Source organism: Thioalkalivibrio sp. XN8 (assembly GCF_011058255.1).
GTDB lineage: Bacteria > Pseudomonadota > Gammaproteobacteria > Steroidobacterales > XN24 > XN24.
In genome coordinates, this window is the sequence record NZ_JAALFH010000060.1 from 1 (window position 1) to 54,903 (window position 54,903).

Sequence of the window (54,903 nt, forward strand, 5' to 3'; positions counted from 1 at the left end):
GAAGTTGAGCTCGCGCGGCGTGTCGCCGGCGGGCGCCGGTCCCGCCGGCGCAGCACCCGCGGGCAGCAGCTGCCGCTCGATGGATTCGGCCAGGCCGATGCCGCCGCGCCGGGCCATCGCCAGGGCGAGCTGCTGGTCGTGCATGCTCTCGTAGAGCTTCATGCCGTCGCCGCCGAACAGGCCGCCGGAGGTCGGCATGGCCTCGCGCATCTGCTTGATCATCATGTTGACGAACAGGGCCTCGAACTGCTGCGCGGCCTCGCGCGCCGCCCCGGCGTCCCCCGCGCGCGCCGACCGCCGGAGGTCGGCGAGGCTCGCCGTGCCCGTCGGATCGGTGTTCGCCTGGAGACTCATGCAGCGCCCTCAGATGATGATCAGCTCGGCGCGCAGGGCGCCAGACTGGTGCAGGGCCTCGAGGATGGCGACCAGGTCGCCCGGGGCCGCGCCGACCTCGTTGACCGCGCGCACGATCTCCTCGAGCGTGGTGCCCGGGCCGAAGGGGAACATCCGGCCGTCGCCCTCGCGGATCTCGATCTCGCTCTCCGGCACCACGACGGTCTCGCCGCCGCGGGAGAAGGGCGTCGGCTGCGACACGGCGAAGCTCTCGGAAATGGTCACCGACAGGCCGCCATGGGCCACCGCGGCGGCCAGCACCTTGACGTTGCCGCCCATCACGATGGTGCCGGTGCGGGAATTGACGATCACCCGCGCCGGCGGCTCGCCGGGAGCGACGGTGAGGTTCTCCAGCCAGGACATGAAGCCCACCCGCTGGCCGGGATCCAGCGGCGCGCGCACGCGCACCGAGGTGGCGTCCACGGGGGCCGCCAGCTCGTCGCCGATGGCCTCGTTGACGGCCTCGGACATGCGGTAGGCGGTGGTGAAATCGGGGCTGCGCAGGTTGAGCATGATGCTGTCCGAGGCATTGAAGCCGGAGGGCACGACGCGCTCGACGGTGGCGCCGCTGGGAATGCGGCCCACGCTCGGCACGTTCACCGAGATGCTCGAGCCGTCGCGGCCCTCGGCGCCGAAGCCGCCGACCACGAGGTTGCCCTGGGCGATGGCGTAGACCTGGCCGTCGGCGCCCTTCAGGGGGGCCATCAGCAGGCTGCCGCCGCGCAGGCTCTTGGCGTTGCCGATCGAGGAGACGGTGATGTCGATGGTCTGGCCGAGCTTGGCGAACGGCGGCAGCTCAGCATGGATCGCCACCGCGGCGACATTGTTCAGCTGCAGGTTGACGTTGCCCGGGATGGTCACGCCGAGCTGGCCCAGCATGTTGCGCAGGCTCTGGGCGGTGAACGGCGCCTGGGTGGTCTGGTCGCCGGTGCCGCTCAGCCCCACCACCAGGCCGTAACCGACCAGCTGGTTGCTGCGCACGCCGGAGACGACGGCCAGGTCCTTGATGCGTTCCTCGGCCTGCGCGGCCTGGCCCGCCAGGGCGGCCAGCAGCAGGGAGCAGAGAACGGTGCGGAAAATCTTCATGCCGGGCACTCCGCGGGGCTCAGAAAGGCCAGATCGGGCTGCTGAAGAAGCGGGTCAGCCAGCCCGGCGAGTTCGCCTGGGCCACCGCCCCGGTCCCGCCGTAAGCGAGCTGGGCGTCGCCGACCTGGGTCGAGAGCACGGTGTTGTCGGCGCGGATGTCCACCGGCCGCACGATGCCGCGCAGGCGGATGTACTCCTTGCCCTGGTTGATCTGCACCCACTTTTCGCCCTGCACGACCAGGTTGCCGTTGGGCAGCACGGCCGCGACGGTGACGGTGATCGAGCCCTCGAGCTGGTTGCTCTGGGCGGCGTCCCCGCTGCCGTCGAAGGCGCGCTGCATCTCGACCTCGGTGTTCAGGATGGGCGTGCCGCCGGCGGTCACCGGCCGGCCGCCGAGAATCGGGTCGGTCAGCCCGACGCTGCTGTCCTTGGCGGTCGAGGTGTTGGCCGACTTGCGGGCGTCGGTGCGCTCGGAGAGCACCACCGTGAGGATGTCCCCGACGCGCCGCGCCTTGAAGTCCTCGAACAGGGCGGCGGCGTTCGCGGCCTGGAAGATGGCGCCGTGATTGGCCTCGGGCGGCACCGGCTCCGGCGGCAGCACCGTCCGGTAGTCGGGATGGTCGCCGCGCGTGACCGGCGGCAGCGTCGAGGCGCAGCCGGCCAGCACCGCCACGGCGAGCAGCGCGAGAGGTACGGTGATCCGGCGGGCGTGGTTATCCATGGCTAGCGTCCCAGCTGGTTGTTGGCGTACTGCAGCATCGCGTCGGCCGTCGAGATCGCCTTGGAGTTGACCTCGTAGGCCCGCTGCGTCTCGATCATGTTCACGAGCTCTTCGACGGTGTTCACGTTGGAGCCCTCCAGCGCGCCCTGGACCAGGGTGCCCAGGCCGTTGAGGCCGGGATTGCCGACCTGCGGCGGGCCGCTGGCGGCGGTCTCGATGAACAGGTTCTCGCCGGCCGGCTGCAGGCCTGCCGGGTTGATGAAGTCGGCCATCTGCAGCGTGCCGACCTGTACCGGGGCCACGCTGCCGGGGATGGTGGCGGTGACGATGCCGTCGCGGCTGATGCTGACGCTCTGGCTGTTCTGCGGCAGCACGATGCCGGGCTGCAGCTCGTAGCCGCTGGCGGTGACGAAGCGACCCTCGCTGTCGACCTTCATGGAGCCGTCGCGGGTGTAGCCCACGCGGCCGTCCGGCAGCAGGATCTGCAGGAAGCCGCGGCCCTCGATGGCGACGTCGAGCGCATTGTCGGTCTGCACGATGTTGCCCTGGGTAAAGGACTTCTCCGTGGCGACGGTGCGCACGCCGGTGCCGAGCATCAGGCCCGAGGGCAGCTGCGTGTCCTGCGAGGACTGCGCGCCGGCCTGGCGCACGTTCTGGTAGATGAGGTCCTCGAACACGGCGCGGCCTTTCTTGAAGCCGGTCGTGTTGACGTTGGCGAGGTTGTTGGAAATGACCGACATCCGCGTCTGCTGCGCGTCGAGTCCGGTCTTGGCGATCCACAGGGCCTGGTTCATGTCGTCTCTCCTTCAGATTCCGGGGCGCGTCAGCTCATCCGCAGCAGCTGGGCCGAGGCTTCGTCGGTCTGCTCGGCGGTGTTCATCATCTTGACCTGCACCTCGAACTGCCGGGCGAGCTGGATCATGTCCACCAGCTGGGCCACGGTGTTCACGTTGCTGGTCTCCAGCGCGCCAGTGCGCAGGCGCACGGCGGCATCGGCGGGCGGCGGCGCGATGCCGTCCTGGACCCGGATCAGGCCGTCTTCGCCCCGCTGCAGGGTCGCCGGGTCGGGGTTCACCAGCCGAATCCGCTCCACCTGGGCCAGCGCATTGGCCGGCTGGCCGAGCGGCTGGACGGTGATGGTGCCGTCGGTGCCGATCTCGAGCTGCTCGAACGGCGGCAGCGCGATCGGGCCGCCCTCGCCCATGACCGGGTGGCCGGAACCGTTGGTCAGGCGGCCGAGCGAGTCGACGCGCAGGTCGCCGGCGCGGGTGTAGGCCTCGCTGCCGTCGGGCGACTGGACCGCGATCCAACCCTCGCCCTCGATGGCCACGTCCAGCGGCTGCCCGGTGGTCTGCAGGGCGCCGGGCGTGAGGTCGGCCGCGCGGTCGAGTCCGAGCGCATAGGCGCGCGCCGGCTGGCCGGGGCCTTCCACGTCCAGGGTCTGCACCTGCTGCAGGCTGGCCTTGAAGCCGGTCGTGTTGGCGTTGGCGAGGTTATGGCTGACGCCGGCCTGCGCGAGCATGGTCTCGCGCGCGCCGGTCATTGCCAGGTAGATCATCCGGTCCATTTATCGCTCCCGTCCTAGCGGAGGTTGATGATGGTCTGGGTGATGGTGTCGGCGGTGCTGATGACCTGCGCATTGGCCTGGAAATTGCGCTGCGCAGTGATCAGGTTCACGAGCTGCTCGGACAGGTCCACGTTGGAGGCCTCGAGGCCGCCCGACTGGATCGCCCCGAAGGTGCCGCTGCCGGCCGAGCCGAGCACCACCTCGCCGGCGCCGAAGGTCGCGGCCCAGGCGTTGTCGCCCAGCTGCTGCAGGCCCTGCGGGTTCGGAAAGCTGGCGAGCGCGACCTGGCCGAGGGCGCGCGACTGGCCGTTGGTGAAGCGGGCCAGCACCACGCCGTTCGGGTCGATGTCGATGCTCGACAGGCGGCCGGTGGTAAAGCCGTCCTGGCGCAGCGCGCTGACGCTGCTGGAGCTGCCGAACTGGGTCGCGGCACTGAAGTCGACCTGGACGTCGAGCGGGTCGGCGCCGGTGCCCGGGTCGTAGGCGCCGAAGCCCACCGGCGTCAGCGGCGAGGCCAGGGTGCCGTCCGAGTTGAAGTCCAGCGGCTGGGCGCCGCCGACCACGTTGCCGTCAATGGCGAAGTGCGACTCCCACTGCAGCGGCCCGATGTTGCGGAAGTACATGGTCCCGGTGTGGGCCTGGCCGAGCGAGTCGAACACGGTCAGCGAGGTCGTGTAGTTGAAGGTGTTCGGGTCGGTGGCGTCGAAGGGCAGCGCCGAGAGGTCTTCCGCCTCGGCGCTCAGGTTGATGGTCGCGCCTACCAGCGAGGTGGCCTGCGGGGCGGACTCGGAGGCGTCCAGCTGGAGGTCGCCCAGCATGCCGGTGCTGAAGGCGGTGCCATCATCGCTCGCGGGCGGGTAAGCCTGCAGGCGCTGGCCGGAGGAGTTCACCACGTAGCCGTCGCGGTCCACCTGGAAGGCGCCGGCGCGGCTGTAGACCTGGGTGCCGCGGTCGCTGAGCACGAAGAAGCCCTGGCCGTTGAGCGCCAGGTCCAGGTTGTTGCCGGTGAAATCGACGTTGCCCTGGGTGAACTGCTGGCTGACGGAGGCGATACGCACGCCCGCGCCGACGGCGTTCTGCGAAATGCCGCTGTAGGACAGCGCGAAGACGTCGGCGAATTCGGCGCGGGACTGCTTGAAGCCCACGGTGGCCGAGTTGGCTACGTTGTTGCCGGTGATGCGAAGGTCGGCGGAGGCGGCGTTCAAGCCGCTCAAGGCGGTTCTGAAAGGCATATTCCTGTTCTCCTGTTGGCGGCTTGTTAGCTGATCTGGCGGACCTGGCCGAGGTCGATGACACCCAGCCCGGTCACGGTGAGCGACAGGGCGCCCGAAAAGCGGTCGATGGCGACGCTCTCGACGTCCCCGCGCACGAGGGCGTCGAGCGCCACCTGCTCGCCGGACACCTGGCCGACGGCACGAATCTCGTAGAAGCCCGGCGGCACCTCCTCGCCCTCCATGTTGGTGCCGTCCCAGCTGAACGCGGCGCGGTCGCCCTCGCCTGCCGCGGGCACCGTCGCGACCAGGCGGCCGGCGAAGTCGTAGATGCCGACGGTGATGTCGCGCGCGCCGCCCGGGTTCTCCACGGCCCCGGACACGGCGCCCTCGGGCGGCAGCCAGGCCTCCTGGGCCGGCACGAAGACCGAGCGCCCGACGAGGCCGGCGGCCTGCAGGGCCTGGTTGGACTGCATCGAGCCGGCCAGCGACTGGAACGACTGCTGCATGTCCTGGATGCCCGAGACGGTGCCGAACTGGGCCAGCTGGCCGAGGAACTCGCCGCTTTCCAGCGGCTTGAAGGGATCCTGGTTGCTCAGCTGCGCAACCATCAGCTCCAGGAACTGCTCCTGGCCGAGCTCGTCGTTCGCCCGCGGCTCAGGGTTCGGCTGGCGCGCCAGCCCGGCCTGCTCGAGGGTGGTTGAATCTATCGTTGGCATGATCAGCCCCGACCGAGCTGCAGCGTCCGCAGCATCAGTTCCTTGGTGGTTGAGAGAACCTCGACGCTGCTGGAATAGCTGCGCGAGGCGGAAATCATGTCGGCCATCTGCTCCACGGTGTTGACCGCCGGGAGAAAGATGTAGCCCTCCTCGTTGGCCAGCGGATGGCCGGGCTGGTAGCGGGCCACCGGCGGCGCCTGGCTCTCGACGATGCCGGCCACGCGCACGCCCGCGGCGGCCTGTTCCGTGCCGGCGCCCCGGGCCTGATCGAGGACGGTGGCGAACACCGGATGGCGCGCGCGGTAGGCGCTCTCGGGGTCAGTGGCCGCGGCATCCGCGTTGGCGAGATTGCTCGCGATGGTGTTGAGGCGCGTGGATTGCGCGCTCAGCGCCGAGCCGGAAATCTCGAAGATCTTGCTCAGGTCCATGTCTTACTCTCCCTTCAGGGCCTTGCGCAGGCCGCTGATCCGGCTGTTGATGAAATCGAGCGATGCCTGGTAGCGCACCGCGTTCTCGGCGAAGGCCGCATGCTCCAGCTGGCTGTCCACCGTGTTCCCGTCCAGGGAGGCGTGGTTGGGCACGCGGTAGCGCACCTCGGCCATCGCGTCCGCGCCGGACGTGGCGTGGATGTGGCCGGGCCGGGTCGCGGCGAGCCGGACCGGGTCCTGCTCGCTCGCGGCCTGGCTCAGCGCGGCGCGAAAATCGATGTCGCGGGCCTTGTAGTTCGGCGTGTCCGCGTTGGCGATGTTCGACGCCAGCAGCTCGAGACGCCGCGACGAGACCTCCAGGGCCTGCTGGTGAATGCCGAGGGCACGGTCTAAGACGGAACTCATGCTCGATGTCCTCACTCTCTGCCCGCCGACGGACGGGCTCGCAGCCATTCATGCAAGCCGCGTGCCAAGCGGTGAAAAACTGAGCAATAGCTGGGATTCCGCCTTGGCCGGCGCGGTGCGCGACGGTTTTTTGACGTCAGCGACGTGGCGCCGGCTGCCGCGCGGCCGGCCGCCGCTTGCCGGCCAACCGGCAAACCCTTGCCGCACGGGGCCTGCAGCAGCGGGGCGGCGGCGGCAGCCGGGAATTGGTACGGACCTTGCAGGTCTGGCGGGCATCGACGCGCGAGGATTGGCATCGGCATGAAGATGATTCGGACACATATCGTTATGGGCGCGCTGGCCCTGGCCGGCATCCTGCCCTTGCCGGCGGCCGCTGCGAGCGCAGGCCAGGCTGTGCAACCCCTTGATTCAATTGCGGCTGCCGCCTCCCGGCGCCTGCAGGCGGAGGCCGAGGCGGCCTGGGGCGGCGACGCCGAGGCGACGATCGAGATCACCGTCGGCCGCCTGGACGGGCGGCTGCGGTTGCCGGCCTGTTCGCTGCCGCTGGAAACCGAGCTGCCGCCGGGCGCCCAGGCCTTGGGGGCGGTCGCGGTCGGCGTGCGCTGCCCGGCGCCGGCCTGGTCGCTGTTCGTCCCCGCGCGGGTGGCGGTGAAACGACCGGTGGTGGTGCTGGCCGTGTCACGGTCGCGGGGCGACACACTGGCGGAATCTGACCTGGCCCTGGAGGCGCGCGATCTCGCCGCGCTGGCGGGCGGCTATATCACCGACCCGGCCGAGCTGGTGGGCAAGTCCCTGCGCCGGACGCTCCAGGCCCGGGCGGTCCTGCTGCCGAGCCATGCGGCGGCGCCGGAGCTGGTGCGGCGCGGCGAGCGGGTGACCCTGCAGGCCGCCGCCGGCACGATCTCGGTCCAGGTGGAGGGCGAGGCTCTTGCCGACGGCGCCCTGGGCGATCGCGTCCGGGTCCGGAATCTCGCCACCCGCCGGGTGGTCGAAGGCACCGTCGGCGGCGCGGGTCTGGTGCTGATGGGCACCGCGGGCCGCGGCCTGCCGGCCGGGGCCAATGGAGGTTAAAGTTCCCGCCACGAGCGCCGATAACCACCTCGTGAAGGCGCATATGGCGTGTCCGGGACGATAGCAATGAACAACGGGATCAAGAATCTGCTGCAGATGGAGCCGCGCCGGAACGGCGCGCTGCCCGGCAATCCGCCGGCCGGCAAGCCGGCCGAGGCCGGGCGCGAGGCCGTGGCCCGCGAAGCGCCCCAGGAGAAAGTGACCTTGACCGAAGCCGCTCGCAAGATCGCCGACCTGTCCAACAAGGCCGGCGGCGTGCCGATGGACGAAGCCAGGGTCCGGCAGATTCGCGAGTCAATCGAGAACGGCAGTTACCAGCCCGATCCCGTCGCCATCGCCAAGGCGCTGATGCGCTTCGAGCAGGGCGGCTGACGGGAGCCGGGCGAGACGGAGACGCGCATGAGCGACACTCTCAGACTCGTCGGTGAGCCGGCGCCCGGCACTCCGCCCCTGGAGCGCTGCGCCGAGGTCTTCGATGCCCTCGAAGCGACGCTGCTGGAAGAGCAGCAGGCGCTGCTCGACCGTGACCCGGAAGTGCTGCTGAACGTGGCGGAGCGCAAGCGCGGCCACCTGCTGGAGCTGCAGCGGATCGCCACCGCGCTGGTGGACCTGCCTGCCGCAGCGCCCGCCCTGCGCGAACGCCTGGAGGCTACCTTCGCACGCTGCCGCCAGCTGAACCAGATCAACGGCGGCGTGGTCGCCGCCAGCCGCGGCGCCACCGAGAAGGCCCTGGCCCTGCTGCGCGGCGACGATATCGCCGTTTCACTCTACGACAGCCACGGCGATACCCGCGCGACGGGAGGCTCCCGGTCCCTGGCGCAGGCCTGACCGCAGGCGCCGCCGTCATGGCCTCGCCTGACGAACAGGTCCTGCAGCCACCCCGGAGCGAACACGACGCAGCCGCCGAGACCGTCCGGGACCCGGCGCGCATCGCCGGCATCCTCAACGCCATCACCTTCCCGCCAGTGCTGGTCAACGTCGCCCTGCCCGGCGTCCGCGGCCTGTTCACCAGCGCGCTGCTGCAGGTAGACATTCCCGGCGGGCAGGTCCTGCTGGACGCGCTCAACCCGGACGAGGGCCATGCGCTGGTGGCGCCCGGCAGCGTCATGCACGTCCATGCCAAGCTCAAGGGCGTGCAGGTCGACTTCCCGACCCGGGTGCTCGAGATCCAGTCCCGCGAACACCTGCCGGCCTACGTAGCGCGCACGCCCGCCTCGGTCCGCTATCACCAGCGCCGCCGGCATTTCCGCCTGCGCACCGGCCAGCTGCGCGACTACTCGATCGTCAGCCTCGGCCCCGAGGCGGGCGAGCTGCGCGGCCGCCTCGTCGACCTGTCGGCCGGCGGGCTGCGCGGCGCCTTCCCCCGCGACCCCGGTCTCGTGCCGGGCAGGATCATCGACGGCTGCGCGCTGACCATCCTGGGCGAGCAGCCCTTCGACTGCGGGCTCGAGTTCGTCCACGTGCATCCCTCGCCGGTCACCGGCGAGATCGAGGCCGGCGCCCGGTTCCTCGGCACCGACGCGCGCAGCCGGGAACGGCTGCAGCGCCTGCTCACCAAGCTGCAGCGCCAACACCTGAGGCATCGCATCCCGGAGTAGCCGAGCCGGTATCATCTAGGGCCTGCGCCAGCACCGCCCCGAGCCCGATGCCCCTAACCCCTCTCCAGGACGAACTCGACCGGACCCTCGCCACGGTCTTCGGCTTCGCCTCCTTCCGTCCGCAGCAGCGCGAGATCGTCGCGGGCCTGGTGGCCGGGCGCGACGCCTTCGTGCTGATGCCGACGGGCGGCGGCAAGTCGCTGTGCTACCAGGTGCCGGCGTTGCACCGGCCCGGCACCGCCATCGTGGTCTCGCCGCTGATCTCGCTGATGAAGGACCAGGTCGACGCCCTGCTGGCGAACGGGGTCGCCGCGGGCTACTACAACTCCTCGCTCGAAGCCGCCGCGGCGCGCCGGGTGCTCGCAAGGCTGCACGCGGGCGAGCTCGACCTGCTGTACGTCGCGCCCGAGACGCTGATGAGCGACAGCTTCCTCGCGCGGCTGGACGGCATCGAGATCGCCCTGTTCGCCGTGGACGAGGCGCACTGCGTGTCGCAGTGGGGCCATGATTTCCGCCCGGAATACGTGCAGCTCGGCGGACTCAGGGCGCGCTTCCCCGGCGTGCCCATGGTGGCGCTCACCGCCACCGCGGACCCGCAGACGCGCGAGGACATCGTGCGCGTGCTGGGCCTCGAGGACGCGACCCGCTACGTCGCCAGCTTCGACCGGCCCAACATCCGCTACACGGTGCGGGAGAAGCACCAGCCCTTCGAGCAGCTCAAACGCTTCCTCGCGACGCACGAGGGCCAGGCCGGCATCGTTTACGCCCTGTCGCGCAAGCGCGTCGACGAGCTGGCGGCGAAGCTCGCCGAGCTCGGCCTGCGCGCCGGCGCCTACCACGCCGGCCTGGCAGCGGCGGAGCGCGTGCGGGTACAGGACGGTTTCCTGCGCGACGAGCTCGACATCGTGGTGGCGACCGTGGCCTTCGGCATGGGCATCGACAAGCCCAACGTGCGCTTCGTCGTGCACTACGACATGCCGAAGCACATCGAGGGCTACTACCAGGAAACCGGCCGTGCCGGCCGCGACGGGCTGCCGGCCGAGGCGCTGTTGCTGTTCGGCGCCCAGGACGTGGTGACGGCGCGCGCGCTGGTCGAGCGCAGCGGCGACCCGGACCGGCAGCGCATCGAGCTGCACAAGCTGAACGCCATGGTGGCGCTGGCCGAGAGCCTGACCTGCCGGCGCCGCGTGCTGCTCGGCTATTTCGGCGAGCGCCTGGCGCAGGACTGCGGCAATTGCGACGTCTGCCTCGAGCCGCCGGAGCGTTTCGACGCCACCGAGGACGCGCGCAAGGCCCTGTCCTGCGTGTACCGGCTGAACCAGGGTTACGGCATCAAGTACGTCATCGACGTCCTGCGCGGGACTGACAATGAACGCATTCGCGCCGCCGGCCACGACCGGCTGTCCACCTGGGGGATCGGCGCCCATTTCAGCGTGCAGGAGTGGGCCTCGCTGATCCGGCAGCTCATCCACCGCGGCTACCTCGAGCAGGACATCGCGCGCTACTCGGTGCTGCGCCTGACGCCGGCCGCGCGCCCGCTGCTGCGCGGCGAAGAGTCGCTCGAGCTGGCCAAGCCGCGCATCCGCACACCCGCGAAACGCAAGCCGCCGAAGGCGGCGGCCGGCGCCGGCAAGTACGACGAGGCGCTGTTCCAGGAGCTCCGGGCGCTGCGCAAGTCGCTCGCCGACGCGCAGGGCGTGCCGCCCTACATCATCTTCGGCGACGCCACGCTGGTGGAGATGGCGCGCGACCTGCCGGCCAGCCCGGCGGCGCTATTGGAAGTTTCCGGCGTGGGCCAGAAGAAGCTGGAGCGCTACGGCGAGGAATTCCTGGCGGTGATCCGGCAACACGCCTGAGCGCCGTGAAGTGGTGGCCAGGGGCAGAATCGAACTGCCGACACCGTGATTTTCAGTCACGTGCTCTACCAACTGAGCTACCTGGCCGTCGGCGGGAGGCGCGTATTAGACCCGCGGCGCCACCGGGCCGTCAAGGCAGGCGGGGCCCCAGGGCGCTTCAACACGGGCGCTTTAACAATGGCGCTTTGACCCGCCTCCGTTCCAGCGTCTACCCTGAAAGCAGGCCCTGGCACCGACAGCATCATCGTGAGCACCACCCAGCCCCTGCCGGCGGCGCCGTCTCCCGTGGCCCGCCTCCATGACACCTTTGCCGCCGTGCGCGGCCGCACCGAGGCCCTGGTCGCCCCACTCTCGGCCGAGGACGCCTGCGTACAGAGCATGCCCGACGCCAGCCCGGCCAAGTGGCACCTGGCGCACACCACCTGGTTCTTCGAGCACTTCATCCTCGCAGACCGGCTGCCCGGCTACCGGGTATTCCACGAGCGTTTCGCCTTCCTGTTCAACTCGTATTACTACGGCGTGGGCGAAATGCACCTGCGCCCGCGCCGCGGCCTGGTGACGCGGCCGTCGCTGGACGAGGTCCGGGCCTACCGCGCGCACGTCGATCAGGCCATGGCGCGGCTGCTGGAGCACGAAGCCGGGAACCCCGAGCTGGATCAACTCGTCACGCTCGGGCTCAACCACGAGCAGCAGCACCAGGAACTGATCCTCACCGACATCAAGCACCTGCTGGCCCAGAACCCGCTGCTGCCGGCCTATGCCGAGCTGCCGCCGGCGGCGGCTGCCGCGGCGCCGGCGCTCGAGTGGATCCCGGGCCACGCCGGCATCGTCGAGGCCGGCCATGCCGGCGACGGCTTCGCCTTCGCCTTCGACAACGAGACGCCGCGGCACCGCGAACTGTTGCGCGACTACCTGCTCGCCTCGCGCCCGGTTACCAATGGCGAGTACCTCGAGTTCATCCGCGACGGCGGCTACCGCAACACGACCCTGTGGCTGTCCGACGGCTGGTCCACCGTGGCGGCCGAGGGCTGGCAGCGCCCGCTCTACTGGCAGGAGGACCTGGAGCACGTCTTCACCCTCGGCGGCGTCCGGCCGCTGGACCTCGCTGCCCCGGTCGCGCACCTGAGCTACTACGAGGCCGATGCCTTCGCCCGCTGGGCCGGCGCGCGCCTGCCGACCGAGTTCGAGTGGGAGGCGGCGGCCGCCGACCGGCCCTGCGGGGGCAACTTCGCCGACAGCGGCTTCCTCGAGCCGCAGCCCGCCGCGCCCGGCGCGGGCCTGCAGCAGCTCTACGGCGACACCTGGGAATGGACCGCCAGCCCGTACGCGCCCTACCCCGGTTTCCGCCCGCTGGCGGGCTCGCTGGGCGAGTACAACGGCAAGTTCATGTGCAGCCAGCTGGTACTGCGCGGCGGCTCCTGCGCCACGCCGGCAGGCCACGTGCGGCCCACCTATCGCAATTTCTTCTATCCCGCGCAGCGCTGGCAGTTCAGCGGGCTGCGCCTGGCGAAGGACGCCTGATGGCCGAGAACCTCGGCCGCGTCGCCGACTTCAGCCCGGACGACGAGGTGATGCTCCAGGACGTGCTGCGCGGGCTGGCGCTGCCGGAGAAAAACATCCCCTCGCTGTATTTCTACGACCAGCGCGGCTCGGAGCTGTTCGACACCATCACCGAACAGCCCGAGTACTACCCGACCCGCACCGAGATCGGGATCCTGGAGCGGCACGGCGCCGAGATGGCTGCGGCGCTCGGGCCCGGGGCGCGGCTGATCGAGCTGGGCTCGGGCTCGGCGCTGAAGACCGAGCTGCTGCTGGCGCGGCTCGAGGACCCGGCGGCTTACGTGCCGGTCGAGATCTCGCGCGAGCACCTGCTGGCGGCGGCGGCGCGGATCGCGGCGGACTTCCCGGGCCTCGAGGTGCTGCCGGTGACGGCCGACTTCACCGAGCCCTATGAGCTGCCGGAGCCGACCCGGCGGCGCGTGGAGCGCAACGTCGCTTTCTTCCCCGGCTCCACTATCGGCAACTTCCCGCGGCCCATGGCGGCGGACCTGCTGGCGAATACCTGCCGCGAGGTCGGCCCCGGCGGCGCCATGCTGGTCGGCGTCGACCTGGTGAAGGACCGGGAGACGCTGGAGCGCGCCTACAACGACGACGCCGGCGTCACGGCCGAGTTCAACCTGAACCTGCTGGTGCGGCTGAACCGCGAGCTCGGTGCCGATTTCGACGTCGGCGCCTTCGCGCACCGCGCGGTGTGGGACGACGATGCGGCGCGAATCGAGATGCGGCTCATCAGCACGCGTGACCAGCGGGTGACCGTCGCCGGCCAGGCCTTCGACTTCGCCGCCGGCGAGGTGCTGGTCACGGAGTACTCGCACAAGTACACGCCGGAAGCATTCCGGGCGCTGGCCGAGGGCGCGGGCTTCGCGCTGGCCCGCACCTGGACCGATCCGGACGGGCTGTTCTCGGTGCACCTGATCGAGGTGCCGGGCTAGCCGCGACTTCCGTCTCAGCTTTCTTCGGGCGGCACGTAGCCTTCGGGCTTGGCGGCGCCCTGGCCGAAGAAGAACTCTTCCATCTGCTGGCGCAGGAACTCGCGCGCCTGGGGCTCGATGACCACCAGCCGGTACTCGTTGATCAGCATGGTCTGGTGCGCCAGCCACTGCTGCCACGCCTGCTTCGAGACCTGTTCGTAGACGCGCTGGCCGAGCTCGCCGGGATACGGCGGGCGATCCAGGCCCTCGGCCTCGTGGCCGAGCACCACGCAATTGACGGTTCTGGTCATGGTGCCTTCCTGGTTGCGGCTGGAGTGCCGGCGGTCGCTCCGGGCGCCTGCAGCGCCGTGATCAGCCGGCCGACGACGGCGGCCAGCCCGAACTTCGCCGGGGAGCGGGCGTTATACCAGACCCACCGGTCGCTCTCCAGCACGCGGGCCGGCGCGCGCTCCAGCCGTGCCCGCAGCGGCGTGATCTCGAGCTCGAAATGCGTGAAGCCGTGGCGTACCGCTGCCAGCGCCGGCGCCGGCCGCAGCCGGGCGCCGAGCACCCGCTCACCCCAGTCCACCGGGCTCTCGCCGGCCAGCTCGGGCGGGCACCACAAGCCGCCCCAAACCCCGGACGGCGGCCGCCGCTCCAGCAGCACGGCACCGGCCGCGTCCTGCAGCAGCAGCATGCGCGTGCGCCGCAGCGGGCGCTCCCGCCGCGGCCGCGGCGCCGGAAAGTCGGCCTGCCGGCCGGTCCGGCAAGCGATGCAGTCGGCCGCCACCGGGCAGGCCTCGCAGGCCGGCCTGGAACGCCGGCACACGGTAGCGCCGAGATCCATGATGGCCTGGGTGTAATCGCCGACCCGTTCCGCCGGCGTGTGCGCCTCGGCCAGCTCCCACAGCCGCCGCTCGACAGCGCTCCGGCCGGGCCAGCCGGCCACCGCGTGCACGCGCGCCAGCACGCGCTTCACGTTGCCGTCGAGGATCGGGTGACGCCGGCCGTGCGCCTGGGCGAGGATGGCGCCCGCGGTCGAGCGGCCGATCCCGGGCAGCGCCTGCAGGCCCTCGAGGTCCCGCGGCAGTTCGCCGCCATGCTCGGCCACCACCTGCTGTGCCGCCCGCTGCAGGTTGCGGGCCCGCGCGTAGTAGCCGAGCCCCGACCAGAGATGCAGCACCTCGTCGAGCGGCGCTGCTGCCAGCTCAGCGACGGTCGGGAAGCGCGCCATGAAACGCTCGAAATAGGGGATTACGGTCGCCAGCTGGGTCTGCTGCAGCATGATCTCCGAGACCCAGCTGCGGTAAGCGCTGCGCTCGAGCTGCCACGGCAGGTCGCGGCGGCCGCAGCGATCGAACCAGGCCAGCAACCGGGCCGCGAAGGCGTCACTCATCGCGCTGCAGGGCCCGCCGGTCCACTTCGGCCATGGTCTCCACCGTCATCTTCTCGACGGCGGCCAGCAGCAGCGCCGGGCCCAGCAGCGGCGCCGGCTCGAAGGCCGGCACGAAGCGCGTGTGGTACTCGAGCACCGTGCCGCCGTCCTCCCGGCGGAAATGCCACTCGGTCCGGCCCTCGCGGAAGGAGCCCCGGCGCGGCACGTCCGTGGCGACCAGCCCGTCGTCGGACGCGCGAATCTGCTCGACCCGGCGCAGGACCTGGCAGAACATCATCACGCAGCCCTCGAAGCGGATGTAGACTTCCTCCACGCCCGGCGCCACCTGGCCGAGGGAGCGGCTCGCCAGCAGGCGCGGGTGGAGTTCGTGGATCCGCTCATAGTCCGTGAGCACCGCCAGCAGTTGCGCGGTGTCGGCAGAAAAACGGGCCTCGATGCGCAACTCGTAGGCCTCGCCGTCCCGGCGCGTATCCACCGTGAGCAGTTCGAAAGCCTGGACCCCGGGCGCCCACGGCCCGAGCGCCGCCAGCGCGAGCAGCATGCAGCCCGCGCGGCTCATCCGTCCGGGCGCAGGCGCTCGCGCAGCTTCTCGAGCGGATCGCGCAGGCGCTCCTTGATCTCCTCCACCGCCCGTTCCTTGAGCAGCTCTTCGACATCGACGCTGACCTTGGGCGCGCCGAGCTCGCCGCTCAGCCTGAGCGGGATACGGGTGCCCGCCAGCTCGCTGCGCTCGCCGGTAGCCTCGTCCACGGCCTCGCGCATGACGGTCGCGGTCAGGCGGTAGTCCAGTGTGCCGTCGGCCAGGTCGATAGCGCCGCTCCCCGCCAGCGCCAGCATGGGCAGGCCGCCGGAGAGATCATCGTTGACCAGCTTGCCGTCGCGGATGACGGCGGTGCCCGCCAGCTGCCGGAACTCGGTGTCGGGGGAGGTTCTTTCCGGTACCGGGCGGCCCTTCGCCAGCGCATAGGCGCGCTGGATCTCGTACCACAGGTTGATGCCTTGCAGCGCCCCGTCGCTGAGCTCGAAGCCGACCGTGCCGTTCAGGCCGCGGACGAGTCCGGCCGTGGTGGCGGCCGAGGCGGTCAGGTCCGCCTCGAGATTCGCGATCCCTGTCAGGCGGGCGAAATCAGCCAGGTCGCTGACGAAAGGCTGCACGGCGAGCCCCGCCAGCGACTGCCGCAGGCGCAGGGTGGCCGGCGACTTCCGCGCGTCGAGTTCGGCGCGCCCCCGCGCCTCGCCCTCGTACAGATCGGCCCGCAGCGGCTCCACGACCAGCCGACCGCCGCCGGCTACAACCCGGGCCCGCACCGGCCCCAGGGCCAGGCCGGACACGCGCAGGCTGCCGGCCTCCAGCCCGAGATCCAGTGCCAGCGCGCGCAGCCAGTCGAAGACCAGCGGTTCGTCGGCGGCGGTCGCGGGCGTTCCTTCGTCCGCCGGCGGCGCCGCGTAGCGATCGAGATCGAGCTGGTCGAGCGCCAGCGCGCCGGTCACCCGCGTCACCTCGCCGCCGGCGACGGCCAGCCGCCCGGTCAGCGCCGAGTCGTCGAGCGTGGCCCGCAGGTCGTCCAGCGTAACTTCGCCGTCGGCCACCCGCAGCCCGGTTTCGAGCGCCGCGCGCTGGAGCACGTCCGGGTCCCGGGTGACGGGTGGCGGCATGCCGAGCGACTCCAGCGCCGCCCGCGGCGAGAACTCCGCCAGCTCCAGCCGCCCGGTGAACACGGGTGCCTGTCCGAGCGCCTCGCCCTGCAGCGCCAGCGTGGCCTGCAGGCCGGCCGCTTCGAGCACCGCCGCCGGCAGGTCCAGCACCTGCCGGCGACCGTCCAGCGCCAGCCGCGGGACCGCCAGGCGGGCCGACTGCGCCCCGCCCGGCACAGCCGCGCCACTGAAGTCGAGTTGCAGCTCGAGATCGCGGAATTCCGCGACGTCGCCGCTCCCCGGCCCCGCCGCGACCAGGGCGAGGTCTGCCTGCATCCGGACCGCCCCGTCGTCCAGGTCCAGCGTCGCCTCGGCCTCGAGGGGAAAGGACTCCCCCGGCACGATGGCGCCGGTGCTGAGGCGCGGGATCCCGGCAACGACGACCCGGCCGCTGGCCTCGTCCGTGTAGCGCACCCGCACGTCGCGCACCTCGAGGCCGGCAATCCGCCCGAGTTCGCCCTGCGCCTGGCCGGGCTGCCGCGGGGCGCCGCGGCCCGCGTCCCCATCGGGCTCGCCGAGCCCGGCCCAGTTGGTGCTGCCGTCGGCGCGACGCTGCAGGTTCAGGCGGAGCCCCTCGAGCCGCAGCGTGGTCACCTCGAGCCGCCGGGACAGCAGGGGCAGGACCCGCGCGCCGAGCGCCGCCGACCCGATCTCGAGAAAGGGCTCCGCGGCGAAGCCGGGCGGGTTGCCAAGGGTGATCTGCGCAACTTCGAGGCCGATGGTCGGGAACAGGCTGAGGGAGATGTCGCCCTCGATCCGCGCGCTGCGGCCGGTCTCGCCCTCGATCGCGACCGCGATCTCGTCCTTGTAGTCGGCCGGGTCGACCAGCACCAGGATGGCCGCCGCGGCCACCACGACCAGTACCACGACCGCGGCGAACACGCCGAATATCACCTTGAGGATGGTGGGCATCAGGCGGCCTCCGCGGTCACTCCGCGCTCACAGCCATTGCTGCGCCGCCGCCTGGAAAGCGGCCGCCGCGAGCGGGCGGCTGATGTGGAAACCCTGGACCCGGTCGCAGCCCGCCGCGTGCAGGAAGTCGAGCGCGTCCGCGGTTTCCACGGCCTCCGCGCTGGTCTCGAGCCCCAGTTCCCGCGCCAGCGCGATGATGCCGCGCACCAGCTGGCGCGCGTCCTCGTCGTCGTCGAGCCGGGTGACCAGGCGACGGCTGATCTTGAGCTCGCTGAACGGCGTGCGGTAGAGGTCCGCCACCGACGACACGCCGGCGCCGAAATGCTCGAGCGCGAGCCCGAAACCCAGCACCCGCAGCCGCGCCAGCATGCCGCGGAACTCCGGCGCCACCGTGGCCAGCGCCGGCTCCGGGATCTCCAGCACCAGCGCGCGCGGCGGCACGTCGTATTCGTGCAGCAGGCGCGCCAGCCGCTCGGGGAAATCCGCGTCCTCGACCAGCGTCGGCGAGAGATTCACGCCGACGCGCAAGGCCATGCCCTGGCGGTGCCAGATGCTCAGCTGCTGGATGGCGGTCTGCAGCACGCAGTCGGTGATCAGGGCGATCAGCCCCTCCGCCTCGGCCACCGGCACGAAATCGGCCGGCATGACCACGCCGTGGTCGGGATGCTGCCAGCGGGCCAGCGCCTCGGCCCCGACCGTGCGCCAGCCCTCCGGGGTGCGCTGGAGCTGGAGCTGGTACCAGGCCGTCAGCTCGCCGCGCATCGCCGCCGCGCTGATATCGGCGGCGGAAAACGCGATCTGGCCAACGATGACCCGCAGCGCCGTCGCGAGGCTCTCGGGGTCCAGGGGCCTGGCGAGCAGGCCGTCGACCTTCAGGCCGGCCTCGAGCGCCGCCTGCCGCAGCCGCTGCAGGTCGGGCTCGTCGGGGCTGCCCAGCAGCAGCAGTGCGACGCCGCTCCCGTTGACGGCCGCCAGCACTGCTGCGTGCGCGCCCTCGACCGCGGCCGGATCGATGATCACGGCGTCGGGCCCGAACTCCTCGACTACGGGGGCGGATTCGCCGGACTGCCGGACCTGGCGCACCACCAGCCCCAGGGCGGCGGCCGCCTCGTCCAGGGCCTGGGTCGCGAACTCGTCGTCGGCAATCACCAGGACCCTGCGGATGTTCATCGGCTGGTTCATGCGATCAGTCCGGCTTCCCGAGCGAGCCCAGGGTCCGTTCCATCAGTCCCGCCATCTCGTCCCGCAGCCGGGCGCGCAGCTGTTGCAGGGACTGGCGCAGCTCGGCCACCTCTTCCTGCGCCGCCGCCAGCGACCGGGCCAGCTCGGCCCGCTCCTCTTCTGCTGCCGCCAGCTCGCGCTGGCGCGCGGCACGCTCTTCCTCGAGGACGCGGGCGTGCTCGGACCGCTCGTGATCGAGGGCCTGGCCGCGCTCGGCGCGCTCGTGCTCCAGCGACTGGGCCAGTTCCTCGCGCGCCTGCCGGGCACGGGTTTCCTGGCGCTTCGCTTCCTCGGTCTCCAGCTGGGCCTCGCGTACCTGGAGCCGCAGCTGCTCGAGGTCGAGCTGCATGCGTTCGCCCGCGTGGTTCGCGTCATCGGCGGCGATGCGCAGGCTCTCCAGCTCGTCGCGGGTCATGGCGGACTTCTGCTCCGCCTCGGCCAGCAACTCCCCGATCCGCTCCCGCTCCCCGGCCACCCGCTCGAGTTCCGCCCGCAGCGCCGCCAGTTCGCGGTCGGGCCCGGCGTCGTCGTCGGGCTCCGGCGGCGCGAGATCGGACAGGTCCAGCGCCTGCAGCAGGAAGCCGCGATGAGTGCCGCCCGCATCGCGCCGGACCGAGAGATACCAGCGCGTCAGCCCGCCGTCGGGCAGCCGCGCGTCGCGGATGGCCTCCTCGCCGCCCGAGGCCAGCGCCACCAGGCCGTCGCTGACCACGTCGGCGTGCGCGCGCGGCAGGACCTGGACGATATCCCGCCCGATCACGGGCGGCCGGCCGAGCGCCTGCGCGGTCTCGTTGGCGGCCCGGACCTCGAAATCGGGCCCGAGGCGGAACACCGGGCCGCGCAGGGCCTGGAAGTCGCGCGCCAGCGCGCCGAGCCGGGTGCGCGTCTCGCGCTCCACGCGACGCCAGGAGCTGACTTCCTCGTGGCTCACCAGGGCGCCCGCGATGCCCGGGTTCAGCAGCGGGCTGATGCTGATGCGCCAGCGGCGGGGATCGTCGCCGTACTCGACCTGGTATTGCTCCACCACGCCGCCCAGCACCTGTTTCAGTCCGCGGGCCAGCGCGGCGATGTCCAGGTCCCCGTAGCGGCCCTTGTCCTCCGGGTCGGTAAAGGGCACCCCGGGCTCGAAAGCCTGGCCGGCATAGCAGGCGGGTTCCTGCAGCGCCCTCCAGGCCTGATTGCAATGGGTGATCAGGCCGGCGGCGTCCAGCAGCGCCATCGGGACGCGACTGGAATCGAACACCGCCCGCATGAAGCGCAGGTCGTGCTGCACGGCCAGCAGCCGCTTGTGATGGAACTGCGCGTCCGCGACCACGCCCGCGGCGCGCTGCAGCTGCCCGCGCCCGTCCAGCTGCGACAGGCCGCGGAGCACGCACCAGCGATACGCGCCGCCGGCCACCTTGACCCGCGCCTCGACCTGCCACGGGTCGTTGCGCAGGGCGACTTCCTCGAGCCGGCGCACCGCCATTTCCCGGTCGTCGGGATGGACCCAGCCGCGCACCGCCTCCAGGCTCTCGGTGCACTCGGGCCCGGGCAGCTGCCAGGCCGCCGGCTGGGGCGAAGCCAGCCAGACCTCGCCGCTCCCGGCCTCGTAGTGCCAGGCCAGTTCGCCGGCGGCCCCCAGGCTCGCGGCGATGCGCTGGTTATGCTGGCGGATGTCCTGCGAGGCCGCGGCGCGCGCCAGCACGTTCAGCAAGCGGTCGTGCAGCCCTCCGGCATCGAGCGCCTCGGCGGCAACGCGGTCGCGGGCGCCCACCGCCAGGCAGGTGGCGGCATCAGGCGCGTCCGGCCCGGCGGCCAGCGCCACCAGCGGCAGCCCGGGCGCGGTGCTGCCCAGTTCCGACAGCAGGTGCAGGCCGTCGCCCGGCCCGACCGACAGGTCGACCAGCGCCAGGTCGTGGGCGCCGGCGCGCAGCCGGCGGACCGCGGTCGCGAGGCTGTCGGCACCCTCCAGCTCCACCTCGGGCGAGCCGGGCCGATGCAGCCCGGCGCCGACCTTGCGGATGATCTCCGGGTCGTCCGCGATCAGCAGGATGCGAAGCGCGTCAGTCATATTTGCTCAGCGGGCACTGCCAGCGACCTTGCCGGGGTCAGAAATTAACACGATCCCGTGACGCCGTCGTGGTCCGGCCGCGCGCGGTGCGCCGTGGTCGCGGTCCCGGCGCTCAGATGCCGGGCACTCCCAGCGGGGGAATGCCCTCCTGCTGCGGCCACCGCTCGTGCGGCACCGGCGTGCGGAAGGATTCCGGCTTCACCACCATGAGGTCGCAGGGCAGCTGGTCCAGCACGCGCTCGGCGGTGCTGCCGATGAAGATGCGCCCGAAAGGATTGCGTGCAATGGCGCCCATCACTACGACGTCGGCGCGCTGCTGCCGGCAGTAATCCGGCAGCGCCTGCTCCGGGCGGCCCTGCACGATTGCAATATGCGCCGGCTCGACGCCGGCAGCCTGCAGTGCTTCATCGAGGGCCTCGCGGTGGCGCTGGGCCGCGCGCTCGCCCGGCAGCTCGGAGGCCAACGGCCGGTCCAGCCCGCCGATCGCCGTGCCCAGCCCGGGCTCCCAGGCATGCCACGCATGCAGTTCGCCGCCGGTCGCGGCCGCCAGCTCGCCGGCCTGGGCCAGGATGCGGTGCTCGAGGTCGGCGTGGCGGGCATGGCGCCCGACCGGGTCCACGGCGGCCACGATCACGGGCGGCCGGGCCCAGGGCACCCCCTGGGTGAACAGCACGGGCGCGGGGCAATGCCGCACCAGCTGCCAGTGCCCCGCCGACCAGCGGCCCCGCTCCCGGGCCGCCGCGGCAGGCAGCCCCACCACCAGCAACCCGGCTTCCCGCTCGAGCACGCGCCGGATCAGCGCTTCCTCGAAGGGATGGTCCCAGGCTGCGTGGCAGTCCACGGCTTCGCCGGGCAGCTCGCTGGCGAGCCGGTCCAGCCGCTCGCGGGCCTGCGCCACCAGGAGTTCGCGGGCATGCTCCAGGCTCGCGCGGGTTTCGAAGTGCGCCAGTGTGACTTGCGAATTGTACACGGCGCTGTACAGCTCGAGCCGGGTGCCAAGCTGCCCGGCCAGGTAGGCCCCGAGCGCCGCAGCCTGCGGGTCGGGTGCGTGGGGATCGATGCCGACGATGCTTGTTGCGCTCTTGCTCATATTGCGCCGCTCCGCGGTCGAGATGCTTTCTGCGCCTGCCTGAAGTTATTCTAGTCCGCCGTCGCCACCCCGGCCACGCGCCGGCGGAAGCGGCTTCGACAGCAGCAGGATCGCAACGCACGAGATGAACAGCTCCGTCACCATCCCGGCCCGGCAGGGCGGCACGACACCGGCCGAGAGCCGGCTCTCCGCGCTGCTCGACGCCACCCCCGACGCGGTGGTGCTGATCGACGGCAGCGGCGTGATCGAGACCTTCAACCCCGGTGCCGAGCGCATTTTCGGGTACCGCTCGGACGAGATCGTCGGCCGGAACATCTCGCTGCTGATGCCGAAGCCGTTCCAGGCCAATCACGACGAGTACATCCGCCGCTACCAGCGCACCGGCGAAGCCCGCTTCATGCTGGCGCCGCGCGAGGTCGAGGCCTGCCGCAAGGACGGCACGGTATTCCCGGCCGAGGTGTCCGTCGGCCAGGTGGACGCCGAGCCCGGCCGCCTGCCCAGCTTCATCGGCATCATTCGCGACATCAGCGAGCGGATGGACGCCGAGGCCCGCCTGCACCAGGTCGAGGCCAACCTGGTGACGGCCCAGTCGCTGGCGCATGTCGGCAGCTTCGAAGGCGACTGGCCCGCCGCCGAGACGAACTTCTGGTCCGACGAGTTCTTCCGCATCGCCGGCATCGACCCCGCGACGGGACCGATGGGCCCGCGGGAATTCGTGCGCCGCTTCGCCCACCCGGAGGATCGCGAGCGGGTCGAGGCGCGTCTCGCGGAAGACGTCCGCAAGGCTTCCGGTGGCGGCGAGCTGGAGTACCGGATCATCCGCCCGGACGGCACGGTGCGGCACATCCAGACGATCTACCAGATCGTCCCGGACCCGGCGACCGGGGCGGGACGCATCCAGGGCACCATCCTCGACCAGACCTTCCGCCGCCAGGCGGAGGAAGCGCTGCGCCGCGAGCGCGACCGCGCCCAGCGTTATCTCGACCTGGTGAACGTGATGATCATCGCGGTGGACCGCTACGGCCGGATCACCCTGGTCAACCGCAAGGCCTGCGAGCTGTTCGGCTGTCCCGAGCACGAGATGCTGGGCAAGGATTTTTTCGCCACCTGCCAGCCGCCGGGCTTTGCCGGGCGTTCCCGGATCCTGTTCGAGGAAGCGCTGGCGGGCCGGGAGGCGGGCTTCAGCCTGCTCGAGGGCCCGGTCATCTCCCGGGACGGGCATACCCGCCGCGTGTTCTGGCGCAACCAGTTCCTGCGCGACGAGACCGGCCGGATCAACGGCGTGCTCAGCGCCGGCGAAGACGTCACCGAGCAGCGCGAGACGGAGTCCCAGCTGCGCCAGGCCGAGGAAGAGCTGCGGCTCATCTTCCGCCGCGCGCCGGTGGGGATGGCGACCCTGGCGGCGGCCCACGAGGTCGACGGCCATTACCTCTCGGTCAACCAGGCGCTGTGCAACATGCTCGGCTACACCGAGGGCGAACTGCTGGCCCGCTCGGTGCGCGACGTCACCCCGACCGAGGACATGGCCGAAACGCAGCGCCAGTTCCGGCTGCTGCTGACCGGCGGCGACACGGTGAAGTACGAGAAGCGCTTCTTCCACAAGGACGGTTCGATCGTCCATGCCATGGTTCACCTCAGCGTCATCGCGGATCATGCCGGGCGGCCGTCGCTGATCGTCAGCCAGATCCTGGACCGGACCGACGTGGTGCTGGCGGAGATGGAAGCCCGGCGGCAGCGCGAGCGCCTCGCCCACGTCGCCCGGCTGGGCACCATGGGCGAGATGGCGGCCGGCATCGCCCACGAGCTCAACCAGCCGCTGGCGGCCATCGCCAATTACACCCAGGCCTGCCAGCGCCTGCTCGCGGCGGGCGACATGGACCCGGAGGAACTCGGCCAGGTGCTGGGCCGTGTCACCGGCCAGGCGCGCCGCGCCGGCGACGTCATCCAGCGGCTGCGCGCGTTCGTGCGCCGCCACACCCCGGACCGCCGCAACCGCGACGCCAACGAGCTGATCCACGAGATCCTGCCGCTGGTGGAAATGGACTGCCGCTCGCACGAGGTCGAGCTGGAACTGGCGCTGCAGGAAGACCTGCCCCGGGTGCAGGTCGACGGCGTCCAGCTGCAGCAGGTGTTGCTCAACCTGACCCGCAACGCGGTCGAGGCGATGAACGCCTGCGAGCCGGACACCCGGCGCCTCGAAATCCGCACCCGCTGCAGCGGGCAGGACGAAGTCGAGATCTGTGTCGAAGACGCCGGGCCGGGCGTCCCCGATACCCTGCTCGAGCAGCTGTTCGAGCCGTTTTTCACTACCAAGCCCGAGGGCATGGGCCTCGGGCTGTCGCTGAGCCGCTCCATCATTGAAGCGCACGGCGGCACATTGCGATACGATTCTGCCCCGGAAAAAGGCAGTATTTTCCGGATCGGGCTGCCCACGGCACCGGAGGAGGAGTGATGGCGTCCAACGAGGCAACGGTTTTCATTGTGGATGACGACGAGGCGGTCCGCGATTCGCTGGGCCTGCTGTTGCGTTCGGTCGGTTACCGGGCCCGCTGTTACGCCAGCGCCAAGGATTTCCTGAAAGCCTTCGATCCACGCGACTACGGCTGCATGGTGCTCGATATCCGCATGCCCGGCATGACGGGGCTGGAGCTGCAAAAGCACCTGTCCGAGATCGGCTGCAACATCCCGATCGTGTTCATCACCGGCCACGGCGACATCCCGATGGCCGTGGAGGCCGTGCGGCTGGGCGCCGTGGACTTCCTGCAGAAGCCCTTCGAAGACCAGGAACTGGTCGATCGCATCAATGACGCCCTCAGGCAAGCCGCCGAGCAGCGCGAAGGCGAGCTCGAGCGCCTGGAGATCCTCGACCGCATCGACAGCCTGACCGCGCGCGAAAAGCAGGTCATGGGGCAGGTGGTGCTGGGCAAGGCGAACAAGGTCATCGCCGGGGACCTGGGCGTCAGCCAGCGGACGGTGGAAATCCACCGCGCCCGCGTGATGGAGAAAATGCAGGCGAACTCCCTCGCGCACCTGGTCCGGATGGTCATGGTCGCCGAGGCGCAGGGCACCCCCCCGCCCGCGGCTTAGGTAGATGTTCGTATTTCCTTGCCGGAAGCGAGTTTCAATACTCGCATAGCGACTAAAAGAAAATCAGAGAGGACGTCGGCTCCGAGCGGGCTGGCGGAATCGCTAGTCTTATCCGGTTCGGAAATCCATGGCCCCAGTCTCGGGAAGTATCGCTGAGGCACAACAGGCGACGATCTGCGTCGTAGCCGGTGACCCCCGGGAGCGGGAATCACTGTCCCACCTGTTGAGCCACCTGCAGCATCCGGTCAGCGCCTTCGCCTCGGCGGAAGCGCTGCTGGAAGAAGTGGACCCGACGCACATAGGCGTGCTGGTGGTCGATCTGGAGCTGCCCGGCCAGGGCGGTGTGGAGCTGCTGCAGGCGCTGCGGGCCCGCGGCTGCCCCGCCCCCACCATCATGCTGGCCGGTGAATCCGACGTCGCCACGGCCGTCGGCGCGATCCGCGCCGGGGCCATCGACTTCATCCAGAAGCCGGTCATCGACCGCATCCTCCTGCGCCGCGTGCGCGACGCGCTCGAGCAGCAGCCCGCAGCCTGAGCGGCTCCCGCCGGGGCGGACCGGATCCCCCCGCCACTTTGTGACACAGTTCCCCTCGCCGGGCCCGCCCTGCTCATAAGCTGGGGTTCGTATCGTTGCGGGACGGGTCGGCATGCAGTTCCTTGTCCGTTTGGTGATCACCCTGGTCGTCATCGTCGTATTGGCGGTGGCCGGCCTGCGCCTGTGGTTCGGCGACGGCGGCACCTACAAGGACCTGACCACCCAGCCGGCGATCGGGGAGCCCGGCCTCGAGACCGTGCTCGAGCACGGCTCGCCCATCGGCGCCGTCGCGGTGAGCGCCGCGGGGCGGATCTTTTTCGCCACTCATCCCGACATCCCCGTGACGGGTCCCCGGGTATTCGAATGGCGTGACGGCGAGGCGCGGCCGTTCCCGGCCGCCGCCACGCAGGCGAACCTCCTGGACACGCCGGCGGGGCTGGTCGTCGACCGGTTCGAACGCCTGTGGATCATCGATCCGGCGCGCCATGGCCTCGGGCGGCCGCGGGTGGTGGCGGTCGATCTCGCCAGCGGGCTGGTGACCCACGAGCATGTCTTCCCGCGCGAGGTCGCCCCGCGCGGCTCCTTCCTCCACGACCTGGAAGTCGATCCTGCCGGCCGCATGGTTTTCATCGCCGACACCAGCGTGTGGCGCAAGACTCCGGCCGTGGTGGTCTACGACTCGCTGACGCGCGAGTCGCGCCGGCGGCTGGAGGGGCACACTGCCGTCCGGGCCCAGGACTGGGTGCCCGGAACCAAGGTCCGCGAACTGCGCTATCTCGCCGGCCTGGTGCCGTACAAGCCGGGCCTGCACGGGCTGGCCCTGGACCCGACCGGCCGCTGGCTCTACCTGGCCGCCATGGCCAACGACACGCTCTATCGCGTGCCGGCCGCGACCCTGGCGGACCCCGCCGTCGGCGACGGCGAACTCGCCGCGGCGGTGGAGCCCGCCGGAGTGAAGCCGCTGAGCGACGGCCTGGTGGCGGACCTTGCGGGCAACGTCTTCGTCACCGACGTGGAACACGGCGCGGTGCTGCGCCTCGATCCCGCGGGCCGGCTCCAGACCATCGTCCGCTCGCCGCGCATCCGCTGGGCGGACAGCCTGTCCTTCGGCCCCGGCGGCTGGCTCTACCTGTCGGACAGCGCCCTGGCCGAGACCCTGTTGCAGACGCCCGGGACGGTGGACGACCGCGCGCCCTACCGGGTGTTGCGCTTCCGCCCCGGCGCCGTGGCCGCGCAGGCGCAATGAGTCACGCCGGCTAGGGACTTTCCGCAAAAGGCCCGGAACTTGACCCGAGTCAATATCCCCGGTCGCCGGACGCCCTATAAATAATCCCGGCAGTCGAGACCATAGGGAAGTGGCACCGGCCGGCACGCCATGGAGGCATTGTCGGCCGGTCTTTCCCGCAGCGGTCCCGGCTCCCGACACTCTCCTCTTGGTTTAGGCCCTCGTGACGCAAGCCCGGGGGCCTTTTTCTTGGGCGTCCGTAATTGTCCGCAGGGCATTCCCGGCGTGGCCGGACTAACCTCGATGGTAAGGGAGCAGGGACCTGCTCCCGCCACCGGGAGTCGGCTCATGAGCTACGAAACCCTGGCCGCAGACAGCAGTCGCCCGGGAGAGCCAACCGCCATCCTCGAGGACTACGAGCGCGCCTGCGGGACCTTCGACTGGGACGAAACGCGCCGCGCGCTCGGCCGGCCGCCGGCCGGGGGGCTGAACATGGCCCATGCGGCCGTCGACCGCTGGGTGGTCAACGGCCTCGGCAACCGGATCGCGATGCGCTTCATCAGCCGCCAGTGGGAGCGCCGGAACTACAGTTACGCTGCGCTCTCCGGCCAGGCCAGCCGCTTCGCCAACGTGCTCGACGGGCTCGGCGTCGCCGCCGGTGACCGCGTCTTCACGCTGGCCGGCCGGATTCCCGAGCTCTACGTCACCCTGTTCGGCGCCCTGAAGTTCGGCGCGGTTTACTCCCCGCTGTTCTCCGCCTTCGGCCCGGAGCCCGTCGCCGCGCGGCTCGAGATCGGCGGCGGGCGCGTCCTGGTCACGACGACGTCCCTCTACCGGCGCAAGGTCCTGCCGGTCCGCAACCGGCTCCCCGCGCTCGAGCACGTGCTGCTGGTCGATGCGAGCGGCGCCGAACTGCCGCCGGGCACCCGCAGCTTCCCCGAACTGATGCGCGCGGCCGCCGACACGTGGCGGATCCCGCCGACCGACCCGGAAGCGCTCGCGCTGCTGCACTTCACCAGCGGCACCACGGGCAAGCCCAAGGGAGCGATGCACGCCCACGAGGCGGTCGTGGCGCACTACGCCACCGGGCGCTACGCGCTCGACCTCCACCCGGGCGACGTCTACTGGTGCACGGCCGACCCCGGCTGGGTCACCGGGATCTCCTATGGCGCGATCGCGCCGCTGGCCAACGGCGTGACCATGATCATCGACGAGGAGGAGTTCGACGCGGCGCGCTGGTACCGCATCCTCGCGGAGGAGCGGGTCAACGTCTGGTACACGGCGCCGACCGCCATCCGCATGCTCATGAAACAGGGCAAGGAACTGGCGGCCGCGCATCACTACGACCGCCTGCGCCATCTCGCCAGCGTCGGCGAGCCCCTCAATCCCGAAGGCGTGGTATGGGGCAAGGAGGTCTTCGGCCGGCCGTTCCACGACACCTGGTGGCAGACGGAGACCGGCGCCATCATGATCGCCAATTTCCGCGGCGCCGAGGTCCGGCCGGGCTCCATGGGCCGGCCGGTGCCGGGGATCGAGGCGGCGATCGTGCGCGTCCGCCGGGACGACGAGGGCAACCCCGTCGCGGCCGAGCCGGTCACCACGCCCGACACCGAGGGCGAGCTGGCGCTGCAACCCGGCTGGCCGTCGATGTTCCGGGGCTATTTGGGCAACGAGGCGCGCTACCGGCGCTCCTTCGCCGACGGCTGGTACCTGTCCGGCGACATGGCGAAGCGCGACGGCGACGGCTGGTACTGGTTCGTCGGCCGGGCCGACGACGTGATCAAGTCCGCCGGGCACCTGATCAGCCCCTTCGAAGTCGAGAGCGTCCTGCTGGAACACCCGGCAGTCGCCGAGGCCGGCGTCATCGGCCTGCCGGACCCCGTGGCCGGCGAGGTGGTCAAGGCCTATGTGGAACTCAAGCCGGGCCACGCCGGCGGCGACGAGCTGGCGCTGCAGCTCATCGGCTTCGCCCGCAAGCGGCTGGGCGCGGCACTGGCGCCGCGCAGCATTGCCTTCAGCAGCCAGCTGCCCAGGACCCGCAGCGGCAAGATCATGCGCCGCCTGCTCCGGGCCCGCGAGCTCGGGCTGCCCGAGGGCGACACCTCGACCCTGGAGCAGGGCAAGTGAGCAGGGCGGACACCGAGCTGCCCGGCCGCGAGGAGGGGCTGCAACTGCTGCGCGGGATGCAGCGCATCCGCCGTTTCGAGGACCGGGCCGCGGAGTTGTACTCGGCCATGAAGATCCGGGGCTTCCTGCATCTCTACAACGGCCAGGAGGCGGTGGCCGTCGGGGTGCTGCAGGCGCTGCACGAGGACGACGCCGTGGTCGCCACCTACCGTGAGCACGGCCACGCGCTGGCAGCCGGCCTGCCCATGGGCGAGGTCATGGCCGAGCTCTACGGGCGCGAGCAGGGCTCGAGCGGCGGCCGGGGCGGCTCGATGCATATCTTCGATGCCGAGCATCGCTTCTACGGCGGCCAGGCGATCGTCGCCGGCGGCCTGCCCCTGGCGGTCGGGCTGGCGCTGGCGGACCAGATGCAGCACCGGCCGCGCGTGACCGCCTGCTTCTTCGGCGAGGGGGCCGCGGCCGAAGGCGAGTTCCACGAGGCGCTCAATCTCGCCGCGCTGTGGACCCTGCCGGTCCTGTTCGTGTGCGAGAACAACCTCTACGCCATGGGCACGGCCCTGGGCCGCTCCCAAGCGGAGACCGACATCCATGCCCGGGCCGGCGGCTACGGGATCGAGTCGACGGCGCTCGACGGCATGGACGTGGTGGCGGTGGCAGCGGCGGCGCGCGCCGCCGTGACAGGGATCCGCGAGGACGGCAAGCCGCGCTTCCTGGAATGCCATACCTACCGCTTCCGGGCTCATTCCATGTTCGACGCCCAGCTGTACCGCCCGCGGGAGGAAATCGAGGCCTGGAAGAAACGCTGCCCGATCATGGGGCTGCGCCAGCGGCTGCTGGCCGCGGAGCTGGCCACGGAGGCGGACTTCGCTGCCCTGGAGCAGGACATCGAGGCCGAAGTCGAGGCTGCGGTGGCCTTCGCCGAGGCCGGCAGCTGGGAGCCCGTGGAGCAACTGGCAAGTCACGTGATGACGGAGCGCGAGGCATGAGCGCCGCGCGGACCACTTACCGCGAGGCGGTGCGTGCGGCGATCCGGGCCGCGCTGCTGGACGACGAGCGCGTGTTCCTGATGGGCGAAGACGTCGGTTCCTACGGCGGCTGTTTCGGCGTGAGCAAGGGGCTGCTGGAGGAGTTCGGGCCGGAGCGGATCCGCGACACGCCGCTGTCGGAATCCGGCTTCACCGGCGCCGGCATCGGCGCGGCGCTGGGCGGCATGCGCCCCATCGTCGAGATCATGACGGTGAACTTCAGCCTGCTGGCGCTGGACCAGATCGTGAACAGCGCGGCCACTATCCGGCACATGTCGGACGGGCAGTTCAGCGTGCCGCTGGTGATCCGCATGGCGACCGGCGCCGGCCGCCAGCTGGCTGCCCAGCACTCCCACAGCCTCGAATCTTTCTACGCCCATGTGCCCGGGATCCGGGTCGTGGCGCCGGCGACCCTGGAGGACGCCCGCGGCATGCTGCCCGCTGCCCTGGCGGACCCGGACCCGGTAGTGATCTTCGAACACACCTCGCTGTACAACCTCGAGGGCGAGCTGGCGGAGGACGCCGGCGCGGTCGACCTCGACCGCGCCGCGATCCGGCGGCCGGGCCGGGACGTCACGCTGGTCACCCACGGCGGCAGCCTCGCCAAGACGCTGGCGGCCGCGGCCACGCTGGCGGAGGAGGGGATCGAGGCCGAGGTCATCGACCTGCGCAGCCTGCGGCCGCTGGACGACGCGACCATCATCGCCTCGGTGTCCCGGACGCGCCGCGCGGTGATGGTCGACGAGGGCTGGCGGACCATGAGCCTTGCGGCCGAGCTGGTCACGCGCATCGTCGAGCAGGCCTTCTACGAGCTCGACGCGCCGCTGGCCCGTGTCTGCACGGCAGAAGTGCCCATCCCCTATCCCGCCCACCTGGAGCAGGCCGCGCTGCCCAGCGCGGACAAGATCGTAGCGGCCGCAAGGAGACTCACCGGTGGCTGATTTCCTGATGCCCTCGCTGGGCGCCGACATGGATGAAGGGACCCTGGTCCAGTGGGAGGTCGCCCCCGGCGACACCGTCAGGCGCGGCCAGGTCGTCGCAGTGGTCGAGACCGCCAAGGGTGCGATCGACGTCGAGATCTTCCGCGACGGGGTGGTCGAGGAACTGCTGGTCGAGCCCGGCACGACCGTGCCCGTCGGCCAGCCGATCGCGCGCCTGCGGGAGTGCGGGGAGGCCGAGCCCACCCCCGGGCCCGCGCCCGCGCCCGCGACCGCGACCGCCGAACCCGACACGGCGCGGGTGCGGGCCTCGCCCGCGGCGCGCCGCCAGGCCGAGGCGCTCGGCATCGACCTCGAAGCCCTGGCGGGCAGCGGCCCCGACGGCGCCATCACCCTCGAGGACGTCGGGCGGGCGGGCAGCGCCAGGGAGAGCATGGCAGAGGCCGTGGCGCCGGCGCCGGCAAAGCCCGCCGCGCCAGGCCGACCCGTCGACATCCGCGGCGCCATCGCCGCGGCGATGAGCCGGGCCAAGCGCGAGATTCCGCACTACTACCTGGGCCACTGGGTCGACCTGTCGCCGGCCAACGAGTGGCTCGCCGACTGGAACGCCTCGCACCCGGTCGCGGAACGGCTCCTGCCGGCGGTACTGATGCTGCGCGCCGTGGCGCTGGCCGCGGCCCGGTTTCCCGACTTCAACGGCTTCTGGCGCGACGGCAAGTTCGTCGCGGGCGATGGCGTGCACGTCGGCACCGCGATCTCGCTGCGGCGCGGCGGCCTGGTGGCGCCGGCGCTGAAGAACGCCGACCGGCATTCCCTGCCGGAGCTGATGGACGCTTTTCGCGACCTCGTCGGCCGCGCCCGGGCAGGTCGCCTCACCGGCTCCGAGCTCCTCGGCGGGACGATCACCGTCAGCAGCCTCGGGGAACAGGGCGTCGAGGAAGTCTACCCGGTCATCTACCCGCCACAGGTCGCCATCGTGGGCTTCGGCACGCCGGTCGAGCGCCCCTGGGTGGTCGGGGGACGCATCGAGCCGCGCTGGCTGGTGCGCGCCACGCTGGCGGCCGACCACCGCGTCAGCGACGGTCGCCGCGGCGCACTGTTCCTCGAGGCGGTGACCGGCTTGCTGCAGGAACCGGAGACCCTATGAAGACTGATGAGCTGGAGCGCGTGATGCGCACCGCGCTGGCGGGCGTCGCACCGGACCTCGAGTTCGACGAGCTGGACCCGGAAACGCCGATCCGCGACCAGGCCGACTTCGACTCGATGGACACCCTGAATTTCGCCATCGCGCTGAGCCGGGCGCTCGGGATCGACATCCCGGAGTCGGACTACCCCCACCTCGCCAGCCTGGCGGAGTGCCGGCGTTACCTCGCGATGCGGACCGGGTAGACCGGGCGCTCGCCGGGCGCCTCGTACAGCGGCATCATCCGGGGCACCAGTGCCGCGAGCTTCTCCTGGCGGTTGCCCGGCGAGGGGTGGGTGCTCAGGAACTGCGGCGGCCCGTCGCCGCCGGCCTCCGCCATCTTGCGCCACAGGGTGACGGCCGCCTCGGGGTGGTAGCCCGCGCGCGCCGCCAGCTCGATGCCGATGAGATCCGCCTCGGTCTCGGCGGTGCGGCTGAAGGGCAGGTTGACCGCCAGCGTCGCGGCCACCGCGGCGCCGGCCATGGCGCGCGCGTCCTCCGTCTTGATGCCTACTGCGATCACGCCCAGCTGGCTGGCCATGGCCACGGACATCTTCTCGGCCGTGTGGTTGGCCAAAGCATGCGCGATCTCGTGGCCCATGACCTGGGCGATCTCGTCGTCGGTGGCCTGGGTCTGCTCGATCAGGCCGGTGTAGATGGCCATGCGGCCGCCGGCCATCGCCCAGGCGTTGACGGTCTCGGGATCGTCGATGACGGCGACACTCCATTCCCAGTCGGCGGTCTTGGGGAACTGCTGCACGGCCTGGGCAACGAGCCGGCCGGTGATGAGCTGCACGCGCTCGATCAGCGCCTCGTCCTTGCTGAGCAGGCCCTTCTCCTCGAAGGCCGCCATCTGCTGCAGATAGGCGGTGCGGGACGCCGCGATCGCCTGGTCGGGGGAAACCAGCATCAGCTGGCGACGGCCGGTCGGGCTGGTCGCGCAAGCCACCAGGACCACGGTCAACACGGCGGTGAGGAAGGCTTTCTTCATCGGGGACGACCTCGCAAGGGCGCTGGGCCGGCCCCGGGGCCGGCGGGCATAGCCGCTATTCTAGTCGACAGTCGCAGGATATCGCGCTGCAGGGGACCGCAGTTGGTGCCGCGGCCGGGGGCGGCTAGAGTGGCACGGTAGCACCCCGACCCGGAACCAGGCATGCACCGACCAGCCAGCGACACGCTCATAATCGGCGGCGGCCACAACGCCCTGGCCTGCGCCGCCTACCTGGCCGCGGCGGGACAGCAGGTGACGGTGCTCGAAGCCCGGGCCGTGGTCGGCGGCGCCGCCGTGACCGAGGAATTCCATCCCGGCTTTCGCAACTCGAGCTGCAGCTACACGGTGAGCCTGCTCCACCCCGACGTGATCCGGGAGCTGCGCCTGGCGCAGCACGGGCTGAGGATCGTCGAGCGCCCGATGGCGAATTTCCTGCCGCTGCCCGGAGGCGACGCCTTCCGCTTCGGCGGCGAGTGGACCCTGCCGGAGGTGGCGCGCTTTTCCCGCCGGGACGCCGAGCGGCTGCCGGCCTGGAACGCGATGCTCGAACGGGTGGCGGACGTGCTGCGCGCCCTGGCTACCGAGATCCCGCCGAACGTGTCAGACCGCTTCGTGCTGGCGGACTGGCTGGCCTCCTGGTCGGTGGCGCGCAAGCTCAAGGGACTCGACATGCGCGGCCGCCGCGACCTGCTCGAGCTCTTCACCCGCAGCGCCGGGGAGCTGCTGGACCACTGGTTCGAGGCCGAGCCGCTGAAGGCAGTGCTCGGCTGGGACTCGATCGTCGGCAACTTCGCCAGCCCCTATGCGCCGGGCAGCGCCTACGTGCTGCTGCACCACGTCTTCGGCGAGGTGAACGGCAGGCGAGGCGCCTGGGGCCACGCCATCGGCGGCATGGGCGCCATCAGCGAGGCCATCGCGGCCGAAGCGCGGGCGCGGGGGGCCGAGATCCGGACCGGCGCGCGGGTCGCGCAGGTGCTGGTGCGTGACGGCCGGGCAGCGGGCGTGGCCCTGGCGGACGGCACCGAGCTGGGCGCCCGGCGCGTGGTCGCCGGCGTCAACCCGAAGCTGCTCTACACCCGGCTGTTCGAGCCGGCCGATCTCGACCCCGAGCTGCTGGCGCGCTTCGCGCGCTACCGCTGCGGCTCGGGCACCTTCCGTATCAACGTGGCGCTGGCCGAGCTGCCGGACTTCCGCGCCGCCCCCGGGACCCGCCTGCAGCCTCACCATGGCAGCGGCATCCTGGTCGGGCCTTCCCTGGGCTACTTCGAGCGCGCCTGGATGGACGCCCGCTCGAGGGAACACAACCCCGGCTGGGCGCGCGAGCCGGTGGTGGAACTGGTGATCTCCTCGGCCCTCGACGACTCGCTGGCGCCGGCCGGGCAGCACGTGGCGAGCCTGTTCTGCCAGCACGTGAATCCCGAGCTGGACGACCCCGAGGGGGGCGGCTGGGACGCCCACCGCGAGACCTTTGCCGACCTGGCGATCGCGACCGTCGACCGGCACGCGCCGAACTTCGCCGCCAGCATTCTCGGCCGCCGGGTCCTGTCGCCGCTGGACCTGGAGCGCGAGTACGGGCTGCTGGGCGGCGACATCTTCCACGGCGCGCTCGGGCTCGACCAGCTGTTCAGCGCCCGCCCCCTGCTCGGCCAGGCCGATTACCGCGGCGCCGTGCCCGGGCTGTATCTCTGCGGCTCGGGCACCCATCCGGGCGGCGGCGTCACCGGCCTGCCCGGCCGCAACGCGGCGCGCGCCATCCTGCGTGACTGAAGCCGGCCCGTCGCCCGGCAAATTAGAATCAGTTAAAGTTCAGGCACCGGCCTCTGCCTGACACGGTCCCCTTCGTTGGCCCACCCACCCCGTCCCGGAAGCTCCCGTCTCGCCGCCGCCCTGCTGCTCCTGGCGCTGGGTGCGCGCGCGCTGGTGCCGGAGGGATTCATGCCGGCCAACGGGGAGCTGGTGGAGCTGTGCACCGAGCACGGCCTGCAGCGGCTGCTGATCGACCCCGGCAGCGGCGAGATCCTCGGGGCGGGAGACGACACCGCTACGTCGACCTGTCCCTGGTCGGTCATGCTCACCACGCTCGCCCCGCCGGTGCTGCCTGCCGCAGCGCCGCCGGCTTTCGCCGTGCACGAGACACCCCCGCGCTCGACCCTGCCGCGGCTGGTGCCCGACCGGCCCCTCCTGCCCCCGGCCCGCGCCCCGCCCCGCCTCGCCTGAGCTGAATCGTCCAGCCGTCCGGCGCCGCGCGCGCCGGGTCGGCGCGCCTTGCACCGGCAGCACTACCCGCTGCCTCCAGCACTCCGTATGACGAGGCCATTTCATGACCCGTAGCCCGATTCCGGCCGGCCGCCTGCTGCTGGCCATCTCCCTGACGTTCACGGCATATCCTTCATTCGCGCAGGCCGCGGGCGAAGAGGCCGAGAGCAAGGCCGAGGCGCAAGCCGCCTCGCTCACCCAGATCACGGTCGCCGGCGACCCGCTCCAGGACCGCCGGCCCGGGGCGCTCGGCGTGGACGCCGCGACCCTGCGCCTGCTGCGGCACGCGACCAGCGATACCGCCAGCCTCCTCCGGGAGGTGCCGGGCGTGAACCTGAACGCGGCCGGCGGTGTCTCGAGCCTGCCGTCGATTCACGGGCTGGCCGACGACCGCCTGCGGATCAAGGTCGACGGCATGGACCTGGTCGCCTCCTGCCCGAACCACATGAACCCGCCGCTGTCCTACGTCGACCCGGGCAACGTCGGCGAGATCAAGGTCTTCGCCGGGATTGCGCCGGTCAGCGTGGGCGGCGACAGCATCGGCGGCACCATCTCGGTGGAGACCCTGGGGCCGGAGTTCGCGCCGCCCGGCGAAGACCGCCTGACCTCCGGCGAACTGGGCACGTTTTACCGCAGCAACAACGGGGCCTTCGGCGGCAATGCCTCCGCCAGCCATGCCACGCAGGCGGCCAGCATCCGCTACGACGGCAGCTGGAGCCAGGCCGACAATTACACGGCCGGCGGCGACTTCAAGACCGATACCGCCACCGGCCGCCCCGGCCGCACGCTGCCGCTGGACGAAGTCGGCTCGACGGCCTACGAGACCGCCAATCACACCCTCGGCCTGGCGCTGAAGCGCGGCAGCAACCTGTTCGACGCCGAGCTGGGCTACCAGGACATGCCCGAGCAGCTCTTCCCGAACCAGCGCATGGACCTGCTGGACAACGAGCAGGCGCGCATCAACCTGGCCTGGAGCGGGGCCTTCTCGGGCGGCAGCTTCAGGACCCAGCTCTACCACGAGCAGGTCGATCACTTCATGGACTTCGGCCCGGACAAGCGGTTCTGGTACGGCGCGCTCTCGCAGCCTCCGGCAGCCCCGGAAACGGGCACTCCCTGCGATCCCGTGGGCTTCATGAGCTGCGCCGCCGGGATGCCGATGTACAGCGAAGCCGACACCACCGGCGCCTCGCTCAAGGCCCAGTTCGATCTCTCGCCGGCCGACCTGGTGCGGGCGGGCGTCGAGTACCAGCGCTATCGCCTCGATGACTACTGGACCGCCTCCGGCGGCGCCATGTGGCCCGGCACCTTCCTCAATATCAACGACGGCGAGCGCGACCGCATCGGCGTGTACGCCGAGCGCGAGACGCAGATCGATGCCCGCTGGCTGGCCCTGGTGGGCGCCCGCCTCGAGCGCGTGGATACCGACGCCGGCGACGTGCGGGGCTACGCCACGGCCCCGCCTGCCCCGGGCAACCAGATCGAGGATGCGGCGGCCTTCAATGCCCGCGACCGCGAGCGCACCGACTACAACGTCGACCTGGCGGCGCTGGCACGCTACCAGGCCAGCGACACGCTGGACATCGAACTCGGCGCGGCGCGCAAGGTGCGCTCACCGAACCTCTACGAGCGCTACACCTGGTCCACCTGGCCGATGGCCGCGATCATGAACAACACGGTGGGCGACGGCAACGGCTACGTGGGCGATATCGACCTGGATCCCGAGACCGCCTACAAGCTGTCCGCCAGCTTCGCCTGGCGTGCAGCCGACGAGAGCTGGGAGTTCACGGCCACGCCCCACTACGCCCGCGTCGAAGACTACATCGACGCCGTGCCGCTCGATCCCGCCACGTTCCAGGCCGGGCAGTTCAACGTCCTGCGCTACGCCAACCAGTCGGCCCGCCTGTTCGGCATCGACCTGTCGGGGCAGGTGGCGCTGGGGAGCGGCGCCTGGGGCGAATGGGAGCTCAGGGGACTGGTCAACTACGTCGACGGCGAGAATCGCGACACCGGCGACGAGCTCTTCAACATCATGCCGCTCAACGCCCGGCTCACCTTGATCCACCAGCACCGCGGCTGGGACAACGCCCTGGAATGGGTCATGGTGAGCAGCAAGGACGAGGGCTCCGACGTGCGCAACGAGATCCGGACGCCGGGCTACGGGTTGCTCAACCTGCGGGCCAGCCACGCCTGGCAGCGGGTGCGGGTCGATTTCGGCGTCGAGAACCTGTTCGACAAGCTCTACTTCCTGCCGACGGGCGGCGCCTACCTGGGCCAGGGCACCACCATGCAGATCAACGCCATCCCCTGGGGCACGGCGGTACCGGGCATGGGGCGTTCGATCTATGCCGGCGTGACGGTCAGCTTTTGAGCTGCGTGAAGCCACGATGAAGCCCGCCGGGGCGGCCGGTTAAACTGGCCGCCCCGTATTTTCCTGCGGACGAAGCGATGAACGCGGCACAAAGAGAACTCTTCGAGGGGCTGGGCCTGGCGGCGCTGGCCTGGATTTTCACGGCCGGCATGCTGTACGGCGCTTTCGTGGCTTTCGGCAAGGCCGACTGGTTGCGCTTCGTGCCCTTCGGCGTGCTGGGCGTGGCCGGGCTCTACTGGAGCGTCCGCTTCACCCGGGCGCAGTTCGCCGCCTACGAGGCAGAGAAGTCGGGGGCTCGGCGCGGGCAATAGGGACCGGTCGGGCCCGGCGTCAGTGGTGGCAGTGGCAGTCCGCGCCCGCGGCCGCCTCGGGCAGCTCGCCCGCGAGCCATAGCCGCACCGCCCGCTCCGGGTCCTTCTCGTCGGTCACCACCGCGCGGATACCGTGGCGGGCCAGGCGGGTGCTCAGCCCGTTGCCCATGCCGCCCACGATCAGCACGTCGACCTCCTGCAGCGGCGGCGGAATGGCCGGCGCCAGGTCGTGGAAGCACTGTTCCTTCGGCAGCTCGATGAGCTCGCGGGCATGCAGCTCGGGTTCGGTGCTGTCGAAAATCCAGAAGCGGCGGCAGCGGCCGGCGTGACCGGTGACCTCGCGGCGGTTCTGGCTGGCGACGGCAATCTTCATGTCCTGGCCTCGTTATTCGGATCCAGGCGCCATTATTCGTCGTCTCGCGCGGCGGCCGGTATCGTGGAATCCCGGTGCAGCACGGCCAGGTCCGCCGAGGCGCGACCCGGACAAGGCGGCCGGAAGGTGTGGCAATCGGGTCAATTACTTATAGCCGTCGGCCCCGATTTGTCCTATATGGAGGCCATGTCGCTCGAGCTTTAGCAATGCCTCGGGTGGTTGTTACGTGGACATCCACAGGGACTGATTGAGGAAAACAAGATGAAGAAGACTGCACTGGGCCTGGCGGTCGCCGCCGCACTCTGCTTAACCATTCCAGCCACCGCGCTGGCCGAGAAGGGCGACTGGCTGCTGCGCGCCGGCGCCAGCAGCGTCCAGCCGAAGGACGACAACCTGGTTTTGGGTCCCGGCGTCATACTGCAGGTCGACGACGACGACCGCTTCACCTTCGACGTCACCTACATGATCCGCGACAACTGGGGCATCGAGCTGCTGGCTTCCGACACCTGGAACCATGGCTTCACGGTGCCAGGCGCGGGCATCTCCGGCGTGGTCGAGCACCTGCCGCCGACGCTCAGCCTGCAGTACCACTTCCTGCCCGAGGCACGCATCCGGCCTTATGTCGGCGCCGGCCTCAACTACACCATCTTCTCCAACGAAACGAGCAACGCCGGGAGCCTGAACCTGCGCGGCTCCTTCGGGCCGGCCGTCCAGGCGGGCGTGGACATCGGCATCACCAGGAACATCTTCGTCAACGGCGTGGTGCGCTGGATCGACATCGATTCCGACGCCAGCCTGGGCGGCGCTGATATCGGCACCATCGAGATCGACCCGATCATCTATGGCGTCCACCTGGGTTATCGCTTCGGTCGCCCGGAACCGGTCGCCGCCCCGGTGGCGCGTGCCGCCGAGCCCCCGCCGCCTGCCCCGGCACCGCCGCCGCCTCCGCCGCCGCCCCCGCCGCCCGCAGATTCGGACGGTGATGGCGTGCCGGACTCGATCGATCGTTGCCCGACCACACCGATGGGCGCGCGCGTCGATTCGTATGGCTGCAGCTGTGATTTCACGATGTCGCTCGCCTTCGAGTTCGGCTCGGCCACCCTGTCTGCGGCTGACAAGGCCATGCTCGACGAGATCATTCCGACGCTCCGCGACCTGACCTTCATCCGCGGCGTGATCGCCGGCCATACCGACAGCGTCGGACCCGAGGCCTACAACCAGCAGCTCTCCGAGCGGCGTGCCCAGGCAGTCAAGGACTACCTGGTCGCCAACGGCGTGCCGGCCCAGGAGTTCAGGGTGGTCGGCTATGGCGAGTCCATGCCCGTCGCGACCAATGACACGGCCGAAGGCCGCGCCATGAACCGCCGCGTGGTCCTGGAACGGGTCGACTGCGACTAGACGCCTTACGGACAGCAACCCACCGGACCCCGGCGGCCGCGAGGCCGCCGGGGTTCTTTTTTTGGCCGTCGCCGCGTTGTCATTGCGCGGTCATCCTGCCTTAATCTGCCGTGGCCATCCTCCTGCGTTTCTTGTCACAGTTCGCAGGAGTGAGCCCATGCGGAATTGGAAAGCGGTGGCCGTGGCTGCCTCGGTGATCATTCTGGGCGCCGGCCTCGCCGGCTGCGAGGGAGACGACGGGGCGGACGGGGCACCCGGCGCCACTGGCGCCACCGGCCCGGCCGGGCCCGCCGGCGCTACAGGACCCGCCGGACCCGCCGGACCCGCCGGCGCTACAGGACCTGCCGGACCCGCAGGCCCGCAGGGCCCGGCGGGAACCACCGAAGTGCTGGTTGACCTGAACCTGGTCGGTCGCTATTCGTCCGGCCTGTTCGACGAGAGCGCTGCCGAAATCGTCTCCTACGACCCCACCACCCAGCGCCTGTTCGTGATCAATTCCGCCGCCGTCGCGGTCGACGTGCTCAACCTCGCCGACCCGTCCAACCCCGTGCTGCTGGACACCATCGACGCCAGCGCCGAGGGCGGCGGCGCCAACAGCGTGGATGTCTATGACGGCGTGGCGGCGGTGGCCATCGAAGCCGCCGTCAAGACCGATCCCGGCAAGGTCGTGTTCTACGACACCTCGACCCTGGCCAAGATCAGTGAAGTGACGGTCGGCGCCCTGCCCGACATGCTCACCTTCACCGCGGATGGCAGCGCCGTGCTGGTGGCGAACGAGGGCGAGCCCAACGAGGGCTACACGATCGACCCCGAGGGTTCGGTGAGCGTGATCGACCTGACGGCCGGCGTGGCCAATCCGACCGCGGCCACGGCCACCTTCACGTCCTTCAACGCCCAGATCGACGAACTGCGGGCCGCCGGCGTAAGGATCTACGGCCCGGGCGCCACGGTTGCCCAGGACCTGGAGCCCGAGTACATCGCCATCTCCCCCATCAGCGACATCGCCTGGGTGGCGCTGCAGGAAGCGAACGCCGTGGCTGCGCTCGATTTCTCCGACCTTGCCGCGCCGGTCATCGCTGCCGTCCTGCCGCTCGGGTTCAAGGACCACATGGTGCTCGGCAACGAGCTGGATCCCAGCGACCGTGACCCGGACGGCGATCCTCAGATCCGGATTCGCAACTGGCCGGTCTTCGGCATGTACCAGCCGGACGCCATTGCCGCCTACGAGTTCAACGGCAGGACCTACTACATCACCGCGAACGAGGGCGACGACCGCGACGACTTCATTCCGGGCGAAGAGACCTCCCGGATCAGCGGCATCACGCTCGACCCGACCGCGTTCCCGAATGCTGCCGAACTGCAGGCCAACGATGCCCTGGGCCGGCTGGCGGTCACGACCTTCGACGGCGACATTGACGACGACGGCGACTTCGACCGGCTCTACGCCCTCGGCGGCCGCTCCTTCTCGATCTGGGCGGACGACGGCACGCAGGTATACGACAGCGGTTCCGAGTTCGAGCGGATCACGGCGCAACGTTACCCGCGGAACTTCAACGCCAACAACGACGAGAACGACCCCGAGGGCCGCAGCGACAACAAGGGCCCCGAGCCTGAAGGCGTCGTCCTCGGCCAGATCTCGGGCCGCACTTTCGCCTTCATCGGCCTGGAGCGGATCGGCGGCATCATGGTCTATGACGTGACCAACCCGCAGAGCCCGGACTTCGTGCAGTACGTCAACTCGCGTGACTTCAGCAAGGACCCGGAGACCGAGCTGGCGCTGGTCGGCGATCTCGGGCCCGAGGGCCTGGAATTCATCCCGGCCGACGACAGCCCCATCGGCGTCCCGCTGCTGGCCGTCGGCAACGAGGTCAGCGGCACGACGGCGATCTACCGGATCGACGTCATCGTCCTCCCCTGATCGGTTCCGACCGGTCACTCGGGGCGCCCTGGCAGCAGGGCGCCCCTTTTTTTCCATTGCAGCAAGCCTCAGCAGCACCGGCCAAATAGTTTCATCAAGCAGTCGCGTCAGCTTCACGAGTTCCCGGCAGAGTCTGGGATGAACCGGCGGGTAGCCACCAGCCGGGCTTCAACCCTTCAACTGTGCCCTAGGATAAGGAGCGGAGTCATGCGGCATCAGCGATTAACAATTTTTTCTCTTACGGCCATCACCACCGCCCTGCTGGCGGTAGCGATGTCGGCCCAGGCGAAGCCGCCTGCCGGCAAGGGCTACTCGATGGACAACTTCCCGCCCGCGGCCAGCGGTCCCGCGGCGGGCAATGGCAAGGCCCACGGCAAGAAACAGCTGCGACGCGGCCCGAAGGGCAACGTGATCTTCATCCATCCCGACGGCACCGGCCCCAACCACTTCGCCGCCGGGCGGATGTACTGGGAAGGCCCGGATGCGGTCAGCGCCTGGGACAAGCTGCCCAACATGGCCTCGTACCGCGGCCACATGACCGACCGGCTGACCGGCACCTCGAACGGCGGCGCCACCGTGCACGCCTTCGGCTACAAGGTGCTCGGCCCCGGGTCCTTCGGCCGCGACGGCGGCGAGCCGGGCCGCGAGATCCTCGCCCTGTCCGGCTATCCCGGCAGCATCCTGCGCGAGGCCGCCAACAAGGGCCACCCCACCGGGGTCGTGAACGACGGCGACCTGCCCGAGCCCGGCACCGGCGCCTTCTTCGCCGAGGTCGCCGATCGGGGCGAGTCGAACGAGATCGCCCGCCAGCTGATCGACGGCCGGCCGGGCTTCGAGTACGAGGACAGGCCGCTGGTGGTGGCAATGGGCGGCGGCGAGGGCTTCTTCCTGCCCGAAGGCACCCCGTTCTGCACCGACGTGATCACGCCGGACTGCGCGGTGCATATCGACCAGGTCAGCGGCAGCGGCCCGGACCGCGAGGACGGCCGCAACCTGGTCCAGGAGGCTATCGACGCCGGCTGGATCGTGCTGCGCACCCGCCAGGAGTTCGATGACTTCCGTGTCGCGCTGAAGGCCAATCCCCGGTGGAAGCCGCGGGTCCTCGGGCTGTTCGCGCGCGACGACATCTTCAACGACCGGCCGGAGGAGGTCCTGCTCGCGCTCGACCTGGTTGACGACACACGCAGCCCGGACGACAAGCGGGGAGCCATCATCACCCACGGCAGCAAGCCGGGCACGCTCGGCTACAACCCGCCCACGGCGGCCGAGATGACCGAAGTCGCCATCGAGGTGCTGGATCGCTGGTCGCGTCACAGCCGCAAGCCCTTCTACCTCGTGACCGAGGTGGAGTCGACCGACAACATGGGCAACAACAACAACGCCATCGGCACCCTCGTCGGGCTGGACCACTCCAATGGCGTGATCCAGGCGGCGCTCGATTACCTCCGGCGCAACCGCAAGACCCTGATCGTCACGGCGGCGGACAGCGACGCGGGCGGCATGCAGGTGGTCTCGACCAGCTCGGAGACCGCCGGCTCGCTGAACTACAACCCGACCGGGGACTCCAGCGAGAACGTCCCGGCGCCGCTGGACGGCATCGAGGGACGGGGCAGCGCCACCTTCGTGGCCGAGCCCGACCAGTTCGGCCAGGAGCTACGCTTCGCGATTTCCTGGATCAGCACCCCCGACGTGGCGGGCGGTATCGTGTCGCGCGCAGCCGGCCTCAACGCCAGGTTGCTGAACTCGGCCTTGGCGCCGCGCTTCGACAGCCTCGACATCTACCGCATCTCTTACCTGACGCTGTTCGGCGAGGAGCTGCCGTTCCCGGAGGGCGAACTCGCGCCTGATCGCTTCTGATCGGCGCCTGCCGCTACCTGAAGCGCCGCCCCGGCCTTCCGCCGGGGCGGCTCTTTTTTGAGCCGGCTGCCCTTCCAGGCGGAACCGGGAAGAAGATGCCGCTGTCCGTTATAATGCCCGCTCGATTCTTGCCGGCTCGAGTCCGAAAGGCCGACCCGGCCAAAACACGAACCGGAGATTCCGCCGTGCCTCAAACCAAGTATTTTTACGTCATCGCCCTGGGCAGCCTGTTCGCCCTCGCCGGCTGCGGCCAGGAAACCAGCGCGCCGGCGCCTGCCGCCCCGGCGGGATCCGCCGCGCCGATGTCCGCAGAGCAGCCGCATCCCATGCCGACCGCCGAAGTGGCCGACGTGGACCTGTCCGGGATCGAGACGCCCGAGGGCGGCGTGACCATCGCCGAGCTCTACGCCGGCAAGGCCGAGCTCGCCGGCCAGACCGTCACCGTCCGGGGCAAGGTGGTGAAGGTGAACGCCGACATCATGGGCCGCAACTGGGTGCACCTGCGCGACGGTTCGGGCGCCGAGGGGACCAACAACCTGGCCGTCACGACCAACCAGCTGCCCAACGTCGGCGACACGGTGCTGGTCACCGGCACCCTCGAGTCCGACAAGGATTTCGGCATGGGCTACACCTACGAGCTGATCATCGAGCAGCCGGAGCTGACCGTGGAGGGTTACGGGGACCAGTAAGCCCCCGGGGTTCTCATCCCATCACCCGGAACGACGAAGCCCCCGCATTGCGGGGGCTTCTTTGTTCTGGAGCGGGTGATGGGAAAGACTCGGGCCATCCATGGCCCTCGCCCTGCGGGCGGCCTCGCTGCGCTCAGCCGTCCAAATCGGCACTCCTGCCGATTTGTCGAACCCGGTGGGTTCTCATCCCATCACCCGGAACGACGAAGCCCCCGCATTGCGGGGGCTTCTTTGTTCTGGAGCGGGTGATGGGAATCGAACCCACGTTCGTAGCTTGGGAAGCTACTGTTCTACCATTGAACTACACCCGCAGCTGACGCTGTGGCGCCTGATTCTACTGGCTCTGATGGCCCTAATCCATGCCCCGGAGCTCTGCGCCCCGGCGCCCGGAAGCGCACGCTGGCGACAGCCTGCGGCTTAGTGCTCCAGGCCGTGGTTGTATTCGCGGGCACCTTTGTCGTCGAGCACCCCCGGCCTGGTCATCGTCGGCGGCATCAGCCGGCTGCGGTCGAGCACGCGATCCAGCTCGGCGAGCGGTTCGCCGCCCTTCGCCGGTGCACCCTTGCCGAGGACGAAATCCGCCAGCTCGCCCCGCGTCACGTCGACGTGGCGCTCGCTGCGCGAGGCGACCGGGGTGATCACGAGCACACTGTTACGCAGCTGGACCCGCATGATCTGCGGTTCGCCTTCCACTGCGATAGTGAAGGCGAGCCGCTGGCCCTCGGCCTTGCGAGGATCGATCAGGTAGCGCACGAACTGCAGGTTCTGCTCGACCGGGATGACCACCAAGCGTTCGGCGCGCGGCGTGCCGAGAAAGGTGCGGAGCCCGGCCATCGTCTGCGGCTGTCCCTGCACCAGAAGCTTGCCCTCCATCTGCAGCGCCTCCGTGATGTAGAAGCCACGCGCGTTGGCCGAGTCCGTGCGCTGGCCGAGCGCGCGGGCCGCCGTCGCGTGAGCCGCACGTGCAGCCGGGTCGGCAGGATCGAGCGTTAGCAGCAGGGAGGTGAGCTTGAGTCCCCAGCGCCAGTTCGCGAGCCCCCCGTCGGCCACCGCCTGCGTGGCCATTTCCCGCACCGCCGCGCGGCCGCCCATCGCCTGCACCATGCGCTCGGCTTCTTCTTTTACCGAAAGCGGGTTGATCTGGTAGACCTCACCGTCGAACCAGCCGACGGTCCCGTTGTAGACCTGCCGGACGTGACTCTCCACCTGTCCGTACCCCTCACGTGCCTCACGCAGGTCGCGCGGCAGGTAGATCGACTCTGCCGCCTCGCGGGGGCCCAGGCCGCTCGCGAACAGGCGCAGCGCCTGGTCATGGATGATCTGCACCGAGTCGACGGAGCGCTCCAGCGCGTCCCGCACCACCTCTTCTCCCCGCAGCGTCCGGTTGTGGATGTCCAGCAGTATCTCGGCGTTCTTGGACTCGACCCAGCGCATCGTCGACGAGGATCTCGGGATTTCGGAACGCGCCGCCGCGCAGCGTGTAAATGTTGAAGATGGTGTCGATGACAAGGAAGTTGGTCACCATCAACCGGCGCTGCGGGAAGTAGAACGCGACGCTGTCCGTGGTGTCGGTGCGCATTGGCGCGACCTGGATGGGCTCACCGGCAATGACCAGATCGATGACCTGCCCGTCCGGGAACAGCTTCGTCGGCGGCTGGTAGCTCGACACGACCAGGAACTTGTCAGGGGTGAAGCTGAGCGCGTTCGGAAACGCGTCGGGACCTGTCGCCGGGTGGAACACGCCGAACTGCGCAGTGGCGCGCGAATTGAGATAGCCCCCCATGACGCTAACGCCGCCCGCGGCCCTTCGGTTGTGGTCCAGGTGCTCGTGGCCCCAGATTTCGGTCCCCTCGTCCAGCCACGCGGCGGTGCCATCGGCGTAGTGCCAGTCCGTGAGCAGGATGGCTGCGACGTTGATCTTCCGGCCGAGCGCCCGTTCCAGCGTCTCGCGCATTTCCGCGGCGGTCTGGGTGGAGTCGCCAGTGTCGACAATGATCCACCCATTCGCCGCCCCGATGGCCGAGCTGTGCGCGATGCCCCAGCCGCGCAGGGCATACACACCCGGGGCGACCGGCTCGGCGATCGTCCTTTCCGTCGCGCCCATCCGCTCATTGGCGGTGAGCGCCGTGGCCGTGGTGATGGCGCCATTGGGTCCCGTAACGGTCTCTGTGCCCAGCGACTGGTTATGCCAGGAAGCCGGCGGCGCCGACTCCCGGTTGCCACTCGCGGCGTCCGCCGCATTGGCGGTGAGGCTTGCCCCGAGCGCACAGGCGGCCAGGAGAAGGATGATGCTTGGCTTGCGGGGATTCATTGTGGCTACCTCGTGATGCGGCATGGGACCCGGCGCCAGACATCGCGTTGGCGTCGATACACCTTGGAATCCGAACTCAAATAGCACGCCGCAGCGACACGCATTGCGCAAATGGGGCAATTTCCGCCCAATCGGCAACGTCCGTGGATAAGCCCGCATGACCAAAATCCCTGCGCCGAGTGTTTCAGCCGGCTTTCCGCTCCGCGGCTGGTTCGCAGACACCCATCCCGGCTTCAGGCAGGCGATGCGGGGCGAGAGTTTTTCGGTGTCCGCTCAGGCGTAGTCACCATGCAGGGCAGGTTCACCCATCCGGATGCGGTGATGCTGCACATGCTGCGGGCCGGCGACTGGTTTGGCACCGCGCCGGTGCTGGCGGGCCGGAGCCGTCGCGCCACCGCAGTGGCGCGCACCGACGTGGAGCTCCTGCTCGTGCCCGGCGGGGAGCTGCAAGCGCTGCTGCGGCGCCACCCGGAGTGGATTGTCGATCTCGCGCGCGACGTGGTGTATTTCCTGGACGTCGCATTGCAGGGATCTGCCGACCTGCTGATCCGGGATGCCGCGGCGCGCTGCGCGGCCGTCCTGCTGCGCCTGGCCGGGCGGCGCTGGGCGTCTGGTCCGGATGCGCATTTGCCCGCCGACATCCCGGCTTCGCAGTCAGAGCTCGCGATGCTCTGTAACGTTTCCCGGAATACCTTCAGCCGCGTCGTGCAAGAACTCGCCAGCCGGCCGTGTTCCTGCCGATTCCGGACAATTCGCTGCAGCAAATGGGGGATATACTGCGACAGCCTGCCCCCGGTTGGCAGACGGCGCGCTCGCCGACCGCAAACGCTGAAGGAGAAACTATGCGAATCGCACTGGCACTGGCGACGATGCTGATGGTTGTCACGACAGCGAGTTGCACCACGGCCGGGAAACCCGCGCTCGACGGCATGTCGTTCACGGATGAGCCGCTCTCCGGCAAGGTCATCTGGAACGACCTCATTACCGAAGACATCGACGCCGCACGCCGCTTCTACGGCGGCCTGTTCGGCTGGTCGTTCGAGGAGATCAACAGGCCCGGCCGCACGGAGTACAACGTCGCGCGCCTCGGTGATGTCTTCGTCGCAGGGCTGCTCGCCGTCGATCGGCGCGCCGACGGACAGAGCGTCTCCCGCTGGCTGCCCTATGTCTCGGTCACTGACGTCGACGAAGCAGTGCAGCGCGGCGTAGGCCAAGGCGCCAGCGTGGCCGCGGCGGCAACAGATGTCGCCCTCGGCCGGGTGGCCGCCATCATCGACCCGCAGGGCGCGGTCATCGGTCTCGCCACCAGCCGGATCGGCGACCCGGACGACGCGACCACCCGGGCCGCACCCGGGCGCGTGGTCTGGCACGAGATGCTGGCAAGCGAGACCAGCGAAGCCGCAAGCTTCTACAGCGTGATTGCCGGCCTCGAGGCCAGGATGATCACCCGGCGCGGCGGCGAATACATACTGTTGTTACAGGAGGGAACGCCGCGGGCCGGCATCATGGCGCGGCCCAACGATGAAGTGCAGCCGGTCTGGCTGACGCATTTCGGTGTCAGCGACCCCGCCGTGGCGGCGCGGCAGGCAGAGTCGCTCGGCGGCCGGATCATAGTGCAGCCGTCGCCCGAGTTCCGGGACGGGACCATCGCCGTGGTGACCGACCCGAGCGGTGCGGTCCTGGTGCTGAGCAAGACGTCGATCTAGGGAGAGAATGATGAAGAAGACTTTCAGGCGGATCATGCTCGTCGCCGTGCTGGTGGCCGGCTCGCTTACCACCGCCTGCACGGGCAACGTCGGGGTCGGGCTCAGCGTCGGCGTCCCGATCGGCAATCACGGCTACATGAGCGTCGGCACGCATCGCTGGCGGTGAGGCCCGGCGCCCGCGTGCGCCTCGGGTCCCCGCGGCGGCCGGCGGTCGCCTCGGGCGGCAAAATTGGCGACAATGTCGTTTTCCGCCAGCTGTCGCCAGTGAGGGCCCCGCAATGAGCACGTTCAACCAGCAGAAAGCCAAGTTCCAGACCCAGACCGGCTTCATCGCCGCCCTGGACCAGAGCGGCGGCAGCACGCCCAAGGCCCTGCGGCTGTACGGCGTCCCCGAGTCGGCCTACAGCAACGACGAAGAGATGATGGACCTGATCCACCAGATGCGGACCCGGATCATCACCAGCCCGGCCTTCAACGGCGACCGCATCCTGGCCGCCATCCTGTTCGAGGCCACCATGGACCGCGAGATCAAGGGCACCCCGACTGCCGAGTACCTCTGGGAAGAGAAGAAGGTCGTGCCGATCCTCAAGGTGGACAAGGGGCTGGCGGACGAGGCTGACGGCGTGCAGCTGATGAAGCCCATGCCCGGCCTGGACGACCTGCTGGCCCGGGCCAAGGCCAAGGGCATCTTCGGCACCAAGATGCGCTCCGTCATCAAGCAGGCCAGCCCCACCGGCATCAAGGCCATCGTCGACCAGCAGTTCGAGATCGGCCGCCAGATCGTGGCCGCCGGCCTGGTGCCCATCATCGAGCCCGAGGTCGATATCCACTGCCCGGACAAGGCGGCCGCCGAGGATCTGCTCAAGGCCGAGATCATGCAGCAGCTCGACGCCCTGCCGGAAGGCGAGATGGTGATGCTCAAGCTCACGCTGCCCGAGCAGGACAACCTCTATACCGACTGCATCGAGCACCCGCGCGTGCTCAAGGTCGTGGCCCTGTCGGGCGGCTACTCCCGCGACGAGGCCAATGAGCGCCTCGCCCGCCAGCACGGCATGGTGGCGAGCTTCTCCCGCGCCCTGACCGAGGGCTTGTCAGCCCAGCAGAGCGACGAGGAGTTCAACGCCATGCTGGATGCGTCCATCGAGAGCATCTACCAGGCGTCGAAGACCTGATCGCCGTCAGCCTTCGTCCGACGGGGGATTGAAGCCCTCCAGCGACCGGTAGGCGAAGAAGGAATAGACCACCGGGATCAGCGCCGCGCCGGCGATCACCAGGCCGAGGAGCAACTCGCTGGCGCGGAACAGGCCCATGGCGATCAGCGCCAGGCCCGCGATCACCATGGTCCAGCCGCCGAGGCGATGGGTTCGGCGCCAGACCTCGTCCGAGGCCAGCGTCCACGGCGTGCGGATGCCGAGGAAGAAGTTGCGCGTGGTCTTGCCGAGATAGTTGCCGAGGAACGCCAGCAGCAGGCCGACGCCGACCAGCACAAGACGCCCCATATCCGCGCCCCACCAGCCGAGCGCATGGCCGAGCACCGCCAGGTGCACGAACAGCAGGAAGGCGAGGATGGCCACCTGGATCCGGTTCCAGATGGGCATGAACGGCTCCACCCGCCAGCCCGTCGGCGAAATCTTGGGCAGTCCCCAGAGGAGCAGCCAGGTCAGCAACATTGCCCCGGGCATCATCACCACGGCAGTCAGCCGGTCCGACCAGTCGTCGGGCTCACCGGCGAGATTGAAATGGGTGGCCACCTGCTCCGGCAGGTCGCTGTAGGCCAGGGCGCCAAAACTGAGGGCCAGCAGGCACAACATCAACGAAATCCACTGGGTCGGTCGGCTGCTCATTTATTCTTCCTCTCGGGCTTGAACAGGTCGGCCATCATTCGGGCCAGGTCTTCGAACACCGAGGTGTTCAGCGAGTAGACGACGTGCTGGCCGCGCCGCTCGGACCGCACCAGGCCGGCCGCCTTGAGCACGTTGAAGTGATGCGACAGCGTGGCCTTCGCCTGGGGGAATTCCTCGGCTAGCTCCCCGGCGGTCGCCGGGCCGCGCTGCAGGCGCTTCAGCACCTCGCGGCGGGTCGGATCAGCCAGGGCCTTGAACAGGGCATCGGACACGAGTCGGCCTGCATTTAGATGATTAGATTAGTATCTAAATATACGAACACCAGGTGGATTGCAAGCGGGTGTACGCCCAACAAAGGAAGGCCCGCATCCGCGGGCCTTCCTCTCCATATCTCACCGAGCCTGCTAACGCCGCTTGGTCTTGACCTTGCACCAGCCCGTGTAAGCGATTCGTGCATCACCGCCGTCGGTGGAACCGATGCCGAACGCATCGAGCACACACCGTGTCTTGGCCCCGGCCAGCCGGGTCACGAGCCGAATCCTGCCGACAGTCTCGCCGGTGAAGAGATTGACTTCGAAGCGAAATTCGTCGTCGAACAGCAACACCGGCTCTGCCCCCCGGACCGTGCCGGAGAACACCTGGTGCCCGGTGTTCACCAGCGTCCCGGCAGCGAAGTCGAATACCGACACCGGGTGGTACAGGACGCGTCCGTGGAGATCGCCTTCGAGCTCCACGATATCGGTACTGCGCTGGATGTAGCCGGTGGCCGTCGGCTCCTGGGAGTGGATTATCGCGGTGGTGAAGTAATGGGTGCCGGTGCCGGAAACCGGCACCCAGCGATAGCCCTTGCCGGCCTTCTCGGCGGCGGCAGGGCCGGACACCAGGATCATCGCCAGAATCGTGGATAGCAGCTTGAGCTTCAGTTGCATGATGCGTCTCCTTGGTCGGGGTGTGGGTGCAGATGACGACTCGACCGTAGCGACGCGCCGCCGGGCGCAGCAATGCGCACAGTCGGCCAGGACCCGGCGTGGCTGGCTTTGGCCGCGTTTGTCCCGCTACCATCTGCCGCCATGTCGAACGAGAAGCCCACGGACCGGCTGGATTCCTGGAAAGCCATTGCCAACTACCTCGGCAAGAGCGTCCGGACCGCGCGGCGCTGGGAGGCCGAGGAAGGGCTCCCGGTCCATCGCCAGATGCACAAGGCACAGGGCTCGGCCTATGCCTACCGCTCGGAGATCGATGCGTGGCGACAACGCATGGCGGCGCCCGCGCCCACGGCGGCAAAACCGGAAGGTTCACTGCCGGCGCCCGCCGGGCCGGCCGGCGACCCCGACCGCTCGGTGGCCGTCCTGCCTTTCAGCTACCTCGGGCGCGACGAGCGCAACGCCTATATCGCCGACGGCTTCACCGCGGAGATCATCACCGGGCTGTCGCGGATCAGGTCGCTGCGGGTGATTTCCTGGACTTCGTCAATGACCCTGAAGGGTCGGGCCAGGAGCGCCCGGGAGGTCGGCAGCGAGCTCGGCGTGGAGCGAATCGTCGAGGGCACAGTGCAACACGAGGGCGCGCAGATCCGGGTTTCCGCGCGCCTGGTGAACGTCCACAGTGACGACCGGGTCTGGTCCAACGCCTATGCCGGAGAACTCGACAAGCTGTTCGCGATCCAGGAACGCCTCGCCCGGGAAGTCGCGGCGTTCCTCGACCTGTCAGCTCCCGCCGCGCCCGGCGACCGCCTGACTGACCAGCCGATGGTCGATGTCACTGCCTGGCGCTGCCTGGTGCAGGCGCGCCAGGCCGCCCTGCGCTGGCAACACGACTCCATCGACCGCGCTGTGGAGCTGCTCCACCAGGGCATTTCGCTGGCCCCCGACGATGCCCGGCTGCACGCGGCGCTGGGGCGGACCTGGCTGCACTACCGCGAGATCGGAGCGGACCTCAGCGAAAGGCCGCTGATCGAAGCCCGGACCTGCGCTGCTCGGGTATTCGCACTCCAACCCGGCCTCGCGGCGGGCCATCAGCTGGCAGGCTGGATCCACTATGCCGAGGCCGACATCCAGGCGGCGGTGCGAGCGCTGAAGACAGCGGTGGCCGCCGAGCCCTGGGAGCCCGACACCCTGTCCCTGCTGGCGAACTGCTACCTCATCTCCGGCCGAACTGCCGAGGCCGCGCCGCTGATCGAGCAACTGGTATCGGTCGACCCGCTGACGCCGCTGACCCACTGCATGCCGGGATGGGCCGCCGCGATAGAAGGCGATTTCGCCGCGGCAATAGGCCCGTACCGGGAGATGTTCACCATGGACCCGGCCAACCCCCTTGCGCGCCTGTTCCTGGTCTACATCCTGGCCGCGGCAGGCCGGCGCGAGGAAGCACGGCGTCTCGGCGTGGAGACGCCTGCCGCGACCCGCGATGCGCTGCCGGGGCGGTTGCTCGCGTTGTTCGCCCACGGCCTGGACCACACCGGGGCGGCCCCGGCACCGGCGATCGACAGCCGGCTGTTGGCTCAGGGAACGGAAGTCTTGCCGCGCTTCCTGGCGCAAGCCTATGCCCTGGCGGGCGCCGCGGACGAGGCCGTGAGATGGGCTTCGGTCGCGGTAGATCGCGGGTTCATCAACTACCCGTTTCTCGCGCGGCACGACCCCTTTCTCAGCACGCTGGTGGGGACGCCGGCCTACGACGACCTGCTCGAGCGCGTGAAGGCGGCCTGGGAGGGCTTCGAGCCCTGAAGAAACGGGATCAGGCCGGCGGCCGGGCCTCGAGGTCGTAGTCGTCCGCACCGGTGACCTCGACCTCGACCAGGTCGCCCGGCTCGAGCTCGCCGCCGCCGAGGAGCTTCACACGGCCGTCGATTTCCGGCGCCTCGCGGCGGGTGCGGCCGTAAGCCACGTCTTCCTCGGGATCGACCTCGTCGACCAGCACTTCCTCGATGTCGCCCACGCGGGCCGCCAGCCGCGCCGCGCTGATGCGCGCCGCGACCGCCATGAAGCGCTGCCAGCGCTCTTCCTTGACCTCGTCCGGCACCGGCGGCGCCACGTCGTTGGCGGTCGCTCCCTCGACGGGCGAATAGCGGAAACAGCCCACGCGGTCGAGCTGCGCTTCCTCGAGCCACTCCAGCAGGGTCGCGAACTCGGCCTCGGTCTCGCCGGGGAAGCCGACGATGAAGGTGCTGCGGATGGCCAGCTCCGGGCAGGTCTCGCGCCAGCGGCGGATACGCTCGAGCGTGTTCTCGGCCGCCGCGGGGCGGCGCATGCGCTTCAGCACGCCCGGGCTGGCGTGCTGGAAGGGGATGTCGAGATAGGGCAGCACCCGGCCTTCGGCCATCAGCTCGATGACGCGGTCCACATGCGGGTAGGGATAGACGTAGTGCAGGCGCACCCAGGCGCCGAGCTCGCCCAGGCCGCGCGCCAGGTCGAGAAAGCGCGTCTCGTAGCGCTCGCCGCGCCAGGTGTCGGGCAGGTACTTGAGGTCGGAGCCGTAAGCACTGGTGTCCTGCGAGATCACCAGCAGCTCCTGCACGCCGGCGCGCACCAGGCCCTCGGCCTCGCGCAGCACCTCGCCGATGGGCCGGCTCGCGAGGCGGCCGCGCAACGCGGGGATGATGCAGAAGCTGCACTTGTTGTTGCAGCCCTCGGAGATCTTCAGGTAGGCGTAGTGGCGCGGCGTGAGGCGGATGCCCTGCGGCGGCACCAGGTCGGAGAAGGGGTCGTGCTCCGGCGGCAGGTGCGCGTGCACCGCCGCCATGACCTGCTCGTAGGCCTGCGGCCCGGTGATGCCGAGCACGTTGGGGAACTTCTCGCGGATGGTCTCGGGCCGGGCGCCGAGGCACCCGGTGACCAGCACCTGGCCGTTGGCGGCCATGGCGTCGCCGATGGCCTCCAGCGACTCGTCCACCGCGGCCTCGATGAAGCCGCAGGTATTCACGACGACCAGGTCGGCGTCCTCGTAGGTCGGCACGGTCTCGTAGCCCTCGGCGCGCAGGCGCGTGAGGATGCGTTCCGAGTCCACCAGCGCCTTGGGGCAGCCCAGGCTGACAAATCCGATGCGTCCACTCATGGAGGCGGATTCTACGCCAGTTGGGGCCTGTCCCCAGGACATGTCCTGGGGACAGGCCCCAGCCAGTGCCGTGTAAAATGGCCGGCATGGAGATCACCCTGAACGGCGAGCGGCTGGAACTGCCCGACGGCGCCACCGCCGCCGAGCTCATCGAGCAGCTCGGCCTGGCCGGCCGGCGCTACGCCATGGAAGTCAACGGCGAACTGGTCCCCCGTAGCGCCCACCCCGGCCACCGGCTGATGCCGGGCGACCGGGTCGAAATCGTGCATGCCGTCGGAGGCGGATGAAATGACCCAGAGCAGCCACCCGGCCGACGACCTCCTCGAGCTCGCCGGCAAGCAATACCGCTCGCGCCTGCTGACCGGCACGGGCAAATACAAGGACTTCGACGAGACCCTGGCGGCCACCGAGGCCGCGGGCGCGGAGATCGTCACGGTCGCCATCCGGCGCACCAACATCGGCCAGGACAAGGGCCAGCCCAACCTGCTGGATTACCTGTCGCCGGAGCGCTTCACCATCCTGCCCAACACCGCCGGCTGCTTCACCGCGCAGGACGCCGTGCGCACCTGCCGGCTGGCGCGGGAGCTGCTGGACGGCGCCTCGCTGGTCAAGCTCGAGGTGCTGGCCGACCAGGAAACCCTGTTCCCGGACGTCACCGCCACGCTGGAAGCCGCCGAGATCCTGGTGAAGGAAGGCTTCCAGGTCATGGTCTACACCAACGACGACCCGATCATCGCCAAGCGCCTGGAGGAGATCGGCTGCATCTCCGTGATGCCGCTGGCCGCGCCCATCGGCTCCGGCCTCGGCATCCGCAACCC

General features: G+C 70.2%; 55 protein-coding genes and 2 tRNA genes (1 of these 57 only partly in view). 31 read left to right on the forward strand and 26 right to left on the reverse strand.

Annotated elements, in window-relative coordinates:
- The 9 genes from G6N75_RS07540 to flgB form a co-directional block, all read right to left on the reverse strand.
- Positions 1 to 354 (reverse strand): rod-binding protein (locus G6N75_RS07540; protein WP_206202997.1); only part of this gene is annotated, 354 nt, incomplete at its 3' end.
- 9 nt (positions 355 to 363) lie between these two features.
- Positions 364 to 1,479 (reverse strand): flagellar basal body P-ring protein FlgI, encoded by a 1,116-nt coding sequence (locus tag G6N75_RS07545; protein WP_165347741.1) that lies wholly within the window; start codon positions 1,477 to 1,479, stop codon positions 364 to 366.
- Positions 1,480 to 1,498: 19 nt separating this feature from the next.
- Positions 1,499 to 2,200, reverse strand: coding sequence for a flagellar basal body L-ring protein FlgH (flgH, locus tag G6N75_RS07550; protein WP_165347742.1), 702 nt, complete (start codon positions 2,198 to 2,200; stop codon positions 1,499 to 1,501).
- A gap of 2 nt (positions 2,201 to 2,202) precedes the next feature.
- Positions 2,203 to 2,994: a flagellar basal-body rod protein FlgG gene (gene flgG / locus G6N75_RS07555; protein WP_165347743.1), complete on the reverse strand. Its 792-nt coding sequence runs from the start codon at positions 2,992 to 2,994 to the stop codon at positions 2,203 to 2,205.
- Positions 2,995 to 3,023: 29 nt separating this feature from the next.
- On the reverse strand, positions 3,024 to 3,767 hold the full coding sequence (flgF, locus tag G6N75_RS07560) for a flagellar basal-body rod protein FlgF (protein WP_165347744.1): 744 nt from the start codon (positions 3,765 to 3,767) through the stop codon (positions 3,024 to 3,026).
- A gap of 14 nt (positions 3,768 to 3,781) precedes the next feature.
- A complete protein-coding gene (gene flgE / locus G6N75_RS07565; protein WP_165347745.1) occupies positions 3,782 to 4,999 on the reverse strand; it encodes a flagellar hook protein FlgE in 1,218 nt (405 codons plus the stop codon).
- A gap of 26 nt (positions 5,000 to 5,025) precedes the next feature.
- Positions 5,026 to 5,697: a flagellar hook assembly protein FlgD gene (locus G6N75_RS07570; RefSeq protein WP_165347746.1), complete on the reverse strand. Its 672-nt coding sequence runs from the start codon at positions 5,695 to 5,697 to the stop codon at positions 5,026 to 5,028.
- Positions 5,698 to 5,699: 2 nt separating this feature from the next.
- Positions 5,700 to 6,125: a flagellar basal body rod protein FlgC gene (flgC, locus tag G6N75_RS07575; protein ID WP_165347747.1), complete on the reverse strand. Its 426-nt coding sequence runs from the start codon at positions 6,123 to 6,125 to the stop codon at positions 5,700 to 5,702.
- A gap of 3 nt (positions 6,126 to 6,128) precedes the next feature.
- Positions 6,129 to 6,530, reverse strand: a complete 402-nt coding sequence (gene flgB / locus G6N75_RS07580) for a flagellar basal body rod protein FlgB (protein WP_165347748.1) — start codon at positions 6,528 to 6,530, stop codon at positions 6,129 to 6,131.
- 300 nt (positions 6,531 to 6,830) lie between these two features.
- Here flgB and flgA point away from each other — a divergent pair, with 300 nt between their 5' ends.
- From flgA to recQ, 5 genes are all read left to right on the forward strand, one after another.
- On the forward strand, positions 6,831 to 7,601 hold the full coding sequence (flgA, locus tag G6N75_RS07585; RefSeq protein WP_165347749.1) for a flagellar basal body P-ring formation chaperone FlgA: 771 nt from the start codon (positions 6,831 to 6,833) through the stop codon (positions 7,599 to 7,601).
- A 66-nt stretch (positions 7,602 to 7,667) separates the two neighbouring features.
- On the forward strand, positions 7,668 to 7,973 hold the full coding sequence (gene flgM, locus G6N75_RS07590) for a flagellar biosynthesis anti-sigma factor FlgM (protein ID WP_165347750.1): 306 nt from the start codon (positions 7,668 to 7,670) through the stop codon (positions 7,971 to 7,973).
- Between the two features lie 27 nt (positions 7,974 to 8,000).
- On the forward strand, positions 8,001 to 8,429 hold the full coding sequence (locus G6N75_RS07595) for a flagellar protein FlgN (RefSeq protein ID WP_165347751.1): 429 nt from the start codon (positions 8,001 to 8,003) through the stop codon (positions 8,427 to 8,429).
- Positions 8,430 to 8,446: 17 nt separating this feature from the next.
- Positions 8,447 to 9,199, forward strand: a complete 753-nt coding sequence (locus tag G6N75_RS07600) for a flagellar brake protein (RefSeq protein WP_165347752.1) — start codon at positions 8,447 to 8,449, stop codon at positions 9,197 to 9,199.
- Between the two features lie 47 nt (positions 9,200 to 9,246).
- Positions 9,247 to 11,055, forward strand: a complete 1,809-nt coding sequence (gene recQ / locus G6N75_RS07605) for a DNA helicase RecQ (protein WP_165347753.1) — start codon at positions 9,247 to 9,249, stop codon at positions 11,053 to 11,055.
- An 11-nt stretch (positions 11,056 to 11,066) separates the two neighbouring features.
- Here the strand turns inward: recQ and G6N75_RS07610 are convergent.
- Positions 11,067 to 11,142, reverse strand: a tRNA-Phe gene (locus G6N75_RS07610).
- Positions 11,143 to 11,301: 159 nt separating this feature from the next.
- Between G6N75_RS07610 and egtB the strand changes: the two genes are divergently transcribed.
- A complete protein-coding gene (egtB, locus tag G6N75_RS07615) occupies positions 11,302 to 12,576 on the forward strand; it encodes an ergothioneine biosynthesis protein EgtB (RefSeq protein ID WP_165347754.1) in 1,275 nt (424 codons plus the stop codon).
- The gene (gene egtD, locus G6N75_RS07620) at positions 12,576 to 13,547 is read left to right on the forward strand and encodes an L-histidine N(alpha)-methyltransferase (protein ID WP_165347755.1); all 972 of its coding nucleotides are present in this window, start codon (positions 12,576 to 12,578) and stop codon (positions 13,545 to 13,547) included. Before egtB ends, egtD begins: the two co-directional genes overlap by 1 nt.
- A gap of 14 nt (positions 13,548 to 13,561) precedes the next feature.
- Here egtD and G6N75_RS07625 read toward each other — a convergent pair whose 3' ends face one another.
- From G6N75_RS07625 to G6N75_RS07655, 7 genes are all read right to left on the reverse strand, one after another.
- On the reverse strand, positions 13,562 to 13,837 hold the full coding sequence (locus G6N75_RS07625; protein WP_165347756.1) for an oxidative damage protection protein: 276 nt from the start codon (positions 13,835 to 13,837) through the stop codon (positions 13,562 to 13,564).
- Positions 13,834 to 14,922, reverse strand: a complete 1,089-nt coding sequence (gene mutY / locus G6N75_RS07630) for an A/G-specific adenine glycosylase (RefSeq protein ID WP_165347757.1) — start codon at positions 14,920 to 14,922, stop codon at positions 13,834 to 13,836. Before mutY ends, G6N75_RS07625 begins: the two co-directional genes overlap by 4 nt.
- The gene (locus tag G6N75_RS07635) at positions 14,915 to 15,481 is read right to left on the reverse strand and encodes an SRPBCC family protein (protein WP_165347758.1); all 567 of its coding nucleotides are present in this window, start codon (positions 15,479 to 15,481) and stop codon (positions 14,915 to 14,917) included. The genes mutY and G6N75_RS07635 overlap by 8 nt, the downstream gene beginning before the upstream one ends.
- Complete coding sequence (locus G6N75_RS07640; RefSeq protein WP_165347759.1) at positions 15,478 to 17,529, reverse strand: AsmA family protein; 2,052 nt, start codon at positions 17,527 to 17,529, stop codon at positions 15,478 to 15,480. The genes G6N75_RS07635 and G6N75_RS07640 overlap by 4 nt, the downstream gene beginning before the upstream one ends.
- A gap of 27 nt (positions 17,530 to 17,556) precedes the next feature.
- Entirely contained in the window at positions 17,557 to 18,711 is a 1,155-nt protein-coding gene (locus G6N75_RS07645; RefSeq protein ID WP_165347760.1) for an EAL domain-containing protein, read from the reverse strand.
- 4 nt (positions 18,712 to 18,715) lie between these two features.
- Positions 18,716 to 20,803, reverse strand: a complete 2,088-nt coding sequence (locus G6N75_RS07650) for a response regulator (protein WP_165347761.1) — start codon at positions 20,801 to 20,803, stop codon at positions 18,716 to 18,718.
- Positions 20,804 to 20,915: 112 nt separating this feature from the next.
- Complete coding sequence (locus tag G6N75_RS07655) at positions 20,916 to 21,893, reverse strand: universal stress protein (protein ID WP_165347762.1); 978 nt, start codon at positions 21,891 to 21,893, stop codon at positions 20,916 to 20,918.
- Positions 21,894 to 22,017: 124 nt separating this feature from the next.
- Between G6N75_RS07655 and G6N75_RS07660 the strand changes: the two genes are divergently transcribed.
- The 9 genes from G6N75_RS07660 (at position 22,018) to G6N75_RS07700 (ending at position 32,219) form a co-directional block, all read left to right on the forward strand.
- Complete coding sequence (locus G6N75_RS07660; RefSeq protein ID WP_165347763.1) at positions 22,018 to 24,345, forward strand: PAS domain S-box protein; 2,328 nt, start codon at positions 22,018 to 22,020, stop codon at positions 24,343 to 24,345.
- On the forward strand, positions 24,345 to 24,980 hold the full coding sequence (fixJ, locus tag G6N75_RS07665) for a response regulator FixJ (RefSeq protein ID WP_165347764.1): 636 nt from the start codon (positions 24,345 to 24,347) through the stop codon (positions 24,978 to 24,980). Before G6N75_RS07660 ends, fixJ begins: the two co-directional genes overlap by 1 nt.
- 127 nt (positions 24,981 to 25,107) lie before the next feature.
- Entirely contained in the window at positions 25,108 to 25,515 is a 408-nt protein-coding gene (locus tag G6N75_RS07670) for a response regulator (RefSeq protein ID WP_165347765.1), read from the forward strand.
- 112 nt (positions 25,516 to 25,627) lie between these two features.
- The gene (locus G6N75_RS07675) at positions 25,628 to 26,761 is read left to right on the forward strand and encodes an L-dopachrome tautomerase-related protein (protein WP_165347766.1); all 1,134 of its coding nucleotides are present in this window, start codon (positions 25,628 to 25,630) and stop codon (positions 26,759 to 26,761) included.
- Positions 26,762 to 27,088: 327 nt separating this feature from the next.
- Positions 27,089 to 28,867 (forward strand): acetate--CoA ligase, encoded by a 1,779-nt coding sequence (gene acsA / locus G6N75_RS07680; RefSeq protein ID WP_165347767.1) that lies wholly within the window; start codon positions 27,089 to 27,091, stop codon positions 28,865 to 28,867.
- The gene (pdhA, locus tag G6N75_RS07685) at positions 28,864 to 29,853 is read left to right on the forward strand and encodes a pyruvate dehydrogenase (acetyl-transferring) E1 component subunit alpha (RefSeq protein WP_165347768.1); all 990 of its coding nucleotides are present in this window, start codon (positions 28,864 to 28,866) and stop codon (positions 29,851 to 29,853) included. Before acsA ends, pdhA begins: the two co-directional genes overlap by 4 nt.
- Positions 29,850 to 30,833: an alpha-ketoacid dehydrogenase subunit beta gene (locus G6N75_RS07690; RefSeq protein WP_165347769.1), complete on the forward strand. Its 984-nt coding sequence runs from the start codon at positions 29,850 to 29,852 to the stop codon at positions 30,831 to 30,833. The genes pdhA and G6N75_RS07690 overlap by 4 nt, the downstream gene beginning before the upstream one ends.
- Entirely contained in the window at positions 30,826 to 31,977 is a 1,152-nt protein-coding gene (locus tag G6N75_RS07695; RefSeq protein WP_165347770.1) for a dihydrolipoamide acetyltransferase family protein, read from the forward strand. Before G6N75_RS07690 ends, G6N75_RS07695 begins: the two co-directional genes overlap by 8 nt.
- Positions 31,974 to 32,219, forward strand: a complete 246-nt coding sequence (locus G6N75_RS07700; RefSeq protein WP_165347771.1) for an acyl carrier protein — start codon at positions 31,974 to 31,976, stop codon at positions 32,217 to 32,219. Before G6N75_RS07695 ends, G6N75_RS07700 begins: the two co-directional genes overlap by 4 nt.
- Here the strand turns inward: G6N75_RS07700 and G6N75_RS07705 are convergent.
- Positions 32,195 to 33,004, reverse strand: a complete 810-nt coding sequence (locus G6N75_RS07705; protein WP_165347772.1) for a M48 family metallopeptidase — start codon at positions 33,002 to 33,004, stop codon at positions 32,195 to 32,197. The genes G6N75_RS07700 and G6N75_RS07705 overlap by 25 nt on opposite strands.
- 162 nt (positions 33,005 to 33,166) lie before the next feature.
- On the opposite strand from G6N75_RS07705, the gene G6N75_RS07710 reads away from it, so the two are divergent.
- The 4 genes from G6N75_RS07710 to G6N75_RS07725 all read left to right on the forward strand — a co-directional run bounded on the left by G6N75_RS07710 (position 33,167) and on the right by G6N75_RS07725 (position 37,939).
- On the forward strand, positions 33,167 to 34,771 hold the full coding sequence (locus tag G6N75_RS07710; protein ID WP_165347773.1) for an NAD(P)/FAD-dependent oxidoreductase: 1,605 nt from the start codon (positions 33,167 to 33,169) through the stop codon (positions 34,769 to 34,771).
- 75 nt (positions 34,772 to 34,846) lie between these two features.
- Complete coding sequence (locus tag G6N75_RS07715) at positions 34,847 to 35,221, forward strand: hypothetical protein (RefSeq protein WP_165347774.1); 375 nt, start codon at positions 34,847 to 34,849, stop codon at positions 35,219 to 35,221.
- A gap of 103 nt (positions 35,222 to 35,324) precedes the next feature.
- Positions 35,325 to 37,628: a TonB-dependent receptor gene (locus G6N75_RS07720; RefSeq protein WP_165347775.1), complete on the forward strand. Its 2,304-nt coding sequence runs from the start codon at positions 35,325 to 35,327 to the stop codon at positions 37,626 to 37,628.
- A 77-nt stretch (positions 37,629 to 37,705) separates the two neighbouring features.
- The gene (locus G6N75_RS07725) at positions 37,706 to 37,939 is read left to right on the forward strand and encodes a hypothetical protein (RefSeq protein WP_165347776.1); all 234 of its coding nucleotides are present in this window, start codon (positions 37,706 to 37,708) and stop codon (positions 37,937 to 37,939) included.
- A gap of 19 nt (positions 37,940 to 37,958) precedes the next feature.
- On the opposite strand, the gene G6N75_RS07730 is transcribed toward G6N75_RS07725, so the two are convergent.
- Entirely contained in the window at positions 37,959 to 38,312 is a 354-nt protein-coding gene (locus G6N75_RS07730) for a NifB/NifX family molybdenum-iron cluster-binding protein (protein WP_165347777.1), read from the reverse strand.
- Between the two features lie 261 nt (positions 38,313 to 38,573).
- Between G6N75_RS07730 and G6N75_RS07735 the strand changes: the two genes are divergently transcribed.
- From G6N75_RS07735 to G6N75_RS07750, 4 genes are all read left to right on the forward strand, one after another.
- On the forward strand, positions 38,574 to 39,710 hold the full coding sequence (locus G6N75_RS07735; protein ID WP_165347778.1) for an OmpA family protein: 1,137 nt from the start codon (positions 38,574 to 38,576) through the stop codon (positions 39,708 to 39,710).
- A gap of 157 nt (positions 39,711 to 39,867) precedes the next feature.
- Entirely contained in the window at positions 39,868 to 41,628 is a 1,761-nt protein-coding gene (locus G6N75_RS07740) for a choice-of-anchor I family protein (RefSeq protein WP_165347779.1), read from the forward strand.
- A 207-nt stretch (positions 41,629 to 41,835) separates the two neighbouring features.
- The gene (locus tag G6N75_RS07745) at positions 41,836 to 43,485 is read left to right on the forward strand and encodes an alkaline phosphatase (RefSeq protein ID WP_206202998.1); all 1,650 of its coding nucleotides are present in this window, start codon (positions 41,836 to 41,838) and stop codon (positions 43,483 to 43,485) included.
- A gap of 185 nt (positions 43,486 to 43,670) precedes the next feature.
- Entirely contained in the window at positions 43,671 to 44,174 is a 504-nt protein-coding gene (locus G6N75_RS07750; RefSeq protein ID WP_165347780.1) for an OB-fold nucleic acid binding domain-containing protein, read from the forward strand.
- A 237-nt stretch (positions 44,175 to 44,411) separates the two neighbouring features.
- On the opposite strand, the gene G6N75_RS07755 is transcribed toward G6N75_RS07750, so the two are convergent.
- From G6N75_RS07755 to G6N75_RS07765, 3 genes are all read right to left on the reverse strand, one after another.
- A tRNA-Gly gene (locus G6N75_RS07755) sits at positions 44,412 to 44,485 on the reverse strand.
- A 106-nt stretch (positions 44,486 to 44,591) separates the two neighbouring features.
- Entirely contained in the window at positions 44,592 to 45,533 is a 942-nt protein-coding gene (locus G6N75_RS07760; protein ID WP_165347781.1) for an alkyl sulfatase dimerization domain-containing protein, read from the reverse strand.
- Positions 45,484 to 46,485 carry a hypothetical protein gene (locus G6N75_RS07765; protein WP_165347782.1) on the reverse strand — a complete coding sequence of 334 codons (1,002 nt, stop codon included), beginning with the start codon at positions 46,483 to 46,485 and terminating at the stop codon, positions 45,484 to 45,486. The genes G6N75_RS07760 and G6N75_RS07765 overlap by 50 nt, the downstream gene beginning before the upstream one ends.
- A 111-nt stretch (positions 46,486 to 46,596) precedes the next feature.
- Here G6N75_RS07765 and G6N75_RS07770 point away from each other — a divergent pair, with 111 nt between their 5' ends.
- From G6N75_RS07770 to G6N75_RS07785, 4 genes are all read left to right on the forward strand, one after another.
- Positions 46,597 to 47,361 carry a Crp/Fnr family transcriptional regulator gene (locus G6N75_RS07770; protein WP_165347783.1) on the forward strand — a complete coding sequence of 255 codons (765 nt, stop codon included), beginning with the start codon at positions 46,597 to 46,599 and terminating at the stop codon, positions 47,359 to 47,361.
- Complete coding sequence (locus G6N75_RS07775; protein ID WP_165347784.1) at positions 47,328 to 48,191, forward strand: VOC family protein; 864 nt, start codon at positions 47,328 to 47,330, stop codon at positions 48,189 to 48,191. Before G6N75_RS07770 ends, G6N75_RS07775 begins: the two co-directional genes overlap by 34 nt.
- 10 nt (positions 48,192 to 48,201) lie before the next feature.
- The gene (locus G6N75_RS07780) at positions 48,202 to 48,357 is read left to right on the forward strand and encodes a hypothetical protein (RefSeq protein WP_165347785.1); all 156 of its coding nucleotides are present in this window, start codon (positions 48,202 to 48,204) and stop codon (positions 48,355 to 48,357) included.
- Between the two features lie 112 nt (positions 48,358 to 48,469).
- Positions 48,470 to 49,363 (forward strand): fructose bisphosphate aldolase, encoded by an 894-nt coding sequence (locus G6N75_RS07785; protein WP_165347786.1) that lies wholly within the window; start codon positions 48,470 to 48,472, stop codon positions 49,361 to 49,363.
- A gap of 6 nt (positions 49,364 to 49,369) precedes the next feature.
- On the opposite strand, the gene G6N75_RS07790 is transcribed toward G6N75_RS07785, so the two are convergent.
- The 3 genes from G6N75_RS07790 to G6N75_RS07800 form a co-directional block, all read right to left on the reverse strand.
- Positions 49,370 to 50,035: an SdpI family protein gene (locus tag G6N75_RS07790; protein ID WP_165347787.1), complete on the reverse strand. Its 666-nt coding sequence runs from the start codon at positions 50,033 to 50,035 to the stop codon at positions 49,370 to 49,372.
- Positions 50,032 to 50,307 (reverse strand): autorepressor SdpR family transcription factor, encoded by a 276-nt coding sequence (locus G6N75_RS07795; RefSeq protein WP_165347788.1) that lies wholly within the window; start codon positions 50,305 to 50,307, stop codon positions 50,032 to 50,034. Before G6N75_RS07795 ends, G6N75_RS07790 begins: the two co-directional genes overlap by 4 nt.
- A gap of 132 nt (positions 50,308 to 50,439) precedes the next feature.
- Positions 50,440 to 50,964, reverse strand: coding sequence for a hypothetical protein (locus G6N75_RS07800; protein ID WP_165347789.1), 525 nt, complete (start codon positions 50,962 to 50,964; stop codon positions 50,440 to 50,442).
- A gap of 72 nt (positions 50,965 to 51,036) precedes the next feature.
- On the opposite strand from G6N75_RS07800, the gene G6N75_RS07805 reads away from it, so the two are divergent.
- Positions 51,037 to 52,758, forward strand: a complete 1,722-nt coding sequence (locus G6N75_RS07805) for a tetratricopeptide repeat protein (RefSeq protein ID WP_206202999.1) — start codon at positions 51,037 to 51,039, stop codon at positions 52,756 to 52,758.
- A gap of 10 nt (positions 52,759 to 52,768) precedes the next feature.
- On the opposite strand, the gene rimO is transcribed toward G6N75_RS07805, so the two are convergent.
- Entirely contained in the window at positions 52,769 to 54,085 is a 1,317-nt protein-coding gene (gene rimO, locus G6N75_RS07810) for a 30S ribosomal protein S12 methylthiotransferase RimO (RefSeq protein WP_165347791.1), read from the reverse strand.
- Positions 54,086 to 54,171: 86 nt separating this feature from the next.
- Between rimO and thiS the strand changes: the two genes are divergently transcribed.
- Both thiS and G6N75_RS07820 read left to right on the forward strand, forming a co-directional pair.
- Positions 54,172 to 54,372 (forward strand): sulfur carrier protein ThiS, encoded by a 201-nt coding sequence (gene thiS, locus G6N75_RS07815; protein WP_165347792.1) that lies wholly within the window; start codon positions 54,172 to 54,174, stop codon positions 54,370 to 54,372.
- A gap of 1 nt (position 54,373) precedes the next feature.
- Positions 54,374 to 54,903, forward strand: the 5' portion of a protein-coding gene (locus tag G6N75_RS07820) for a thiazole synthase (RefSeq protein WP_165347793.1). Its footprint extends 271 nt past the window's final position; the window shows 530 of its 801 coding nt (coding positions 1-530); its start codon is at positions 54,374 to 54,376; its stop codon lies off the right edge, out of view.

Coding starts and splice junctions, on each gene's coding strand:
- G6N75_RS07545 (WP_165347741.1), bottom strand. CDS start 1,479: ATGAAGATTTTCCGCACCGTTCTCTGCTCCCTGCTGCTGGCCGCCCTG.
- flgH (WP_165347742.1), bottom strand. CDS start 2,200: ATGGATAACCACGCCCGCCGGATCACCGTACCTCTCGCGCTGCTCGCC.
- flgG (WP_165347743.1), bottom strand. CDS start 2,994: ATGAACCAGGCCCTGTGGATCGCCAAGACCGGACTCGACGCGCAGCAG.
- flgF (WP_165347744.1), bottom strand. CDS start 3,767: ATGGACCGGATGATCTACCTGGCAATGACCGGCGCGCGCGAGACCATG.
- flgE (WP_165347745.1), bottom strand. CDS start 4,999: ATGCCTTTCAGAACCGCCTTGAGCGGCTTGAACGCCGCCTCCGCCGAC.
- G6N75_RS07570 (WP_165347746.1), bottom strand. CDS start 5,697: ATGCCAACGATAGATTCAACCACCCTCGAGCAGGCCGGGCTGGCGCGC.
- flgC (WP_165347747.1), bottom strand. CDS start 6,125: ATGGACCTGAGCAAGATCTTCGAGATTTCCGGCTCGGCGCTGAGCGCG.
- flgB (WP_165347748.1), bottom strand. CDS start 6,530: ATGAGTTCCGTCTTAGACCGTGCCCTCGGCATTCACCAGCAGGCCCTG.
- flgA (WP_165347749.1), top strand. CDS start 6,831: ATGAAGATGATTCGGACACATATCGTTATGGGCGCGCTGGCCCTGGCC.
- flgM (WP_165347750.1), top strand. CDS start 7,668: ATGAACAACGGGATCAAGAATCTGCTGCAGATGGAGCCGCGCCGGAAC.
- G6N75_RS07595 (WP_165347751.1), top strand. CDS start 8,001: ATGAGCGACACTCTCAGACTCGTCGGTGAGCCGGCGCCCGGCACTCCG.
- G6N75_RS07600 (WP_165347752.1), top strand. CDS start 8,447: ATGGCCTCGCCTGACGAACAGGTCCTGCAGCCACCCCGGAGCGAACAC.
- recQ (WP_165347753.1), top strand. CDS start 9,247: ATGCCCCTAACCCCTCTCCAGGACGAACTCGACCGGACCCTCGCCACG.
- egtD (WP_165347755.1), top strand. CDS start 12,576: ATGGCCGAGAACCTCGGCCGCGTCGCCGACTTCAGCCCGGACGACGAG.
- G6N75_RS07625 (WP_165347756.1), bottom strand. CDS start 13,837: ATGACCAGAACCGTCAATTGCGTGGTGCTCGGCCACGAGGCCGAGGGC.
- mutY (WP_165347757.1), bottom strand. CDS start 14,922: ATGAGTGACGCCTTCGCGGCCCGGTTGCTGGCCTGGTTCGATCGCTGC.
- G6N75_RS07635 (WP_165347758.1), bottom strand. CDS start 15,481: ATGAGCCGCGCGGGCTGCATGCTGCTCGCGCTGGCGGCGCTCGGGCCG.
- G6N75_RS07640 (WP_165347759.1), bottom strand. CDS start 17,529: ATGCCCACCATCCTCAAGGTGATATTCGGCGTGTTCGCCGCGGTCGTG.
- G6N75_RS07645 (WP_165347760.1), bottom strand. CDS start 18,711: ATGAACCAGCCGATGAACATCCGCAGGGTCCTGGTGATTGCCGACGAC.
- G6N75_RS07650 (WP_165347761.1), bottom strand. CDS start 20,803: ATGACTGACGCGCTTCGCATCCTGCTGATCGCGGACGACCCGGAGATC.
- G6N75_RS07655 (WP_165347762.1), bottom strand. CDS start 21,893: ATGAGCAAGAGCGCAACAAGCATCGTCGGCATCGATCCCCACGCACCC.
- G6N75_RS07660 (WP_165347763.1), top strand. CDS start 22,018: ATGAACAGCTCCGTCACCATCCCGGCCCGGCAGGGCGGCACGACACCG.
- fixJ (WP_165347764.1), top strand. CDS start 24,345: ATGGCGTCCAACGAGGCAACGGTTTTCATTGTGGATGACGACGAGGCG.
- G6N75_RS07670 (WP_165347765.1), top strand. CDS start 25,108: ATGGCCCCAGTCTCGGGAAGTATCGCTGAGGCACAACAGGCGACGATC.
- G6N75_RS07675 (WP_165347766.1), top strand. CDS start 25,628: ATGCAGTTCCTTGTCCGTTTGGTGATCACCCTGGTCGTCATCGTCGTA.
- acsA (WP_165347767.1), top strand. CDS start 27,089: ATGAGCTACGAAACCCTGGCCGCAGACAGCAGTCGCCCGGGAGAGCCA.
- G6N75_RS07690 (WP_165347769.1), top strand. CDS start 29,850: ATGAGCGCCGCGCGGACCACTTACCGCGAGGCGGTGCGTGCGGCGATC.
- G6N75_RS07700 (WP_165347771.1), top strand. CDS start 31,974: ATGAAGACTGATGAGCTGGAGCGCGTGATGCGCACCGCGCTGGCGGGC.
- G6N75_RS07705 (WP_165347772.1), bottom strand. CDS start 33,004: ATGAAGAAAGCCTTCCTCACCGCCGTGTTGACCGTGGTCCTGGTGGCT.
- G6N75_RS07710 (WP_165347773.1), top strand. CDS start 33,167: ATGCACCGACCAGCCAGCGACACGCTCATAATCGGCGGCGGCCACAAC.
- G6N75_RS07720 (WP_165347775.1), top strand. CDS start 35,325: ATGACCCGTAGCCCGATTCCGGCCGGCCGCCTGCTGCTGGCCATCTCC.
- G6N75_RS07725 (WP_165347776.1), top strand. CDS start 37,706: ATGAACGCGGCACAAAGAGAACTCTTCGAGGGGCTGGGCCTGGCGGCG.
- G6N75_RS07730 (WP_165347777.1), bottom strand. CDS start 38,312: ATGAAGATTGCCGTCGCCAGCCAGAACCGCCGCGAGGTCACCGGTCAC.
- G6N75_RS07735 (WP_165347778.1), top strand. CDS start 38,574: ATGAAGAAGACTGCACTGGGCCTGGCGGTCGCCGCCGCACTCTGCTTA.
- G6N75_RS07740 (WP_165347779.1), top strand. CDS start 39,868: ATGCGGAATTGGAAAGCGGTGGCCGTGGCTGCCTCGGTGATCATTCTG.
- G6N75_RS07745 (WP_206202998.1), top strand. CDS start 41,836: ATGCGGCATCAGCGATTAACAATTTTTTCTCTTACGGCCATCACCACC.
- G6N75_RS07765 (WP_165347782.1), bottom strand. CDS start 46,485: ATGAATCCCCGCAAGCCAAGCATCATCCTTCTCCTGGCCGCCTGTGCG.
- G6N75_RS07770 (WP_165347783.1), top strand. CDS start 46,597: ATGGGGCAATTTCCGCCCAATCGGCAACGTCCGTGGATAAGCCCGCAT.
- G6N75_RS07775 (WP_165347784.1), top strand. CDS start 47,328: ATGCGAATCGCACTGGCACTGGCGACGATGCTGATGGTTGTCACGACA.
- G6N75_RS07780 (WP_165347785.1), top strand. CDS start 48,202: ATGAAGAAGACTTTCAGGCGGATCATGCTCGTCGCCGTGCTGGTGGCC.
- G6N75_RS07785 (WP_165347786.1), top strand. CDS start 48,470: ATGAGCACGTTCAACCAGCAGAAAGCCAAGTTCCAGACCCAGACCGGC.
- G6N75_RS07790 (WP_165347787.1), bottom strand. CDS start 50,035: ATGAGCAGCCGACCGACCCAGTGGATTTCGTTGATGTTGTGCCTGCTG.
- G6N75_RS07800 (WP_165347789.1), bottom strand. CDS start 50,964: ATGCAACTGAAGCTCAAGCTGCTATCCACGATTCTGGCGATGATCCTG.
- G6N75_RS07805 (WP_206202999.1), top strand. CDS start 51,037: ATGCGCACAGTCGGCCAGGACCCGGCGTGGCTGGCTTTGGCCGCGTTT.
- rimO (WP_165347791.1), bottom strand. CDS start 54,085: ATGAGTGGACGCATCGGATTTGTCAGCCTGGGCTGCCCCAAGGCGCTG.
- thiS (WP_165347792.1), top strand. CDS start 54,172: ATGGAGATCACCCTGAACGGCGAGCGGCTGGAACTGCCCGACGGCGCC.